Origin of the sequence: Streptomyces sp. NRRL S-118 (assembly GCF_000716335.1) — a bacterium.
In the GTDB taxonomy this organism is placed as follows: Bacteria; Actinomycetota; Actinomycetes; order Streptomycetales; family Streptomycetaceae; genus Streptomyces.
Genome location: NZ_KL591013.1, coordinates 173678 through 229189, shown reverse-complemented (window position 1 = coordinate 229189; position 55512 = coordinate 173678). Strand labels below are relative to the sequence as shown.

The following is a 55512-nucleotide window of genomic DNA, read 5'->3' as shown; positions in this document are numbered from 1 at the left end:
CCGCCCTGCTGGTGCTCGGCGTGCTGTACGACGCGGTGCCGACCGCCAAGTGGGGGCGGACCCTCGGCAAGAAGCTCTGCGGTCTGGACGTGCGGGACATCGAGTCGCACGAACCCCCGGCGTTCGGAGCCGCGCTGCGCCGCTGGCTGGTCTACAGCGTGCTGGGCGTCCTCGTGATCGGTGTCGTCAACGTGCTGTGGGCGCTGATCGACCGCCCCTGGCGCCAGTGCTGGCACGACAAGGCCGCGCACACCTTCGTGGCCGGCACCTGACCCGGAGGGGTTGCGCCAGGGCCTGTCCTCCGGATCCCTGCCGGGCTCGCGCGGCCTGGCGCGCACATCCTCCCCCGCTGCCCTTCGGGCACCGGGGGAGGCTCCCTCCTCCGCCGTGCTTCCGCCCGCACCGGACCCCGCTCCCTGCTCCGGCCTGGTCCGGAAGACAGGCCCTAGCCCGAACGGCGGGTGATCCGTTGCGGGGCCTCGGCGGGCGGGTTGCACTGCCCACATGAGCAACGAACCGCCGCCCGCCGGCCCACCCCCCGAGGACGACCCGTTCCGCAAGAGACCGGAGGAGCCACCGGCGCCCCCTCCGCCTCCACCGGGCGGTGGCGGGCCGGGGCCGGGCAACCCGTACGGCGGAGGCGCCTCGGACCCGTACCGCGGGGGCGGCGGGCCGTACGGCGGAGGCGGAGGCGGCCCCTACGGTCCGGGCGGTCCCGGCGGATCCTACGGCGGTGGTCCCGGCGGCCCCTACGGGTACGGCGGCGCGGACCCGCTCGCCGGGATGCCGCCGCTCGCCGACTCGGGCAAGCGCGTCCTGGCCCGGCTCATCGACTGGTTCATCGTCTTCGTGCCGCTCGCGCTCATCGGGCTGCCGTTCCGCATCTACGACCGGGTGGGCGACGACGGCGACGTCGCGGACGTGTGGCGGGGAGACGGCGGTCAGTGGGTCCTGCAGCTCATCTCCATCGTGGCGTACGTCGCCTACGACACCATCATGACGGCGAAGCGCAACGGGCAGACGCTCGGCAAACAGCTGATGGGTCTGCGGGTCGCGATGCTCAACGACGGCAGCGTGCCGAACGCGAACTCCGCGCTGACGCGGGCGATGGTGCTGTGGCTGCCCGCGCTGATCTGCTGCGCCTGTCTGTGGCCGCTGCTGCTGCTGGTCCTCATCCTGCTCGACAAGCCGTACAAGCAGGGTCTGCACGACAAGGCGGCCAGGACGGTCGTCGTCTCAACGACGCAGTGAGTGCTCCTCGGCGTGAGCACGCGGGCGCGGCACCCGCGGGGCCGGCCGGCCCGGGGCCCCGTCGGCGGCGGTCCCGGCGGCCGCCCGGGCCCTCCGGGGCGCCGGCACGCTCAGCGTGACCAGGACACCCAGCAGGAGCGAGACCACTCCGACGAGCGCGACGCCGAGCCCGGTGGTGGTGCGGGAGAACAGCAGCAGGGCGACGGTCGAGAAGACGACGGTGGCCGAACCGTAGGCGAGCTGTGCGGCAGTCGGACGCGGCATGACGGATCCGTCCTCAATGCATCGGTAGGAGTGACTCGCAACTCGGTCGCGCTATCCAACGACTCTACGACGGTGGATTCCCGAGAGGAACCGGTAGTAAGCGTGACCTAACCCACGGTACCGGTGCATGGGGGGCGCACAGAATCACGGCCTATGCCAGATGGCCGGATCAGGGCGCCCGTTGACGCGAACCGCCGTCGGGATGGACTTCACCCAGGGGAGGACCGCAGCAAGTGACTCACAGGACCCGCGTGTTGTGCGCAGCCGCCGTGCTGCTGACGCTGGCGGCGGCCCCGGTGCCGGAGCCCCCGCCCGCCACCGGACCGCCCCCCGCCGCGGCCCCGGCGGGCGCCCACGACGACGCCGCCCACGGCACCGCCGAGGGCGAGCACGACGGACACGTGATCGACGGCCCCTACAGCGCCCGGCAGCGGCTGCAGCGACAGGCCGCGCTGGAGCAACTCCTCGCCGGCCGCGCCAGGCTGGAGCGGCGCGGCGGCTCGCGGGTGGTCAGGCTCGGCGACCGCAAGTACGTCGAGCTGGGCCGTGAGCGCACCGACCGGATCTTCACGATCCTGGTGGAGTTCGGCGACAGGGTGGACGACTCCACGATGTACGACCCGGACGGCCCGGGCGGCCCCGAGCCGGCGGTCGTGAAGTACGGCGGTACACCGGGCCCGCTGCACAACCGGATACCGCGACCGGACCGCACGAAGGACAACTCGACCGACTGGCGCCCGGACTACGACCGTGAGCACTTCCGGAACCTGTACTTCGGCGAGGGCGACGGCGTCGAGTCGCTCAAGACGTACTACGAGCGGACCTCGTCGGGCCGCTACTCCGTCGAGGGCGAGGTCTCGGACTGGGTGAAGGTGGAGTACAACGAGGCCCGTTACGGCTCCAACTACTGCGGCAACAACAACTGCCCCAACGTGGAGGACCTGGTCCGCGACGGGGTGGCCGCCTGGGTGGCCGGCGAGAAGGCCGCGGGCCGCACCGACGCCCAGCTCGCGGAGCAGATGGCGCGGTTCGACGCGTGGGACCGGACCGACCACGACAACGACGGGGTCTTCGAGGAGCCGGACGGCTACGTCGACCACTTCCAGATCGTGCACGCCGGCGAGGACGGCTCGGCGGGCGGCGGCGCCCAGGGCTCCGACGCGCTGTGGGCGCACCGCGGCTACGCGTACAGCAGGGACGACGGCGACCGGGGCCCGGCGGGGTTCAAGGCGGGCGGGGTGCCGGTCGCCGACACCGGCGTCTGGGTCGGCGACTACACCATGCAGCCGGAGAACGGCGGCCTGGGCGTCTTCGCCCACGAGTACGCGCACGACCTGGGCCTGCCGGACCTGTACGACACGAGCAACGTGCCGGGCGTGGAGAACTCGGTCGGCTTCTGGTCGCTGATGTCGTCCGGGTCCTGGCTGGGCACCGGCAAGGAGTCGATCGGGGACCTGCCGGGGGACATGACCGCCTGGGACAAGCTCCAGCTCGGCTGGCTGAACTACGAACGTGCGGAGGCGGCGACCGCGTCCACGCACACGCTGGGCGTCTCGGCGCTCAACACGAAGCGGCCGCAGGCGCTGGTGGTGGAGCTGCCGGAGAAGACCGTCACCACGACCGTGGTGCGCCCGGCCGAGGGCGCACGCCAGTGGTGGAGCGACCACGGCGACGACCTCTCCCACACGCTCACCCTCGCCCGCCCGGTCGACCTGACCGGCCGGACCCGTGCGGCGCTGACCCTCGACGGCTGGTGGGACATCGAGAAGGACTACGACCACCTGTACGCACAGGTCTCGACGGACGGCGGCGCGAGCTGGCGGACGATCGACGGCACGGCGGACGGCCGGCCGATCCCGCGCGACGGCGGCGACAAGCCGGCGCTGACCGGTGTGTCGGGCGCGTACCGGAAGCTGGTGTACCCCCTGGACGCGTTCACCGGCCAGGAGATCGGCATCCGCTTCCGCTACCGCACGGACGGCGGCGTGTCCGGCATGGGCTTCGCGGCCGACGGCATCGCCGTCACGGCGGACGGGGTCACGCTCGTCGCGGACGGGGCCGAGAGCGCCGGCACCACATGGGTCGCGCGCGGGTTCTCGCGGGTGGGCGAGTCGGTCACCGGGGTGTTCGCGCAGTTCTACCTGGCCGAGAACCGGCAGTACGTCTCGTACGACCGGACCCTGGAGGTCGGGCCGTACAACTTCGGCTTCGGCAGGCCGAGGGAGAACTGGGTCGAGCACTACGCCTACGGGCCGGGCCTGCTGATCTGGCAGTGGGACACCTCGCAGCGCAACAACAACGTCTCCGAGCACCCGGGGCAGGGACTGCTGCTGCCGGTGGACGCCCACCCGGATCCGATGCGGTGGACGGACGGCACGCCGGTGTCCAACAAGATCACCCCGTACGACGCGGCGTTCAGCCGCCTCCCGACGCCCGGATTCACCCTGCACAAGCAGGACGTACCGCTGTACATCCCGCCGCAGAAGGGCAATCCGGTCTTCGATGACCACAAGGGCGTGTACTGGTCCGCGGAGAACCGGTACGCCGGTGTGCGCACCACCGACACGAACACCCGCATCGCGATCGTCGCGCAGCCGGGGAACGGCGCCACCCTCACCGTGGAGGTGGGTCCTTCGGTACCGTGAGACCCGCTGACCTGCGTCTGCTCCCGCCGGGCGGCCGCCACCCGAACTCCGGGTGGCGGCCGCTCGGTTCGTCCGGAATGCGGATCACGCGTGGCGCATAGTGGCTTGGTCTGTCCAAGTCAAGATCTGTCTTTTCTCCCGTTCATCCGGTCGAATGTCGTCACTTATGGCGCGACTCCGCACGCGGATAACACTTCGACCCCCCATCCGCGGATCGCGGGCGCGGGGAGGACATTAAGTGACCAGCAGACGACGCGCGTTCAGGGCGTCCGCGGTGATCGTGGCCCTGGCCGCCACCGCCGCGACCGCCTCGGCCCTCACCACGGCCCAGGCAGACAACCGGCCCACCGACGGCATCGAGCGCCACGACCCGGCGCCCGGCGCACACGAGGCCCACGGGGCCCCGGGGCACGACCACGCCGCGAAGGTCGACCACGACCTCGACGGCCCGTTCAGCAAGCAGCAGGCCCAGGCGCGCGAGGCCGCGCTGGAGCAGGTGCTGGCCGGCGACCTCAAGGTGGAGCGCAGGGGTGCCTCCAAGGTCGTCAAGCTCGACGACAAGAAGTACGTCGAGCTGGGCCGTGAGAAGACGGACAAGATCTTCACCATCCTGGTCGAGTTCGGCGACAAGGTCGACAACACGACGCTCGTCGACCGTGCGGACGACGACACCACCGAGCCGAAGCCGAAGTTCGGCGGCACGCCCGGTCCGCTGCACAACCGGATAGCCGAGCCGGACCGTTCGAAGGACAACTCGACGGCCTGGCAGAAGGACTACAACCGGCAACACTTCCAGGACCTGTACTTCGGTACGGGCAAGGACAAGAAGACCGGCCAGCAGAAGCACTCGCTGAAGACCTACTACGAGAGGACCTCGTCGGGCCGCTACTCGGTCGACGGCGCCGTCTCCGACTGGGTCAAGGTCGAGTACAACGAGGCCCGTTACGGCTCCAACTACTGCGGCAACAGCAACTGCGCCAACGTGTGGGACGCCGTCCGCGACGGTGTGACCGCGTGGACCGCGCAGCAGAAGGCGGCCGGCAGGACCGACGCCGAGATCAAGGCGCAGCTGGCCCAGTACGACCAGTGGGACCGCTACGACTTCGACGCCGACGGCAACTTCAACGAGGCCGACGGCTACATCGACCACTTCCAGATCGTCCACGCCGGTGAGGACGAGTCCGCGGGCGGCGGCGCCCAGGGCTCCGACGCGCTGTGGGCCCACCGCTGGTACGCGTACGGCACCGACGCCGGCAAGACCGGCCCGGCCAACAACAAGGCCGGCGGCACCCAGATCGGCAGCACCGGCATCTGGGTCGGCGACTACACGATGCAGCCGGAGAACGGCGGCCTCGGCGTCTTCGCCCACGAGTACGGCCACGACCTCGGCCTGCCGGACCTGTACGACACCTCCGGCAAGGCGGGCGCAGAGAACTCGACCGGCTTCTGGTCCCTGATGTCGTCCGGCTCCTGGCTCGGCCTCGGCAAGAACGAGATCGGCGACATGCCCGGCGACATGACGTCGTGGGACAAGCTGCAGCTCGGCTGGCTGAACTACGAGAAGGCCAAGGCGGCGACCAAGTCGAAGCACACCCTGGGCGTCTCGGAGTACAACACCAAGAACCCGCAGGCCCTCGTCGTCGAGCTGCCGAAGAAGAAGGTCACCACCCCGGTCGTGAAGCCCGCCGAGGGCGCCACGCAGTGGTGGAGCGACATGGGTGACGACCTCAAGAACACCCTCACCCGCTCGGTCGACCTCACCGGCAGGACCAAGGCCGAGCTGACGCTCGACGCCTGGTGGGACATCGAGAAGGACTACGACTACCTCTACACCGAGGTGTCGACCGACGGTGGCAAGCAGTGGACCGCGCTCGCCGGCACGGCGAACGGCAAGGCCATCCCGGCGGACGCGAGCGGCGCCCCGGCGCTGACGGACGTCTCCGGCTCCTGGCAGAAGCTGGCCTTCCCGCTCGACGCGTACGCGGGCAAGAAGGTCGACCTCCGCTTCCGCTACCAGACCGACGGCGGCGCGGGCGGCAAGGGCTTCACGGCCGACGCCATCACGCTCACGGCGGACGGTGCCCCGGTCTTCTCGGACAACGCCGAGAACGGTGACAACGGCTGGACCGCGAAGGGCTTCTCCCGGATCGGCGCCTCCTTCACCAACGAGTACGAGCAGTACTACATCGCCGAGAACCGGCAGTACGTCTCGTACGACGGCACCCTGAAGGTCGGCCCGTACAACTTCGGCTTCGCCGCGCCGAAGGACAGCTGGGTGGAGCACTACCCGTACCAGACCGGTCTGCTGATCTGGCAGTGGGACACCTCCCAGAAGGACAACAACACCGCCGTCCACCCCGGCGAGGGCCTGATCCTGCCGATCGACGCCCACGCCAAGCCCATGAAGTGGGCCGACGGCACGCTGCTGCGCAACCGGATCCAGGCGTTCGACTCGCCCTTCAGCCGGTACCGGACGGACAGCTTCTCGCTGCACAAGGCCGACGTGCCGCTGCGGATCAAGAGCCAGTCCGGTGTCCCGGTCTTCGACGACCGCAAGGGCGTCTACTGGTACGAGGAGACCGCGCGTGCGGGTGTCAAGGTAACTGACACCAACACCAGGATCTCGATCGTGAAGCAGCCGAAGAACGGCCGCACGATCACGGTCCAGGTCGGCCCGTCGACGAAGTAGACCCTGTCGTCGCAGGTCAGAGCATGATCGGCCGTCGCCCCCTAGCGGGCGGCGGCCGATTCTGTTTAGGTGCGTGGGGGCCCGTTCCTATTGACAGACCATCTCACGGGGGAGTGGTTCAGCATGCCCGGTGGAGGCTTCACCAAATTGCCCGGCGGCAACGTCGTGGTCGCGATCGGCCTGCCCAGCCCGGTCGGCGACGGCTCGACGGTGCGGATCCTGGTCCACGCGGCCAACCGCGCCCGCGCCCTGACCCGGCTGCGGAACCTGGGCCTGCGCGCCGTCTACCTGCGGGGCAACACCCACCCGCCGACCCCCGACGAGATCACCGCGGTCCTCCACCACCCGGACGGCCTGCTGTGGCGGGCCTCCCCGCAGGCCGGCACGGAGCTCTGGCACCCGATCCGGGCCCTCCTGCCGCAGTCCCGCGCCTGGGAAGCTCCACGGGGCGCCTAGGGGCCTCTCGTGTGGATCCTGCTGGGTTCGTGNTGCTGGGCTCGTGGTGTCCGGACACCGCACCTCGCGGCGTTGTCGTCGGTCGCCCATGCTCCGTAGTGGCTCCCTCCTCCGCCTTGCGATGCACGGCGCCGGACGCCACTCCCCGATCCAGCCCGATCCAGCCCGATCCACACGACAGACCCCGGGGCCTTCCCGGCTCCTGCCGGACCGGCGCGGCTCCCTGCGGCTCGGGCTGTCAGACGACCGGCTTGCCGGTCAGTTCGACGCCCGCCGCGCGCAGCTCGTCCAGGGCGCGCTGGGTGGTCTCCGCGGAGACGCCCGCCGTCAGGTCCAGGAGCACCTGGGTTCCGAAGCCCTCGCGGGCCGCGTCCAGCGCCGTGGCGCGCACGCAGTGGTCCGTGGCGATGCCCACCACGTCGACCTCGCTCACCTCCCGCTCGCGCAGCCACCGCGCGAGCGGGACGCCGTTCTCGTCCGCGCCCTCGAAGCCGCTGTACGCGGCCTCGTACGCGCCCTTGTCGAAGACCGCGTCGATCGCGCCCGAGGCGACCGCGGGGGCGAAGTTCGGGTGGAAGCCCACGCCCTCCGTACCGGCCACGCAGTGCCGCGGCCAGGAGCTGACGTAGTCGGGGGTCTCGGAGAAGTGGCCGCCCGGGTCGACGTGGTGGTCCCGGGTGGCCACCACGTGCCGGTACACGGCCCCGGCGGCCTCGCCGATCAGGTCCGTGATGGCGGCGGCGACGTCCGCGCCCCCCGCCACCGCGAGGCTGCCGCCCTCGCAGAAGTCGTTCTGAACGTCCACGACGATCAATGCGCGGTGCATGGCGGGTGTCCTTCGGTGGTGGGGGAGCGGTCGACGGCCGGCTTCGGTCGGGGATGCCACCGAGCCTAGAGACTTCGCCCGCCCGGCGGGAGGGGGCCCGGCGGACCGCCCCGCCGGCGGTCGCCGGTCAGAGGTACTCCGTCGGGATGACGGGCTCGCCGCGCGAGAGCTGCGTGGCCGACATCGGCAGCCCCGCGCGCGCCGCGATGTGCCGCTCGCGCGCCGCGTCCAGCGGCTCGCGGGCCACGATCTCGCCGCCCTTGACCAGTTCGGCCAGGAGCTGGCGGCCGGCGAGCTCCGGCGGGACCGGGCCCGTGCCGACGACCTCCGCCTCGGCGGTCCCGTCCGCACCGGGGCGCCGCGCGGCCCACTTGCGGCCGCCGATCGACATCTTGCCGCCCAGCGACTTCTTCGCCACCGGCTGCAGCGGGGCCCGCGGGTCCGCGGACTCGGCGCGGGCGACGAGCTTGTACACCATGGAGCAGGTGGGGTGGCCGCTGCCGGTGACCAGCTGCGTACCCACGCCGTACGCGTCCACGGGCGCGGCCGCCAGCGAGGCGATGGCGTACTCGTCCAGGTCGGAGGTGACGATGATCCGCGTGTCGCGCGCGCCCAGCTCGTCCAGCTGCTGGCGCACCCGGTGCGCGACCAGTAGCAGGTCGCCGGAGTCGATGCGCACCGCGCCCAGCTCGGGCCCGGCCACCTCCACGGCGGTGCGCACCGCCTCGGCGACGTCGTACGTGTCGACCAGCAGCGTCGTCCCGCGGCCCAGGGACTCCACCTGGGCGCGGAAGGCGTCGCGCTCGGTGTCGTGCAGCAGCGTGAAGGCGTGCGCGGACGTGCCCACGGTCGGGATGCCGTAGCGGAAGCCGGCCGCCAGGTCGGAGGTGGAGTCGAAGCCGCCGACGTACGCGGCGCGGGCCGAGGCGACCGCGGACAGCTCGTGCGTGCGGCGCGCGCCCATCTCGATCAGCCGCCGGCCGCCGGCCGCCGAGGACATCCGGGAGGCGGCGGCCGCGATGGCCGAGTCGTGGTTGAGGATCGACAGGACCACCGTCTCGAGCAGCACGCACTCGGCGAAGGAGCCCTCGACGCGCAGGATCGGCGAGCCGGGGAAGTAGACCTCGCCCTCGGGGTAGCCCCAGATGTCCCCGCTGAAGCGGTAGTCCGCCAGCCAGGCGAGGGTCGGCTCGTCGACGATGCCGTGTTCGCGCAGGAACCCGAGGACGCCCGCGTCGAAGCGGAAGTTCTCCACGGCGTCCAGGACGCGGCCGGTGCCGGCCACGACACCGTAGCGGCGGCCCTCCGGCAGGCGCCGGGTGAAGACCTCGAAGACCGAGCGCCGGTCGGCGGTCCCGCCCCGCAGCGCCGCCTGGAGCATGGTCAGCTCGTACTGGTCGGTGAAGAGCGCGGTAGACGGCACGTCCACCGGCAGCCCAAGATCCGCAGCATTCATACGACGATGCTACCCCGAATACTCGTCAGAGTGACGATTTCTCTGAACGCCGTTTGCCCGGCCGGTTTGTGCGACCCCCCACCCCCAGTGGCAGCATTGGCTGAGTGAGTGTTGCTCCTACTGAGATCGAACGCCCCGAAGCGGCCGAAGAGTCGTTCGCCGTCGCCGAACCCGACGTGCCGTGGGTGACGATCGTGCACAACGATCCGGTCAACCTCATGAGCTACGTGACGTACGTGTTCCAGGCGTACTTCGGCTACTCCAAGGACAAGGCGCACAAGCTGATGCTCGACGTGCACCACAAGGGCCGGGCCGTGGTGTCCAGCGGCACCCGCGAGGAAATGGAGCGAGACGTGCAGGCGATGCACGGGTACGGGCTGTGGGCGACGCTCTCCCAGGACCGCGGCTGATGAGCGGGCACTTCGAGGCGCTGCCGGGCGGCGGCGCGGCCGTCCCCCTCGACGAGGTCGAGGTCTCCATCCTCCGCTCCCTGGCGGTGCAGCTGCTGGAGCTGATCGGCCCCGGCGACCAGCCGGCCCAGGGTGAGGACCCGCTGGCCGCGCTGTTCCGCGACGGCCCGAGCGAGCCGCCGGCCGACCCGGCGCTGGCCCGGCTCTTCCCGAACGCGTACGCGGACGACGACGAGGAGCTGCGCGCCGCCTCCGCCGAGTTCCGCCGCTTCACCGAGAACGATCTGCGCGCCCGCAAGCGCCAGGACGCCGTCGCCGTGGTGCGGAGCCTCGACGCGCTCGGCGTGGCGGGGGAGGGCGGCGCGGTGCTGAAGCTGTCCGCCGAGGACTCCCGCCACTGGCTCGGCGCGCTGAACGATCTGCGGCTGACCATCGGCACCCGGCTGGAGGTCACCGACGAGGACGAGAACGACGACCTCTACCGGCTGCCGGACTCCGACCCGCGCAAGCCGATGGTGATGGCGTACCTCTGGCTGGGTGCACTGCAGGAGACGCTCGTCGAGACGCTGATGCCCTGACCCTCGCCGGGTCCACCGCGGCGATCATGTTCGCTCAGCGGACGCTCAGATCCGCATAACGATCAGATTACCAAGACGCCCCTCTTTGGTTGAAAGAGGGGCTTTTTGGCCTGCTTTCCTCCATCTCGATCACGAGTGCGATCGTGGTAAATCTTCACGATCGCCCGGGAACGCCACCCATGTCCCCGGGTGCGCTCGGGCCGGCGGACCGCCGGTGGCACTCCATCCATATCCGGGGGGATCAGCGTGGAGAAAGGCGCACCAGAACCATGACCTCAATGCAGGTCGACCAGCACGACAACGCGTCCGGCAAGGCCGCGGCCGCCGACGGCGAGGGCTACCAGCGAGGCCTCGGCGCCCGTCAGATCCAGATGATCGCGATCGGCGGAGCCATCGGCACCGGGCTCTTCCTCGGCGCGGGCAAGGCCATCTCCAAGGCCGGCCCCAGCCTCATCCTGGCGTACGCCATCGCCGGCCTCGTGATCTTCTTCATCATGCGGGCCCTGGGCGAGCTGCTCATGTACCGACCGGTCTCCGGCTCCTTCTCGGAGTACGCCCGCGAGTTCGTCGGCCCCTTCGCCGGCTTCGTCACCGGCTGGACCTACTGGCTCTTCTGGGTGGTCACCGGCATCACCGAGGTCACCGCGGCCGCCACGTACATGACGTACTGGTGGGACATCCCGCAGTGGGTCTCCGCCCTCGTCTTCACGATCGTCCTGTACGGCGCGAACCTGATCTCCGTGAAGCTCTTCGGCGAGCTGGAGTTCTGGTTCTCGATGGTCAAGGTGACCGCCATCATCGGCATGATCCTGATCTGCGCCGGCATCCTCACCCTCGGCTTCTCCGACGCGGGCGACACCGCCTCCGTGACCCACCTGTGGGCCGACGGCGGCTTCTTCCCCAAGGGCATCGGCGGCACCGTCATGACCCTGCAGATCGTGATGTTCGCCTTCCTCGCCGTCGAGCTCGTCGGCGTCACCGCCGGTGAGTCCAAGGACCCCGAGAAGACCCTGCCCAAGGCCATCAACACGGTGCCGTGGCGCATCGCCGTCTTCTACGTCGGCGCGCTGATCATGATCCTGTCGGTCGTGCCGTGGACGCACTTCCAGCCCGGCGTCTCGCCGTTCGTCGCCGCCTTCGAGCAGATGGGCCTCGGCGTCGGCGCCGCGATCGTGAACTTCGTGGTGCTGACCGCCGCCCTGTCCTCCTGCAACTCGGGCATGTACTCCACCGGCCGCATGCTGCGCGACCTCGCCCTCAACGGGCAGGGCCCGGCGCTCTTCACCCGGCTGACGAAGTCGGGCACGCCGCTGATCGGCACCACCTTCTCGGCCGGGCTGATGCTGGTCGGCGTGTGGATCAACTACCAGTGGCCCGGCGACGCCTTCGAGAAGGTCGTCTCGTTCGCCACCATCTCCGGCATGTGGGCCTGGATCATGATCCTGGTCTCGCAGATCCGCTACCGGGCCAGGGCCGACCGCGGTGAGCTGCCGCAGTCCTCGTTCAAGGCGCCCGGCGCCCCCTACACCAGCTGGTTCGCCCTGCTGTTCATCCTCGGCGTCATCGTGATGATGGGCGTCGACGAGGAGGCCCGGGTCTCGCTGTACTGTGCCCCGCTGTGGGCCCTGATCCTGGGCGTGTCCTACCTGGTGCTCAAGGCGCGCAACCCGGAGAACGCGTCCTTCAAGCGGTAGAACCGCGGACGCCTCCCGGCGCCGTCCAGCATATGGGCCCGCCCGTACCAACCCTCGGTACGGGCGGGCCCCTCCGCTTATCCTGATGCCCATGCTGACCATCACACGGGCCCTCTACGACCAGATCGTCGCGCACGCACGCGAGGACCACCCGGACGAGGCCTGCGGCGTGGTCGCGGGCCCGGCCGGCTCGGGCCGCCCCGAACGCTTCATCCCGATGCTCAACGCCGCCCGCTCGCCCACCTTCTACGAGTTCGACTCGGGCGACCTGCTGAAGCTCTACCGCGAGATGGACGACCGCGACGAGGAGCCGGTCGTCATCTACCACTCGCACACCGCCACCGAGGCCTACCCCTCGCGGACCGACGTCTCGTACGCCAACGAGCCCGGCGCGCACTACGTGCTCGTCTCCACGGCGGACACCGACGGGGCGGGGCCCTTCCAGTTCCGCTCGTACCGGATCGTGGACGGCGAGATCGCCGAGGAAGAGGTCGAGGTCGTCGACGCCTACTGAGGCGCCCGTCTCGCATGACGGGCGCAAAACGTCCGTCATGCGAGATCACACTCGGGAACCCGGACCGGGAATCGATACGATGACCGCATGGTTTCCATCGACGTGAGCGAACAGACGCCGGGCACCCCGCTGCTCGTGGCGCGGCTGCACGTCGACCTGTGCCGCCTCGCCAGCGCCATGTGTCCGCGCTGCGCCGCCGCTTGACCGGCCCGACCGCGCACCACCCCGCACCTCGCCGCGCCCGTCCGCGCGCACGCAGCACGCCCGCCCCACCGCCTTTCGCCCCGCCCGCCCTTCCGACAGGAGCCCACGCCATGGCCATCGAGGTCCGCATCCCGACCATCCTCCGCACCTACACCGGCGGCGCCAAGGCCGTCGAGGGCAGCGGAGCGACCCTCGCCGACCTCTTCGCCGACCTCGAGACCCGGCACGCGGGCATCCAGGAGCGCATCGTCGACGGCGGCGAGCTGCGCCGGTTCGTGAACGTGTACCTGAACGACGAGGACGTCCGCTTCCTCGACGGCATCAACACCAAGCTGTCCGACGGCGACAACGTCACGATCCTGCCGGCCGTCGCCGGCGGCATGCGCTGAGCGGCGCCGGCGCCGATGCGTTACGACAGCCCCCTCGCCGCGGTCGGCAACACCCCGCTGGTCCGGTTGCCGCGCCTGTCCCCTTCGGACGAGGTGCGCATCTGGGCCAAGCTGGAGGACCGCAACCCGACCGGCTCGATCAAGGACCGGCCGGCCCTGCACATGATCGAGCAGGCCGAGAAGGACGGCCGGCTCACCCCCGGCTGCACCATCCTCGAACCCACCAGCGGCAACACGGGCATCTCCCTCGCGATGGCGGCCAGGCTCAAGGGCTACCGCATCGTCTGCGTGATGCCCGAGAACACCTCGCAGGAACGGCGCGAACTGCTCGCGATGTGGGGCGCCGAGATCATCTCCTCGCCGGCCGCCGGCGGCTCCAACACGGCCGTGCGGGTCGCCAAGGAACTCGCCGCCGAGCACCCCGACTGGGTGATGCTCTACCAGTACGGCAACCCCGACAACGCGGGCGCGCACTACGCGACGACCGGCCCCGAGATCCTGGCCGACCTGCCGTCCCTCACCCACTTCGTGGCGGGGCTCGGGACCACCGGGACACTGATGGGCGTCGGCCGCTACCTGCGCGAGCACAAGCCGGACGTGAAGATCGTCGCCGCCGAGCCGCGCTACGACGACCTCGTCTACGGGCTGCGGAACCTCGACGAGGGCTTCGTCCCCGAGCTGTACGACGCCTCCGTCCTCACGACCCGCTTCTCCGTCGGCTCGGCCGACGCGGTCACCCGTACCCGGGAACTCCTCCAGCAGGAAGGAATCTTCGCGGGCGTCTCGACCGGCGCGGCGCTGCACGCCGCGATCGGCGTCGGGAAGAAGGCGGTCAAGGCCGGCGAGAGCGCGGACATCGTGTTCGTCGTGGCCGACGGCGGCTGGAAGTACCTCTCGACCGGCGTCTACACGGCCGCCACCACCGAAGAGGCCATCGCCACCCTCCAGGGCCAGCTCTGGGCCTGACGCCCGGCAGCGGGGCGGCGCCCGCCGCCCCCGGTCCGGCGACGGCACCGGGCCGGGCCATGCCGGGCTAGGCGGACAGGTGGCGCACCCGGTCCCATACGAGGGGGTCCACCTCGCCCACCCGGCGGCGGAACCGCGCCAGCGGGACGTCGCGGAGCTCGTCCGGCTCCAGGAAGCTCGGCCGGCCCCGCGCGTCGCCCACCGCATCCGGCCGCAGGGCGATCAGCCCCGGCCGGCCCTCCCGGTAGCGGCTGGTGATCTTGGCGACGCGCGCCGTGCCGTCCCGTACCGCCAGGACCAGGCACGGGCGGTCCTTGGAGCCCGGCCCGTCCTCGTACGGCACGTCGGCCCACCAGATCTCGCCCGCCCGCGGCCGCCGCGCCGGCACACCGCCCGGCCGCCCCGGCGGACGGCCAGGGGGGCGCGTACGGCCCCCCGGACGGCGGCTGCGCAACCGGCCGTCGGTCACGGCCGCCACCAGTGCGATCACCACGACGGCGCCGAGCGCCGGCCACCAGGACGTGTCCATGCGTCAGAACGCTACAAGCGCGTGCTCCGCCCGAACCGGTGACAGCACAGGTGAGTTCCCCCACAACGGGGCACTGCGAAGGAGCGACCCGCGCCACCGCGCCTTACGCTCGGTAAACCGCACGACCTCCCCCCGTCAGCGTCCCCCGCTCCCGTCCACGGAGGTTCTCGCTCCATGAAGCTCACCGTCGTCGGCTGCTCCGGGTCGTTCCCGTCCGCGGAATCGGCCTGCTCGAGCTACCTCGTCGAGGCCGACGGCTTCCGGCTGCTCCTCGACATGGGCAACGGCGCCCTGGGCGAGCTGCAGCGCCACATCGGTCTGTACGACCTGGACGCGATCTTCCTCAGCCACCTGCACGCCGATCACTGCATCGACATGTGCGGGTACTTCGTCGCGCGCTACTACCGCCACGAGGGCGGCCGCTGCGCCGCCCTCCCGGTGTACGCCCCCGACGGCGCCGAACAGCGGCTGACCACGGCGTACGCGGACACGCCGTCCGACACGTCGATGAGCGAGGTGTTCGACTTCCACGCGCTCAAGTCCGGCTCCTTCGACCTCGGCCCCTTCCACGTCCGTACGGAGAAGGTGTGCCACCCGGTCGAGGCGTACGGCATCCGGATCGAGCACGGCGGGAAGTCGATCACCTACTCCGGTGACACCGGTGTGTGCGACGAGCTGGACGTCCTCGCCGACGGTACGGACCTCTTCCTCTGCGAGGCGTCCTTCACCTACGGCAAGGAGGACATCCCGGGCCTCCACCTGAACGGCCGCGAGGCGGGCGCGCACGCGGCCCGGGCCGGTGCGCGGCGGCTGGTCCTCACGCACATCCCGCCGTGGACCGACGGCGAGCGCAACCTGGCGGACGCGCGCGCCGTCTACGACGGCCCGTCGGAGCTCGCGCGGGCGGGCGCGGTGTACGAGGTGTGAAAAAGGCCCCCGGGTGACCGGGGGCCTTTCTCAGGAGGTGCTTACTTGGCCTCGGCCTTCTGGAGCTCGGCCAGCTCCTCGTCGGACTCACGGCCCGGCGTCGGAAGGTTGAACTTGGTGATCGCGAAGCGGAAGACCACGTAGTAGACCGCCGCGAAGCACAGACCCACCAGGGCCAGGCCCCACGGGTTGGAGGCGATGCCCAGGTTGAGAAGGAAGTCGATGGCGCCGGCGGAGAAGCCGAAGCCGTCCTTCATGCCCAGCGCCCAGGTGAGCGCCATGGAGACACCGGTCAGCACCGCGTGGAGCGCGTACAGCACCGGGGCGATGAACATGAACGTGAACTCGATCGGCTCGGTCACACCGGTGACGAAGGACGTCAGCGCGAGCGAGAACATCATGCCGCCGACGACCTTGCGGCGCTCGGGGCGGGCGCAGTGGACGATCGCGAGGCACGCCGCCGGGAGGGCGAACATCATGATCGGGAAGAAGCCGGTCATGAACTGTCCGGCGGTCGGGTCACCGGCGAGGAAGCGGGCGATGTCGCCGCTCTTGCCGTTGTACTCGCCGGCCTGGAGCCACGGGAAGGAGTTCAGCAGGTGGTGCATGCCGACCGGGATGAGGGCGCGGTTGGCGACACCGAAGATGCCCGCGCCGACGGCGCCGGAGCCGACCAGCCACTCACCGAAGTTGTGCAGCCCCGTGCCCAGCCACGGCCAGATCAGGCCGAAGACGATGCCGATGACCAGGCCGGCGAAGGACGACAGGATCGGGACGAGACGGCGGCCGCCGAAGAAGCCCAGCCAGTCCGGCAGCTTGGTGCGGTAGAAGCGCTGGTAGATCAGGGCGACGACGAGGCCCATGACCACACCGCCGAGGACCTTGGCGTCGACCGCCTGCTCCACCATGACGATCTTGCCGTCGACGATGGCTTCCTTCTTGGGCAGGCTGCTGTCCGTGAAGGTGCCCAGGACGCTCTTGAAGACGAGGTAGCCGGCGACGGCCGCCAGACCGGTCGAGCCGTCGGACTTCTTCGCGAAGCCGATCGCGATACCGACGGCGAACAGCAGCGCCATGTTGTCGAGCAGGGCGCCACCACCTGCGGCCATGTACCCTGCGATCTTGGTGATGAAGGTCGGGAAGGACTCCCGGCCGAGCATGTCGGGCTGACCGAAGCGGACCAGGAGCGCGGCTGCCGGCAGCACGGCGACCGGCAGCATGAGGCTGCGGCCGATGCGCTGCAGGACAGCCATCGCGCCGGCGCCCTTCTTCTTCTCCGCCGCGGGGGCGGCGCTGGCCGTGGACATCAGGTTCCTCCCAGGGGCAAGGCGCCGCCCAGGACAGTGGTGTCGTACGGGGGACGGCGGCGTCTCAAGCAACGCGGCGCAACGCCGCGTGGTCTACACCATTAACTGGTGTAGACCTGTTGTAGCACGGTGAGGGTTAGATAAGGAACTTGCGATTTGATAACGCCGAAGGGGCCCCGGACCTGAGCAGGTCGGGGCCCCTTCCGCGTCTCCGCGCGGCGCTCGCGGCTACGGCCTGGTCACGTCCGTCTCCGTCTCCTCCGGCTCACGGCCGGGGGTCTGGAGGTCGAACCTGGTGATCGCGAAGCGGAAGATCGCGTAATACAGGACCGCGAAGACCAGCCCGATCGGAATGATCAGCCACGGCCTCGTCGCCAGACCCCAGTTGATGACGTAGTCGATGAGACCGGCCGAGAAGCTGAAACCGTCCTTCACCCCGAACGCCCACGTCACCGCCATCGACACCCCGGTCAGCAGCGCGTGGATCGCGTAGAGCACCGGGGCGATGAAGAGGAAGGAGTACTCGATCGGCTCGGTGATGCCGGTGACGAAGGACGTCAGCGCCACCGACAGCATCAGGCCCCCGACCTCCTTGCGGCGGTGCGGCTTGGCGCAGTGCGTGATGGCCAGGGCGGCGGCGGGCAGTGCGAACATCATGATCGGGAAGAAGCCGGTGGTGAACTGCCCGGCCTCCGGGTCGCCCGCCAGGAACATGGTGATGTCGCCGTGGACGACCGTGCCGTCCGGCTTGGTGTAGCTGCCGAACTGGAACCAGACGGGCACGTTCAGGAACTGGTGCAGGCCGATCACCAGCAGCGCGCGGTTGGCGACGCCGAAGATGCCCGAGCCCCAGGCGCCGAGCCCCACCAGCCAGTCGCTGAAGCTCTCCAGGGCGTCGCCGATCGGCGGCCAGATCCACAGGCACACCACGGCGAAGGCGATCCCGACGAACGACATCATGATCGGGACGAGCCGGCGGCCGTTGAAGAAGCCCAGCCAGTCCACCAGCTTCACCCGGTGGTAACGCTGCCAGAACCACGCCGCGAGCAGTCCCATGACGATGCCGCCGAAGACACCCGGGTTCTCGTACGTGTACGCCACGAACATGTCGTCCGGCGCCAGGCACCCGCCGTTGAGGTCCGTCGTGCCCGGCGGGCAGTCCTGAGGGAAGGCGCGCAGCACGCCCCGGTACACCAGGAAGCCGACCACCGCCGCCAGTGCGGTGGAGCCGTCCGCCTTCTTCGCCATGCCGATCGCGACACCCACGCAGAACAGCAGCGGCAGACCGAGGTCGGCGTCGAGCAGCGCGCCGCCCGCGCCCGCCATCACCCTGGCGACGTCCGTCCAGCCGGCGCCCTCCGCGCCGAAGACGTCCGGCTGGCCCAGGCGGTTGATGATGCCCGCCGCGGGCAGCACGGCGATCGGGAGCTGGAGGCTGCGGCCCATCTTCTGCAGCCCCTGGAAGACACCCGACCACCGGCTCGGCCTCGGCGGGGCCGCGCTCTGCGAACTCATCGGCGTCCTCCTCGTGCCCCCGCTGGGAGACTGGTGTAGACCAGTTGCGATATGGTAGGCGCTGGTGATCGTCATCCTTCGGTACGAGCCGGTCATGTGCCTGCGAAGATGGGCCAACCGTGCGTTACGGTGACGAAAGACCTAGGTGGGCCGAGTAGCGCTCAGTGCTCTTGAACGCAGGGAGAAAGACATGGCCAGCAAGGCTGAGAAGATCGTCGCCGGGCTCGGCGGCATCGACAACATCGAAGAGGTCGAGGGCTGCATCACCCGCCTGCGCACCGAGGTGGCCGACCCCGCCCTGGTCGACGAAGCCGCGCTGAAGGCCGCCGGCGCCCACGGCGTCGTCAAGATGGGCTCCGCGATCCAGGTCGTCATCGGCACCGACGCCGACCCGATCGCCGCGGAGATCGAAGACATGATGTGAGGCGAATCCTCACCCCTGAGGGGCCCGTTCCGGTACCGGAACGGGCCCCTCGCACATCGGGGACTACGCTCGTCCCATGTCTCGAATCGACGGCCGCACCCCCGAACAGCTCCGCCCGGTCACCATCGAACGCGGATGGAGCAAGCACGCCGAGGGCTCCGTCCTCATCTCCTTCGGCGACACCAAGGTCTTCTGCACCGCCTCCGTCACCGAAGGCGTCCCGCGCTGGCGCAAGGGAAGCGGCGAAGGCTGGGTCACCGGCGAGTACTCGATGCTCCCGCGCTCCACCAACACCCGCGGCGACCGCGAATCCGTACGCGGCAAGATCGGCGGCCGCACCCACGAGATCTCCCGCCTCATCGGCCGCTCCCTGCGCGCCGTCATCGACTACAAGGCCCTCGGCGAGAACACCATCGTCCTCGACTGCGACGTCCTCCAGGCCGACGGCGGCACCCGCACCGCCGCCATCACCGGCGCGTACGTCGCCCTCGCCGACGCCGTCGCCTGGGCGCAGCGCCACAAGCTCGTCAAGGCGGGCCGCAAGCCGCTCACCGGCACCGTCTCCGCCGTCTCCGTCGGCATCGTCGACGGCACCCCGCTCCTCGACCTCTGCTACGAGGAGGACGTGCGCGCCGAGACCGACATGAACGTCGTCTGCACCGGCGACGGCCGCTTCGTCGAGGTCCAGGGCACCGCCGAGGCCGAGCCCTTCGACCGCAAGGAGCTCAACGCCCTCCTCGACCTCGCCACCGGCGGCTGCGCCGACCTCGCCGCCCTCCAGCGCGAGGCCCTCGACCTCACGCTCTGACAACCCGGCAACCACGGGCGCCCTCCCGGGCGTCCCCTCCGGTACGGGCGTACGGGCCGAACCGTACGCCCGTCCGCAGCCCTCGGGAGGACCGTTCCATGCGCCGTCGCCGTACCGCCGCCCTCGCCGCCGCCACCGCAGTGCTCGCCCTCACCGCCGTGACCGGCTGCGGCGCCCTCGACAAGGCCATGGACTGCGTCCAGGCCGCCGACGCCATCGCCACCAGCGTCGACAAGCTGAGCCAGGCCGTCTCCTCCGCCACCGACGACCCCACCCGGCTGAACGAGTCCCTCGACGAGATCGACAGGGAACTCGACAGCCTCAGGGACAAGACGGACAACGCCGACCTGTCCAAGGCCGTCGACGACCTCGGCAAGGGCGTCGAAAGCGTCCGCACCGCCGTCAAGAACGGCGACGCCACCCCCGACATCAAGCCGGTCACCGACGCCGCCACCGAGATCGGCAAGGTCTGCACCCCCTGATCCCCGGAGATACTGGGGCCATGACCCGCCTAATCCTCGCCACCCGCAACGCCGGGAAGATCACCGAACTCCACGCCATCCTCGCCGACGCCGGGCTCGACCACGAGCTCGTCGGCGCGGACGCGTACCCCGAGGTCCCCGACGTCAAGGAGACCGGCGTCACCTTCGCCGAGAACGCCCTGCTCAAGGCCCACGCCCTCGCCCGGGCCACCGGCCTGCCCGCCGTCGCCGACGACTCGGGCCTGTGCGTCGACGTCCTCGGCGGCGCCCCCGGCATCTTCTCCGCCCGCTGGTCCGGCACCCACGGCGACGACCGGGCCAACCTGGACCTGCTCCTCGCCCAACTCGCCGACATCGCCCCTGAACACCGCGGCGCCCACTTCGCCTGCGCGGCCGCCCTCGCCCTCCCCGACGGCACCGAACGCGTCGTCGAAGGCCGCCTCCGCGGCACCCTGCGCCACGCCCCCTCCGGCACCAACGGCTTCGGCTACGACCCGATCCTCCAGCCCGACGGCGAAACCCGCACCTGCGCGGAACTCACCCCGCAGGAGAAGAACGCCATCAGCCACCGCGGCCAGGCGTTCCGCGCCCTGGTCCCGGTGGTCCGGGAACTGCTGGGCTGAGGCCGATACGGCTGCGGGCGCGGCACCTGCTCGGTGCCGCGCCCGTCATGCGTGGGCCCGGTGGGACTCGAACCCACGACACACCGGACCTAAACCGGCGCCCTCTAGGCCAGCTGGGGTACGGACCCGCGGTCGCTACTTTACTGGTCGGCTGTGGCGCCCGTACGTCGAGATCGCTTTGAGTGGGTGCCTGTCTGGCTGTGGCAGGACGGGCACAGATAACGAAGGTTCGCCAAGCGGTTGTCCAACCGGTCGCCGTTGATGTGGTCGATCTCGAGGACCAGTCGTCTCCCTTGCCAGACGTCCGCGATGCCGCATGCGGCGCAGAGGTGCGGCACGCCCAGGTCGTCGAGCGCCCGGCGCAGCTGCACCGTCCTGGTCCGCGGTGAACCCGGAGTGCTGAGCCGGAGGATGTCCTCGGCCGCTTTCCGTGTGGGCGAGGGCTGCCCGGCCCGATGGCCCTGTCCGACGAAATGGGCCGTGGAGACCCCGTATGCCTCGATGCTCCGCTTCACCCGCGCCCGTGCCGCGCCGCTGCCCGGGCGGCCAAGCCTGCGCAGCACTTCGGCGATGCTGCGCGACTGGGCGACCGCAGGGGCGAGCTGCTCGCGTGGAAGCAGATCGCCGCGAGCCGCTGTGGCGAAAGGAGAGGTGTCGACGCCGGACCGGTCGCGCTTGTCGGTGAGCACGTCACGGCGAAGCCGTGGCCTGCTCATGGCGCGGACCTCCGCTTCCGGCCGCGGTACGTGTCCGTCACCGCATGGCAGTTCGGACACAACAGCCGCAGATTCTCGGGGCGGTTGTCCGACCAATCACCGTTGAGGTGATCGACCTCCAGCCGGAGCGGCGCTCCGTTCCACTCTGGTCCCGTCCCGCACATCGCGCAGCGCTCCGCCACACCGATGCGCAGCAGTTCGCGCCGTAACCGTTCCCCCGGAACTCTGCCGCCTTCGCGAGGGCGGAGGGCCAGGAGGGGGACCGGTGCCTTCCTGGCGCGGCGCTGCCGGGACTTCGGGAAATGGGAGGTGTCGATGGCCAGGGCGCTGATCCGGCGGCTGATGTGCGCTTGGTTGCCACCCACCGGGCTGAGGCCCAGCCGACGGACCACGTCCTTGACGCTCGTGGCCCCCGCGACCGCCTCCCTGAGCCGTTGCTCGGTGTGGCGCACGCCTTGCGGGGCGAAGTGCGAGGTGTCCACCCCGGCTTCCGCCATCTTCCTCCGCAGATAGCGACGGCTGCCGGGCGTCGGCGTGCCGCCGCACCAGCGGACCGCTTCGTCCCAGCTCCTCGTCTCCCGCGCCGCTGCGGCCAACAGCTCGCGGGTGTACCTCGCCCGCATCGTCCCCTCCGTCCTCGGCCGCGCGTTCGCAGCCCCGAACGGATCAACGAACCGGTTATCGGACGGTCACGCCGCGGGGGTCAGGTCCTCCGAGGAGGAGACCGAGGGCGGCGCGCCCGCGAGGGTTCCCCGGGCCGCTGAGCCGGAAAGGCTCCCGCAAGCGGACGGCCGGCACACCCGACCGGCACCCGGCCGCGTGGGACCTCGGTCGCACGGCGGCGGGGCTTCCGGGCGTACGGCTCAGATGCCGAGGTCCTTGATGATCTTGGCGACATGGCCGGTCGCCTTCACGTTGTAGAGGGCGCGCTCGACCTTGCCCTCCTCGTCCACGACGACCGTCGAGCGGATCACGCCCGTCACGGTCTTGCCGTACAGCTTCTTCTCGCCGAAGGCGCCGTACGCCTCCAGTGTCTCCTTCGACGGGTCGCCGACCAGCGTGACCTTCAGGTTCTCCTTCTCGCGGAACTTCGCCAGCTTCTCCGGCTTGTCCGGGGAGATTCCGATGACGTCGTAGCCGGCGCCGGCCAGCACCTCCAGGTTGTCGGTGAAGTCGCACGCCTGCTTGGTGCAGCCGGGCGTCATCGCGGCGGGGTAGAAGTAGACGATCACCTTGCGGCCCTTGTGGTCCGCGAGCGAGACGTCGTTGCCGTCCGCGTCGGGCAGGGTGAAGGCGGGGGCGGTGTCGCCGGGCTGCAGTCGCTCGCTCATGGCTCTTCCTGGCTCCTCGGGTCCCTGGGGAGGGGTGGGCGTACGTCGACAGAGCCTAATGGGGGTCGGGGACGGTGAGCGGGCCGTCGAGCTGACAGACTGTCCACCACGGATTCGGACGGACCTACGGAGGCAGCGCGGTGTCGGATGCCAGGACCCCTGCGCAGATCGAGGCGGACATCGTCCGCAGGCGCGAGCAGCTCGCCGTCACTCTCGACGAGATCGGCGTACGCATGCACCCGAAGACGATCATCGGGGACGCGAAGGCCAGGATGGCGTCGACGGTCGACCAGACCGCCGGCCGCGCCTTCGTCACCGTGAACCGGGTCGTGACGGACGTGAAGGGCCGGTTCGTCGAGGAGGACGGCTCGCCGCGGCTGGAGCGGGTCGTGCCCGTGGCGCTGCTCGCCATCGGCGTGGTCGGCCTGCTCGCGATGAGCGTGCGGCGCCGGAAGGCCTGACCCGGCGCCGGAGACCTGGACCCCCCTTCGGCGCGCGCGGCGCGCCGGGCCAGGTAGTTTCGTGGGGTGAGCGAGAACACCCACGACAAGCTGCCCATCCGCATGCTGCACGACCGCGTGCTGGTACGGAACGACACGCCCGAGGGCGAGCGGCGCTCGGGCGGCGGGATCCTGATCCCGGCGACCGCCGCCGTCGGTCGCCGGCTGGCCTGGGCCGAGGTGGTCGCCGTCGGCCAGAACGTACGGACGGTGGAACCGGGTGACCGGGTGCTGTACGACCCCGAGGACCGTGCCGAGGTCGAGGTGCGGGGCGTCGCGTACGTCCTGATGCGGGAGCGCGACCTGCACGCGGTCGCGGCCGACCGGTTCGAGGGTTCGGAGGACTCGACGGGGCTCTATCTGTAGCCCTGCGGTCCCACGGCGGTTTGCTACGTTGGGAAGGCCTCTGAGGGACCCGACGAGACGCGCCGTACCGGGTTGACGCAAAGACGACGCACTGTCCGTTCGCCGTTTTTTCCGCGTCCCGGAGGTGCGCCGTCATGGCATGGGTTCTGTTGATCGTCGCCGGCCTGCTCGAGGTGGGCTGGTCCGTCGGGATGAAGTACACCGACGGGTTCACGCGGCTGTGGCCGAGCCTGCTCACGGGCGCCGGGATCGTCGCCAGCATGGCGCTGCTGTCCCAGGCCGCGAAGAGCCTGCCGATCGGTACGGCCTACGGCGTCTGGGTCGGCATCGGCGCGGCCGGCGCGGCGGTGGTCGGCATGGTCGTCCTGGGCGAGCCGGCGACCGCCGCGCGGATCTTCTTCGTCTGCCTGCTGCTGGTGGCGGTGGTGGGCCTCAAGGCCACCTCCGGACACTGAGCCGTGCCGCTGCGCCGCCGCGCCGCCGTGGCCTTCGGCGATCACGGCGACGGGCGGGCCGGCGTGCCGGAGCGGGCGTCGGGGCTCGCGGTCTCCGTCGCCGCGGGCGAGCCGGGGTGGTGCCCGTCGGTGGCCGCGGGCGGCGCGGCCGCCCTCACGGCCAGGTGCCCGGCGAGGCCGGGCGCGGCGGGTTCCGCGGGTTCCGCGGGGGCCGCGGGGACGGGGCGGCCGACCGCACCGACATCGACACCTCCGTCCGGGCCGAGTGGGTCCGCCGGGCTCCCCGAGCCGCCGGTGGCGGCCGCGTCATCGGGCCCGACCGGGGCCGCTGGGGCCGCAGGGACCGTCGGCGGGCCCGGGGCTGCCGGGGCTGCGGGGGTGCCACCGTCCGGGACGTCGTCGGAGGAGGCGTCCTCCAGGTGGCGCTCCGGCCGCCCGGACCCACCGGGCTCGTCGGGATCGCCCGGCGCGTCCGGGGAGGCCGACTCCGAAGGGTCCTCCCGCGGCTCCATGCCGTCCGCGATGCGCAGGTCGAAGTCCTGTACCGCCGTGCCCGCCAGGGCGTCGCGGGTGTACTGGCCCCAGATCTCGGCCGGCGCGCCGCCGCCGTTCATGCGGACCAGGCCCAGCGCTCCGTACAGCGGCTGCTGCGTGCCCGCCTCCGGGTCCTGGCCCATCACCGCGACCACGGTGGCCAGGTTCGGCGTGTAGCCGGCGAACCAGGCCGCCTTGTCGTCCTCCGCGGTGCCGGTCTTGCCGGCGGCCGGCCGGCCCGCCGCCTGGGCCGCGGTGCCGGTGCCGCCCTCGATGACGCTGCGCAGCATCGCCGTGGTCGTGTCGGCGGCCTCGCGGCTGATCGCCTGGGTGGCCTCGGCGGTGGGCAGCTCGATGTCCTCGCCGTTCCTCTGCACCCGTTCGACCAGCCGGTACGGGCTGTGCCGGCCGTGGTCGGCGAGTGTCGCGTACGCCTGCGCCATGTCGAGGGCCGACGCGGTGGCGGGGCCGAGGGCGATGGACGGCGAGGGGTTGAGGTCCGGGGTGTCGATGGGCAGGCCCAGGTTGATGGCGGTCTGCTCGACCTTGTCCGGGCCGACGTCGACGGCCAACTGCGCGTAGACCGCGTTGACGGACTTGTCGGTGGCGGTGCGCACGGTGATGGGGCCGTACGACACGTCGTCCTCGTTGGCCGGGTTGTACGCCGGTCCCGTCCAGCCCGTCACGGGCCGCATGTTGGTGCCGTCGTACGTGGTGTTCGGCGTGATGCGCTCGCCGTGCTGGGTCCGCGAGCCGTGGTGGACGGCCGCGGCGAAGACGAACGGCTTGAAAGTGGAGCCGACCTGGTAGTCGCGGCGGGTCGCGTTGTTGACGTACTGCCTGGTGTAGTCGACTCCGCCGTACATGGCGACGACCTTGCCGGTGGCGGGTTCGATGGACACGCCGCCGACGCGGACGAACCGGTCGGTCTCGTTGCCCGTGGGGTCGAGCCGCGCGGTGACCTGGTCCTCGACGGCCTGGGCGAAGGCGTCCTGCTTCTGCTTCTGCAGGGTGGTGGTGATGCGGTACCCGCCGCGGGCGAGGTCCTTCTCGTGCAGCACCCCGTGGTTGGTGAGGTAGTCCCGGACGGCCTGGACGACGTAGCCGCGCTGCCCGGCCAGGCCCGTGGTGGCCTTCGCCTCCAGCGGCGCGGGGAAGAGGGCTTCGGAGCGGGAGCGGGGGTTGAGCCACCGCTCCTTGACCATCGCGTCGAGGACGTACACCCAGCGGGCGACGGCCCGCGGGCGGTTCCGGGGGTGGGTCGCGACGTCGTACGCGCTGGGGGCGTTGAGCAGCGAGGCGAGGTAGGCGCCCTCGGCGAGGTCGAGGTCCTGGACGTCCTTGTCGTAGTACGCGCGGGCGGCGGCCTGGATGCCGTAGGCGTTGCGGCCGTAGTAGCTGGTGTTGAGGTAGCCCTCGAAGATCTCGTTCTTCGTCTTCTCGCGGTCGAGCTTGATCGCGATGAAGAACTCCTTCACCTTGCGGGTGATGGTGCGCTCCTGGCCGAGGTAGTAGTTCTTGACGTACTGCTGCGTGATGGTGGACCCGCCCTGCGTGCCCTTGCCGCTGAGGGTGTTCCAGGCGGCGCGGACCATGGCCTCGGGGTCGACGGCGGCCGCCTCGTAGAAGTCGCGGTCCTCGGCGGCGAGGACGGCGTGCCGGACGTGTGCGGGGATCTGGGCGAGTTCGACGTTCTCGCGGTTGACCCGGCCGTCGCGGGCGATCTGGGTGCCGTCGCTGTAGAGGTACACGTTGGACTGGGCGGTGGCGGCGGCGTTGGCGGGCGGGATGTCGACGAGGTGGTACCCGGCGAAGAAGCCGCCGGCGAGCAGCAGTGAGAGGAAGAGGAACGCGCCGAGCGTCATCCGCCAGGTGGGCAGGAGGCGCCGCCACCCGCTGCGGCGGCGCCGCTTCCGCCGGGACGCGCCGGCCGCCGCGGCCGGGCCGCCTGACGGCGCGTCACCGCCGCCGCGCCCGGGCTCTCCCGGGCCATCGGGCTCTCCGGGACGCCCTGACTCTCCCGGGTGTCCGGAAGCGGCCCGGGTGCCCGCGGTACCGGGCTCCGTGGAGTTCCCCGCGTGCGGGGTGTTCGGCGGGCCGCCCTGGCGGCCGGAGCCGCCGGGGTTCCCCGGGGGCGGGCCGGCGACGGTCGGGTCGCGGGGTCCCCACGCCTGCTGCGGTGGCTCGTCGCTCATGTTCTCCGGCCTGTCGGTGTGACGCTGCACTGTTTATGACGTTTTGTCCGATGCTCATCTTGCACCGAAAACGGGTCGCGGCGACGGATTCCGCAGGGCTAGGGTCTTTCGTTCGGACCAGGCTGGGTCAGGGGGTGGCGTCCGGTGGATGGGGTCTCCCCTGGCCCGTCAGGGCCGAGGGAACGCATCGCACGGCGCAGGAGGAAGCCGCGGCGGAGCGTCGGCGACCGACGACGACGCCGCGAGGTGCGGGGTCCAGGTGCCCCGAGCCGAGCAGGATCCGAACGAGAGGCCCTGGGCTCGTCGGCTTCGGCGGGGAGACACGGGGGAGCGGCGAGGAGGGGGTCCGGGTGGGGCTGTACGCGGCCGTGGCGGCCGGCGGGTTCCGGCGCCATGCGACGTATCGGGTGGCGACCGCGGCGGGAGTGTTCACCAACACCGTCTTCGGCTTCATCCTGGCGTACACCTACATGGCCCTGTGGGACGAGCGCCCCGGGCTCGGCGGCTACGACATGGCCGAGGCGCTGGCCTATGTGTGGATCGGGCAGGCGCTGCTCGCGACCTGCGGCCTGATGGGCGGCGGCTTCGAGGACGAGCTGATGGAGCGCATCCGAACGGGTGACATCGCCGTCGACCTCTACCGGCCCGCCGACCTCCAGCTGTGGTGGCTCTCCGTCGCCGTGGGCCGTTCCGCCTTCCTCCTCCTGGGGCGGGGCGTGGTGCCGATGGCCATCGGGGCGCTCGCCTTCGACATCGCGCTGCCCGGGAGCGCGCTGACCTGGCTCGCCTTCCTGGTGTCGGTGGCGCTCGGCGTGCTGGTGAGCTTCGCGGTGTGGTTCCTCGTGGCGCTGAGCGCGTTCTGGCTGATGGACGGGGCCGGGGTGGTGCAGGTGGCGTGGCTGTCGGGGACGTTCTTCTCGGGGATGCTGCTGCCGCTGACCGTCTTCCCGGGCGTGCTCGGCGAGGTGGCGCGGATGCTGCCCTGGGCCTCCATGCTCCAGGTGCCGGCGGACGTGTTCCTGGAGAAGCGGACCGGGTGGGGCCTGGCGGAGGCGTACGCGTTCCAGGGCGGCTGGGCGCTGGTCCTGCTGCTGGCCGGGCGGGTGCTCCAGGCCGTGGCGACGCGACGGGTGGTGGTGCAGGGTGGCTGAGGTGCGTGAGGGACTGCGCGCGTACGGGCTCATCGCCGCCATGTGGGTGCGCTCGACGATGACGTACCGCTTCTCGTTCGCGATGACGCTGTTGTCGAACTTCCTGGCGACCGCCTTCGACTTCGTCGTCATCCTGCTGATGTTCAGTCAGGTGCGCGGCCTCGGCGGCTTCTCCTTCGCCGAGGTGGCCTTCCTGTACGGCACGACCAGCACCGCCTTCGGGCTGGCGGACCTGGCGCTGGGGCAGATCCAGCGGCTGGGGAGACGGGTGCGCGACGGGACGCTGGACACGCTGCTGGTGCGGCCGGTGCCCGTGCTGGCGCAGGTGGCGGCGGACCGGTTCGCGCTGCGGCGGCTGGGCCGGGTGACGCAGGGCCTGCTGGTGCTGGTGTGGTCGCTGCTGATCCTCGACGAGGTGACGTGGACGCCCGCGAAGGTGGCGCTCGTACCGCTGATGGTGGTGACCGGCTGGCTGATCTTCTCGTCGGTGATGGTGGCGGGGGCGGCCTTCCAGTTCCTGGCCCAGGACGCGGCGGAGGTCACCAACTCGTTCACGTACGGCGGCAACACGCTGCTCCAGTACCCGCCGACGATCTTCGCGGCGGACCTGGTGCGCGGCGTGGTCTACGTGGTGCCCCTCGCCTTCGTGAACTGGGTCCCCGCCCTGTACGTGCTGGGCCGCGAAGCCCCGGCGGGGCTGCCGTGGTGGTCGGCGTTCGCCTCGCCGGCGGTGGCGGTGCTCTTCTGCGCCCTGGCGGGGCTGGCCTGGCGGGTGGGAGTTCGTTCGTACCGGAGCACGGGGAGCTGAGCGCGCACATGGACGACTTCATCGAGCTGGACGGCGTCGAGAAGGTCTTCGACGTACGGCGCAGGGTGCCCGGCACCCTGCGCCGCGAGAAGCGCCGGGTACGGGCGGTGGACGGCATCACCTTCCGCGTCCCGCGCGGCGAGATGGTGGGCTACATCGGCCCCAACGGCGCCGGCAAGTCCACCACCATCAAGATGCTCACGGGCATCCTGACCCCCAGCGGCGGCCGGCTGCGCGTCGCCGGCATCGACCCGTCGCGCGAGCGCACCCGCCTGGCGCGGCGCATCGGCGTGGTGTTCGGGCAGCGGACGACGCTGTGGTGGGACCTCCCGCTGCGCGACTCCTACCGCCTGGTCCACCGCATGTACCGGATCCCGGAGGCCCGCTTCCGGGAGAACCTCGACCGGTGTGTCGAACTGCTCGACCTGGGCGAGCTGCTGAACGTGCCGGTACGGCAGCTCTCCCTCGGCCAGCGCATGCGCGGCGACATCGCGGCGGCACTGCTGCACGACCCCGAGGTGCTGTACCTGGACGAGCCGACGATCGGGCTCGACGTCATCTCCAAGGCGAAGGTACGGGGCTTCCTGCGCGAGCTGAACGCCGAGCGCGGCACGACCGTGCTGCTCACCACGCACGACCTCACCGACATCGAGCAGCTGTGCAAGCGCGTGATGGTCATCGACCACGGGCGGCTGGTGTACGACGGCTCGCTGCACGGGCTGCACGAGGTGGGCGCCGGCGAGCGCACCCTGGTGGTGGACCTGGAGCGTGAGCTGCCGCCGATCGAGGCGCCCGACGGGGCGCGGGTGGTGAAGGTGGAAGGGCCGCGGCAGTGGCTGGCCTTCCCGGCGGCCCGCTCGGCGGCACCGCTGGTGGCGCGGATCGCGGCGGAGTACCCGCTGGTGGACCTGTCGGTGCGGGAGCCGGACATCGAGGCGGTGATCTCCAAGATGTACGCGGAGCGGTCGGCGGGCCTGTGACGGTGCTCCGGGAGCGGCTGTTCGGCGCCCCGGAGGCTCCCGACGCTCCCGACGCTCCCGAGGCTCCCGGCTCGAGGCCCGGGCCGCAGGCCCCGGGGTCGCCGAGCGCGAGTGCCGGAGCCGCCTCGGGCCGGAGGCGTCCCGGTCGCGGAGGCGGCGGGGCGGAGCCGGTTCCGGTTCCGGAGCCCAGTCTGGAGTGCCCTGGCCGCCCGGGCCGGGGGCTCTGCGGGCGCCGGCCGGCCGGTCCACGGGGCCACGGGCTCCTGGCGCCGCTCCGGTGCCGGGCTTGCTGCCCGGCCCCCCGGCGCCGCGCGGGGAGCCGGTCTCGCGGTGGGGCGGCAGCCCCCCCGGTGCCGCGCGGGGAGCCGGTCTCGCGCTGGAGCGCGCGGCTGCGCCGTCCGGCGGCCGGGACCGCCGCGAAGGCGGACGTACCCCCGTACCCCCGCCACGACCGCGGGGAGCGGGCCGTGGCCCCCGGCCCGAGCCCCGCCCTATGCGCTGCCGCCGGACATCATCCGGCAGGGACACGGGAACTCGGCGTGCGCCCCGGGAGTACCTGAGGTAGGGACCTGGGAGAGGACCTACGGACATGGTGGTGCGCATGAACCAGTCGAAGACCCCGCTCGTGGCGTTCTCGTACACGGCGGCGGACGAGGAGAAGCGCCGCGGTGTCCGCCGGATGAAACTCACGGCGACCGGCCTGCTCATCCTGGTGGCGGTGATCTACGTGCTGGCCACCTGGGCCCGCAACTCCGGCGTCGAAGGCTGGCCGGGCTACGTCGCGGCCGCGGCCGAGGCGGGCATGGTGGGCGCGCTGGCGGACTGGTTCGCCGTCACCGCGTTGTTCCGTCGCCCCCTCGGCCTGCCCATCCCGCACACGGCGATCATTCCGACGAAGAAGGACCAGCTGGGCGCCTCGCTCGGCTCGTTCGTCGGCGAGAACTTCCTCTCCGAGGGGGTCGTGCGCGCCCGGCTGCACGCCCTCGGCATCGGCGGCCGCCTCGGCGGCTGGCTCGCCGACCCGGCGCACGCCGACCGGGTGACGGCCGAGCTGTCGACGGCGCTGCGCGGCGCGCTGACCGTGCTGCGGGACGCCGACGTCCAGGCGGTGGTGGGCGAGGCGATCACCCGGCGGGCGGAGGCGGTGGAGATCGCGCCCGGGCTCGGCAAGACCCTGGAGAAGATCGTCGGCGACGGGGCGCACCACGGGGCCGTGGACCTGGTCTGCAACCGGGCCCACGACTGGCTGGTGCTGCACTCCGACTCGATCATGGACGCGGTGCAGGGCGGTGCGCCGGGCTGGACCCCGCGTTTCGTGGACCGCAAGGTGGGCGAGCGTGTCTACAAGGAACTGCTGCGCTTCGTCACGGAGATGCGCGACATGCCGGGGCACCCGGCGCGCGCGGCGCTCGACCGGTTCCTGACGGACTTCGCCGCGGACCTCCAGGGCGACACGGACACCCGGGCGCGGGTGGAACGCCTCAAGTCGGACCTGGTGGTCCGGCCGGAGGTGCAGGACGTCATCGCGTCGGCCTGGTCGTCCGTACGCGCCATGATCATCTCGGCGTCGGAGGACGAGCGGAGCGAACTGCGGCTTCGGGCCCGCGCCGCGCTGCTCTCGCTGGGGACGCGGCTGGCCGGCGACGACCGTCTGCAGGCGAAGGTGGAGGGGTGGGTCGAGGACGCGGCGGTGTACGTCGTCACGACGTACCGCGCCGAGATCACCTCGCTGATCAGCGAGACCGTGGCGAGCTGGGACGCGGACCAGACGTCGAAGAAGATCGAGGCCCACATCGGCCGCGACCTCCAGTTCATCCGTATCAACGGCACGGTGGTCGGTGCGCTGGCGGGCCTGCTGATCTACACGGTGTCGCACGTGCTGGGCGGCTGAGAGGGGCTCGGGCAACGAGGCGCGGACGGCTGCCGGGGCGCCGGCCGGGGGTAGCCGCCGGGCGGGGATCCGGGCCCTGCCGCCCGGGTCCCCGCCCAGCCGCTGTGGGGAGGTGCTGATTCATACGTACGTTGTCGGGGTGGTGTTCACACGGCTTCGGACGGGGTGGCCCGGCAGCCGGCGCAGGGGCGCGGCCCGCGCGTCCGGCGGTCAGCCGCTCCTGCGCCCGACCGCCCAGGACGCCGCGGCCATGCCGCCGGCGACGGAGAACACCGCGGGCCACGCCCCTACCTTCTTCGCCAGCGGGTGCGACCCGGCGAACGCGGCCACGTACACCGCGGTCAGTCCCGCCGCGGCCATGGCCCCGCTGCGGCGGTGCCACTCCCGTGCGGCGACCGCTCCCGCGGCCGCGAGCGCGACCCCGCCGAGGGGCCGCTTCCTGGTCCACCGCGCGACGGCGTACCCACCGACGAGTCCGCTCGCCGCCACGGCTGTTGCCGGAATCCTGGCCATCTTCCGCTGTCCTGCCTTCCGTACGCGTGTTCCTGCCTTGCCCCGAGGCTAACGCGGCGGGCGCGGACGTCTGCGCCGCGCCCGGACGAGGACGGCCACGCAGAGGGCGAGAGTGGTGCACAGGACGAGACCGCCGTACGTGTGCTCCGGCATCGTGCGCCGGACGTCGTCGGGCAGCAGCAGGGTGCCGCCGGTCACCAGGAGCGCCCCGGCGAGGGAGCACAGAACGCCGAGCAGGAGCCGGCGCAGCAGCCGGGCCGGAGGGGAGGGGAGGGGTCGTGGGGTCATGTCCTGATCCACCTGTCACGTGACGAGCGCCCGTACTGAGCGTGACGTCCATAGTGCACTGGGTGAAGCGTGGGGGCGGTGCAGGACCCTTCCTGCCATCACCCGGTAACAACCTCGCGCCGCACGGCATGGCGGCCCGTGTCGTACGGGCACGATCCGCACATGCCGACCCCCACGCCGCCCCACCGCTTCGCCGCGGACCCGCTCGTCGTCGCCCAGGACGGAGTCGCCACCGTCCACCAGCTCATGGACCTGGGCTGCGCGTCCTCCGCGATCGCGGCGCACTGCCGCCCACCGGGCCCGTGGCGCCGGCTGATGCCGCGCGTGATCCTGCTGCGGACCGCCGCCCCCACGATCCAGCAGCGCCTGCGCGGCGCCCTCCTGTACGCCGGTCCCGACGCCCTCCTGACCGGCCCGGCGGCCCTGGCGCTGTACGGGCTGGAGTCCGTACCGCGGCTCGGCTCGCACCCGGAGGTGGACGTCGTCGTCGCCCACCGGGCCGTCCCCCGCAGCCACGCCTACGTCCGCGTCCACCCCACCGTCCGCCCGGCCCTCCGCGTCCCGGTCCGGAACCTCGCCTGCACGCCCCTGCCGCGCGCGGTGGCGGACGCCCTCCCGCACCTCGCCGACCCGGCCTCCCTCGCCGCACTCCTGACGGAGGTCACCGAACGGGGGCTGTGCCGACCGGACGACGTGGCGGCCGAGGTCCGAGCCGCGGCGCCGGCCGGAGACCCGCGGGTGGCAGCGGTCCTGCGGCGGATCGTCGGACCTGAAGCGGGCTCGCTGTGAGGACCGGGCTCGGGACAAGGCTCAACGGGCCCCCGCACGTTCCTTGCCCTTACCCCGCAGCGATCGCCGAGTACGTGTACACGTCGGCCGGAATCTCATGGTGGAGCTCCCAGGTGATGGCCATCGGCTTGCTGCCCTTGTGCTCCACGTAGGTGGCGGGGCCGAGCAACATCCATGGCTGGGCGCTGCCGATGTCCGTGCTCTTGTAGCGGCGGACGAAGAGCAGGACATGGGTGCCCTCTGCGGCATGATGTTGGTAACGCAGTCCCGTCGGGGAGGTCTCGGAGGTTTGGTTCTGGGATTCCCAGTGAAAGCGAAACTCGTTGAGGGCGTAGTCGTGATAACGGGTCTGCGGGGAAAAGTCCTTCTCATCCTTCTCCAGAGTGATGAGGAGGGCATCCGTCCTGATGGACTCGCACCACCTCACGCCTTCCCGGAAGTGGCCTGGCATGAATCCGCCGATGAAGGACTGACCGAGCGCTGGGAGAATCTCCTCTCGGCTGTACGAGGCGTGCACCGTGAGGGGCAGATCCCCGTGTGCGCCCGGCAGCGGGATCGGGATGTGCTCCGTGTGGGCCAGGTTGTACGCCAGGACCTGGCGGAGCTCCTCCCGGAAGGCGCACTGGTCGCGCAAGGTAGCGAAACCCTCGTCATAGCTGGCGAAGCCCTTGCGGGTGGTGCCGCCGAGCGGCCAGAGCTGGAAGAACAGCATGCGGGCATAAGCCTGGCCTGAGGCGTCGAGGTCTTCGTACGCGGGAGCATTGTCCTCCAGCAGAAGCGTGTACGCGGCCACCCTTTGGGGATCGTCCACGTGCAGGAATGCCGGGACTCGCTTCAGCAACGCGGTCTCGTCCTCCGGCGCGTCACCCTTCAGCAGTCCGGCGCGCCGGAGGAGGCTCGTCCAGGAGTTGCCGTTGCCTCGGTAGAGCTCTTTGAGCTCACGGCCGCTCTCCGCTAGGTAGGGGTTGAGGTGCGGAATGGCGTATGCGGCTACCTCACGGGCAAGGGAGGTGACGTTGACGCCAATTTGGTCCTTGATGTTGGCGATGATCGCCTTCTTGGCCTTCTCCTCCAGGATGATCTGGCACCCCGAGGGCAACTGCGGGAAGTCGTTCTCCAGATGTGCCAGGAGTCGCTTGCGCGTGAGGTTGGTCAAGGCGCGGAACTGGTTCTCGAAGCGGAACTCCTTGCGGTGCTGGCCGATGAAGTCGAGAACGGTCAGCACCGCCTTGTTCTCACTGCGCCGCAGGCCGCGCCCCAGCTGCTGCAGGAAGACCGTGGCACTCGACGTCGGGCGCAGGAGAAGGAGGGTGTCCACGTCGGGGATGTCGAGTCCTTCGTTGAAGAGGTCCACCGAGAAGATCACTTGTAGTTGTCCGGTCCTCAGGTCCGCCAGAGCTTGCCGACGCTGATCGGGAGGGGTCTCCCCAGACAGCGCAATGGCTTTCAGCCCGGCGGCGCGAAAGAACTCCGCCATGAAGTGGGCATGGGCGACCGTGACGCAGAAGCCCAGCGCCCTCATGCTGCCCGGGTCGGCAATCTTCTCCTGCACTGACCTGACCACGAGCCGAGCTCGTGCCGCGTTCCCGGCGAGTACGTCGCCGAGCTGTGACGGGTCATAGCCACCGTGCTTCCACTGCACAGCGCTGAGGTCGGTGTTGTCGCTGATGCCGAAGTAGTGGAACGGACTCAGGAGATCATTCTCCAGCGCCTCCCACAGGCGCATCTCGGCGGCGATCCGTCCGTCGAAGAACTCATCCTGAATGTTCTTGCCGTCCATCCGCTCGGGCGTCGCTGTGAGTCCCAAGAGCTCCAAGGGCTGGAAGTGATCGATGATCTTCCGGTACGTCGGTGAGGTGCCGTGGTGGAATTCGTCGATCACGATGACGTCGAAGTGGTCCGGCGCGACCTTCTCCAGTGTCTCGCGCTTCAGCGACTGCACGCTCGCGAAGACATGCGCCCAACGCTCCGGAACGTCGCTGCTGTGGAATGGCTCACCGAAATTCGCGTCAGTCAATACGTCTTGGTACGTCCGCATCGACTGCTGCAAGATTTCCTTGCGGTGCGCCACGAAAAGCAACCGCAGAGTACGTCCGTGCCGCCGGCACAGCTGCTTGTAGTCGAGGGCGGCCATCACGGTCTTGCCGGTCCCTGTCGCGGCTACCAAGAGGTTGCGGTGACGGCCGTGAACGGCACGCTCCACCTCCAGTCGCTCCAGCATGTCGCGCTGGTACGGATACGGCCGTACCTCCAGTCCGGAGAGGGTGATGCGGGTCGAGGCCGACGATGGGGAGGGGCCCCCTGCGATGGTGAGCGCCTCGTCGAGTCGTGCGCCGTCACACTGGGGGTCGTACGTCTCGAAGGACGGATCACTCCAGTACGCGTCGAAGGTGCCCTCGAACTTGCGCAGGACGTCAGGGGTCGCGATGGAGGAGAGTCGGACGTTCCACTCCAACCCGTCCAGCAGCGCCGCCTTGGAGAGATTCGAGCTGCCGACGTACGCCGTGTCGTAGCCGGTGGTGCGGCGGAAGAGCCAGGCCTTGGCGTGCAAGCGCGTCGAGCGCGTCTCATAGTTGACCTTGACCTCGGCGTTGAACTCGTTGACGAGGCGGTCCAAGGCGCGCCGCTCGGTGGCTCCGATGTACGTCGTCGTGATGACCCGTATGCGTACCCCGCGCTGGCATGCCGAGCGTAGTGACTGCTCGATGATGCGCAGCCCGTGCCACTTCACAAAGGCGCAAAGGAGATCGACGTGGTCGGCCGTGGCGATCTCTGTCCGGAGTTCGAAGCCGAGGCTCGGGTCCTCGGGTGCGTTGGTCATCAGTGCCGTCTCGGACAGCGGGGTGGCCGGGCGGACCGCGTACACGCCGGGGGCTTCTTGGCGGGCCAGCGCGAGCAACTCACGGGGGCCGTCGGCCACGAGATCTACCCACTGCCGTGCACCGTCCAGCGTGCTGATGGATTCCAGGATGTGGTTGGCGGCGTGGACCCGCTCTTCAGGGGCGAGGCCCTGCAGGACGCGGCGCACCGTCTCGGCAACGTGCCTGGCCAATACGTGAGGCACCGACTCCGTTCCCACGGTGTCACTCACCTGATGCCAGCCGTCGTCGGCGATCTGTGCCAGTTGCCGCTCCAGGCGCATGGTGATCAGCTGCTCGTAGAGCCCCGCTGGCAAGGTGGATGATTCACTGCCGGCCTGAGGCATGAGTCGCTCCCGTTGCGTGCCTGAACCTTGCATGTGTTCTACCAAGCAGCCCGCGCGTCACTTGGTCACCGCATGGCTCGAAGTGATCGTGATCCTGTCACTGAGTGATCGACTTTGGTTAGCTTCTGTAGATGTCGCTACGTGACCTGCTCATACGCATCGGCGAGATCTACGAGCCTGACGGCAAAGCCTCCAGTGACCTCCCCGGCCACGCTCTGCTGTGGAGCGTGCAGAAGAGACAAGACCTGCCCTGGCCGCCCGGTTGCTTCGCCACGGGATACGGGGGACAAGGGAATGCCAGTCGGACGCCGTGGATTGGCGTGTTCGACCGGACCATCAACGAGAACCCCCACGAGGGCCTTTACCTCGCCTACATCTACAGCTCGGACCTCAGCGCGGTGACGCTGACGCTGCAACAGGGCGTAACGCACCTGAGCAAGCGGTACGGGAGAGGCGCAACCCTCCACCGCTACTTGATCACGCAGGGCGAGACCCTGAGAGGTGCCTTGCGTCCCACGCTGGCCGAGAAGTGGCGGGACACCCTGCACCTGCTCGTCGAGCCAAAGGACTGGCGCCCGCGTGCGTATGAGAAGGCCAACGTGGCCGCGCGGCGCTATGAGATGGCCAGCATGCCGTCGGATGACGAGCTGGCGGGCGACCTGAGGGAGGCGGTCCAGCTTCTTCAGGACGCTGCCGCGGTCGATCGCTTCTGGCTCCAACTCCCCAAGAGCGGCGACCCCGTCCTTGAGTACCCCCAACCTGAACACGGCGACCCCCTCAGCGGCTTCCAGCCCAAGAGCAGCAAGGGCTACTCCGTGGTCCTCAGGGGCGGCACCGCTGAGCGGAAGCAAGAGCATGAGGCGCTCGTCCTGAGATTCGGGCACCATGCGCACGCCCGCGGATACAGCCCCATCACCGTGGGGGTGCACCCCCGGGACCTCGTCCTGCGCCACCAAAGCCGGCCCGATCACGAGTGGCTGGTGGAAGCCAAGACGGTCATCGCGGGCAAGGAGTATCTCGCCGGTCGTGAGGCCGTGGGGCAACTCTTCGAATACCGCCATGTGCACTACGAGCGGGCGGGGAAGACCGCGCCGCATCTACTCGCCCTCTTCACCCGCGACATCGGTGACTACGCCGACTATCTGGAGACCCTCGGCATCGCGTCCGTCTGGGAGCGACCAGATGGCTGGGGCGGATCACGGCTCGCTTCCGAATGGAAGTTGACGACCACGGAAGCCGACTAGCCGTTGTCGCACCCCACCCCGTCGTTGTCGCGGTCCAGGTGGCGGCCGTAGCCGGGCTCCCCGCGGTGGACCGGGGCGGCGCCGGCGGCGCGGGCGTCGGCGCAGTTGCCGTAGGAGACTGCCGCGCCGCCGCTGTCTGAACCGCCGCCGGTCGAGGAGTCGTTGGCCGCGGCCTGCCGGGTCACCGTCGCGGTCGCCGTCACCGTGGCGGTGGTGGTGACCGTCGGTACGGGGGCGGCCGCGGGCGTCGCCGTCACCGTGGCCGTGGCCGTCACGGTGGGGGCGGGCACCGGCTTGGCGGCCGCCGGCTTCGCGGGGTCGCCCGACCCCAGGGCACCACAGCCCGTGCCGATCAGGAGGAGCAGCAGACCTCCTGCCCACACGCGCTTCATGCGGTGCAGGGGCCGAGTCGCGGGCGGCTGCTGGTACGGGTTGCTCATCGGCACACGTCTCCCTCACACAGGGACTGGAGCTGTGTGGGGGAACAGAAGCCAGTCAGACGGCGGTAGTTCACGGTGAAACTACTGCACGCACAGGGCGAAGGGGAGGCGAACGGTCCATTTGACCCCGCTCCGCCCGGCCCCGCCCCGCCCCGCCCGGTTCGGCTGGGGCGCGCGGCCCCAGCCGAACTCGCGCCCTACGGCTGCGCCGTCCCGTGGCAGTCGCCGTACGCCGCCCCCGAGCCGCACCAGCACGGGGCCGTGCGGGGCGGGGGCCACGGGACGGCGCGGCCGCGGGCGGCGAGGGTGGTGGCGTACTGGGGGAGCAGCGCCGGGTTCGACGGGGACGTGGCCTCGGAGGCGGCGAAGGCCTCGTACGAGGGGACCGTGCCCTGGACGATGCCGAGGTTCGGGGTGCCCGCGGCCGCGAGTTCGCGCAGCGAGGCCTCCAGATCGGTCAGGTGCGCCGCGTGCGTCGGGTACTCCGACTCCAGCTCCGGGTAGGCGGCCAGCAGTTCGTCCAGCTCGTCGGCCGGCCAGAGCAGGACCGCCACCGGGAACGGCCGCGAGAGAGCCGTGCGGTACGAGCCCAGCTCGCTGCGCAGCCGTGCGATCTCGGCCCGGAGCTCGGCCGGGTCGTCGGAGCCCAGGGCCCACAGCCGCTTGGGGTCGTGGAGTTCGTCCAGCGGGACGGCGCCCCTGTGGAGGCGGTCGGCCAGGACGTCCCAGTCGTCGTGCCGCAGCCCGAGCAGGCGCCGTACGCGGTGGCGGCCCATGAGCAGCGACTGCGACGGGTAGGGCACCTCGTCGTCGGGCGACGGGAGCAGAGTGGTCACGGCGGCGCTGAAGGTCGCCTCGGACGCCTCCAGCTCGTCGTGGGCCTCCAGCGTCTCCGCGACGATCTCCCACGTGGCCGCGTCCGCCGGGGTCGCGGTCCGCAGGCCGTCGATGATGATCCGGGCCTCGGCCTCGTGCCCGTACTCCCACAGGTTCGCGGCCTTGAGCGCCTTGATCAGGTGTGGGTTCTCCGGCGGCGGGGCGTCTGCGGTGAGCAGGTCGTCGTACAGCGTCGTCGCGCGGTCGCGGGCGCCGGCCAGCTCCAGATGGGCGGCCGCCCGCAGGAGCAGCGGTTCGCGGTCCTCCGGGTACTGCGCCGCGGTGCGCAGCAAACGCTCGGCTTCGGTGATGTGGTCGGCAGGCGTGTCGGGGCGCATGGTGGACACCGTACTGCTGTACGGCGGGTCTGGTGGGTTGTCGGGGGAGCGCCTATGGTGCCGGCGTGCGTCGCCAGAGGCGGTCGAGGGTGGTGGTCCTCCGCGTCCTGTGGGTGGGGGCCGAGCTCGCGGTCACGGTCGGGCTGGTGCTGCTCCTGCTCGTGGTGCACCAGCTGTGGTGGACCAACCGGCAGGCCCGCGCCGGCGCCGAGCGGCAGGTGCGAGCCCTGGAACGCGAGTGGAGTGGCGCGCGGCAGGACGGGCCGGTGCCTCCCGCGCCCACCGCACCGCCCACCGCCCCCGGGGCCGCACCGCCTTCCGCCAAAAGCCGCGCACCGGCGTCCGCACCGGCAGCGACGCCCGCACCCGCACCTGCCGCGCCGCGGGAGGCGTACGCGCTCCTCCGCATCCCCTCCCTCGGCCTCGTCGTCCCCGTCGGCCGCGGTGTCAGCAGGCGCGGCGTCCTCGACAAGGGGTACGCCGGGCACTATCCCGGCACCGCCGGTCCCGGCGGGGCGGGGAACTTCGCCCTCGCCGGGCACCGCAACGCGCACGGCGAGCCCTTCCGCCGCGTCGACCGGCTGCGGCCCGGGGACGCGATCGTGGTGGAGACGCGGGACGCCGTCTACACGTACGCGGTCGACCGCACCCTGCCGCGGACAACGCCCCGCGACACCGCCGTCATCGCCGCCGTACCGAAGGGGTACGACGAACCGGGCCACTACGTGACGCTCACCACCTGCACGCCCGAGTACAGCTCCGCGTACCGCCTCGTCGTCTGGGGGAAACTCCGTGCGATGCGGCCGCGTTAGAGTGCAGAGGACGAAGGAAGGGGGGAGGACCCATGAGCGGGATCGCCGCACGGCTGCTGCTGTGGAGCGGGCTTGCCGGTTTCCTCTTCCTCCTCCTCGCCGGGGGCCTGTACGGAGAGGGCGGGGCCCTGTCCGCCGCCGTCGCGCTCGCCGCCGTCGGTTCCGCGCTCGTCGCGTGCGCCGTCATCGCCGCGCGCTGCGTGCCCGCCGTACCGCCGACCCGGGTGCGGACCGCCATCCGCGACCGCGAGCAGCGCACGGCCTTCCTGCCGCTGCGCGATCCCGACGCACCGGGGCGCAGCCGGCCCCGGGCGCCCGGCAGCCGTCCGTCGTGACGGCTGCCGCGTAGTCCGCACAGGCCCGCGCACCTTCGCGGGGTCTTCGTTCCGCGCGGTTCCGTCCTGCCGAGATCGCTCCGTTCCGGTACGACGAGACCCCCGGAGGGCTCCCTTCCCATGTCTGTTTTCGCCTCGCTGGTCGAGCAGCTCGCCGACCTGCTCCAGCCGTTGTTCCGCGGCTCCGCCACCGCCGCCGCGATCGTCCTGTTCACCGTGCTCGTACGGCTGGCCGTCCATCCGCTGTCGCGGGCCGCCGCGCGCGGGCAGAAGGCCCGGATGCGGCTGGCCCCGCGCGTCGCCGAGCTGCGCAGGAAGTACGCCGCCAAGGACCCGGAGCGGCTGCGGCGGGCCGTGCTGGAGCTGCACGCCCGGGAGAAGGTGTCGCCGCTCGCCGGATGCCTGCCGAGCCTGCTCCAGGCGCCGGCGTTCTTCCTGATGTACCAGCTCTTCTCGGGCGGCGGCATGGCCGGGCACACGCTGTTGGGCGCCCCGCTCGGCGGGCGCTGGACCCAGGCCCTCGCGGACGGCGGGCCCTTCGGGGCGGCCGGACTCGTGTACGCGGGGCTGTACGTGATCGTCGCCGCGGTCGCCACGTACACCTACCGGCGCACCCGGCGGGAGATGGCCGGCTCGGAGCTGCCCGGAGCCCGGCTGATGCCCCTGCTCTCCTTCGGGACGCTCGTCACCGTCGCGGTGGTGCCCCTCGCCGCCGGTCTGTACGTGGTCACGAGCGCGGTGTGGACCGCGGGGGAGCGGGCGTACCTGTACCGGGACGTGTACGGGGACGGGCCCCGGGACACCGGGCGGAACGGCCGCCGCTCCGCCCGCCCGGTTACCGGCTCGTAAAGGTCCACTGGGTGAACGCGGTCTTGCCCGATGGTCCCCGGCCTTGGAGGATCAGCCAATCCTGACGATGGCCGCACTCCATCGGCCGGGGCCTACCTCGACCACCGGGAGAAGACCATGAAGCTGCTGCGCGTCGGTACGGCGGGCGCCGAGCGCCCCGCGCTGCTCGACCGGGACGGGGTCCTGCGGGACCTGTCGGCGCTCGTCCCCGACATCGACGGGAACCTGCTCTCCGACGCGTCCGCGCTCGACCGGGTGCGGGCCGCCGGCGGGGCGGGCGTGCTGCCCGCCCTCGACCCGGCCGGGCTGCGGATCGGACCGCCGGTGGCCCGTATCGGCAAGGTCGTCTGCATCGGGCTGAACTACCACGACCACGCCGCCGAGGCCGGCGCGGCGACGCCCACCGAACCGGTGGTCTTCCTCAAGGCGGCCGACACGGTCGTCGGCCCGGACGACACCGTGCTCGTGCCCCGCGCCAGCCGCAAGACGGACTGGGAGGTCGAGCTCGCGGTGGTCATCGGGCGCACGGCCCGCTACGTGGAGTCCGCGGAGGCGGCGCTGGGGCACGTGGCGGGGTACGCGGTCGCGCACGACGTCTCCGAGCGCGAGTTCCAGATCGAGCGCGGCGGCACCTGGGACAAGGGCAAGAACTGCGAGACCTTCAACCCGCTCGGACCCTGGCTCGTGACGGCCGACGAGGTGCCGGACCCGCAGGCGCTGTCGCTGAAGCTGTGGGTCAACGGCGAGCTGCGGCAGGACGGCACGACCGCCGACCAGATCTTCCCGGTCGGGGAAGTCGTGCGGTACGTCAGCCGGTTCATGACCCTGTACCCGGGCGACGTCATCAACACCGGTACGCCGGCGGGCGTGGCCATGGGCCGGCCGGAGCCGAAGCCGTACCTGCGCGCCGGTGACGTGGTGGAGCTGGAGATCGAGGGGCTCGGGCGCCAACGGCAGGAGCTCAAGGACGCGTGACCCGCGGCCGCGTGCCGCAGGGCGTGGCCGCGCAGCCCCTTCCGGCGGAACCGGCTGCAGGACGAGCGTACGAACGGGCCGCCCCTCCCGGCGGGAGGGGCGGCCCGTCGCCGTGGGGTCAGGACAGCAACCGCACCTTCTCGGCGCGGTCCTCGAGCTTGACGCACTCCGTGTACGGGTTCGGGTCGCCGTGCCGCTCCCGGCACTTCCAGCGGGCGTCGTCGGCGTGGACGACCACGACCTTGCGGTGGTCGTCGTGGGTGGCCTTCAGATAGGCCTCGGCCACGCGGTGGGCGGTGCCGCAGGCGGGGCTTCCCTTCGTGGTCAGCGCGATGACCTGCAGGCCGTTGGACGCCTGCCCGCAGTCCACCGACGTGACGGCCGGACCGGGACCGGTGGCCGTCGCCGTGGAGGGGACGGCTGCCAGGGTCAGCAGGGTGGCGCTGCCCGCGAGGGCGACGGCGGCTGCTCCGATGGAGCGCATGACTGCCTCCTTCCGGCGCGCTTCGGCGAGGTGTGATCGCACGCCTTCTCGACCGTAGGGCCGACCGGGTGATGCAGCGACCTCGCACTGCTCCGAACGGGTGAACCGTCCGGCCCGGGCGACCGGCCCGGTGTCACCCGTCCGCGAGGAAGCGCTCCAGCGCCTCCACCACCAGTGCGTGGTCCTCCACCTGCGGCAGGCCCGAGACCGTCACCGTGCCGATGACGCCGGCGCCCTCCACCGTGAGGGGGAAGGATCCGCCGTGGGCCGCGTACCGGTCGGGGTCCAGGCGGGAGTCCGTGTCGAAGTCCTTGCCCTTCGCCCGGAAGCGGGTGCCGACGAGGAGGGAGCTCTCGGCGTACCGCTCGACGACGCGGCGCTTGCGGTCGATCCAGGCGTCGTTGTCCGCGCTGGAGCCGGGCAGCGCCGCGTGGAAGAGCTGCTGCGGGCCGCGCCGGACGTCGATCGCGACCGGCGCCCGCCGCTCCCGGGCCAGCTCGACCAGGAGCGTGCCGAGCCTCCAGGCGTCGTCGTACGTGAAGCGGGGGAGCGTGAGGCGGGCCTGCTGCTCCTCCAGGGCGGCGATGTCCTGAGCCGTGGACGGGGGAGTGCTCACAGCGTCACCGCCACGCCCTCGCGCGCCGAGCGGCGCGCCGCCTCCAGGACGTCGAGCGCCGCGGCGGCCTCATGGGCCGTGACCGGCGGTGGCGTCCCCTCGCGCAGGGCACGCGCCACACCCGCGTAGTACGCCGGGTAGTCGCCGGGAAGGGTCTCCACCGGCACTCCGCCACCCGTCACGGGCGACTCGCCCGCACCGAGGCGCCCCCACGCCGCCTCCGGCTCGACGCCCCACGGCGCGTCCGCGGACGGGCGCAGGCCCTCGCGCAGCGCCGCCTCCTGCGGGTCGAGGCCGTACTTGACGTAGCCCGCCCGCGAGCCGAGCACCCGGAAGCGCGGGCCGAGCTGGGCGGCCGTGGCGCTGACGTACAGGTGGGAGCGGACGCCGCCGGCGTGCGTCAGCGCGATGAACGTGTCGTCGTCCGCCTCCGCGCCGGCCCGGCGTACGTCGGCCTCGGCGTACACGCGCACGGCCGGGCCGAACAGCACCAGCGCCTGGTCCACGACGTGGCTGCCCAGGTCGTACAGCAGCCCGCCGATCTCCTCCGGGGCGCCCGATTCGCGCCAGCCGCCCTTGAGCTGCGGCCGCCACCGCTCGAAGCGTGACTCGAAGCGCTGCACCTCGCCGAGCTCGCCGCGCTCGACCAGCGAGCGGAGGGTGAGGAAGTCGTTGTCCCAGCGGCGGTTCTGGAAGACGGACAGGAGCAGGCCCCGCTCCTCGGCGAGCGCCGCGAGCCCGCGCGCCTCCGCCGCCGTGCCGGCGACCGGCTTGTCCACCACGACCGGGAGCCCGGCCTTCAGGGCGGCGGTCGCGACGGGGACGTGCGTCTTGTTGGGGGAGGCGATGACGATCAGGTCGAGCTCGCCGGCGCGCGTCCACAGCTCGTCCGCGGACGCGGCGACGCGGACGCCCGGGAACGCGGTGCGCGCCTGTTCCCGGCGCTCCGGGTTCGCGGTGACGACCGTGTCGAGGACCAGGCCCTCGGTCGCGGCGATCAGGGGGGCGTGGAAGACGGAGCCCGCGAGGCCGTAGCCGACGAGTCCGACGCGCAGCGTTCCAGTCATGCACCCCACTTAAGCAACGCTGTTGCCAAAGTGCAAGCACACGCGACAATGGGTCCGTGAACATCGACACGGGGGCGAACCTGCCGGCGCTGCGCAGCCACAACGCGGCCCTGCTGCTCAACCTGCTGCGCCAGGCGGGCGCGGACGGGGTCAGCCGGCTGGAGCTCGCCGAGCGCACCGGCCTCACCCCGCAGGCCGTCAGCAAGATCACCGCCCGGCTGCGGGCGGAGGGCCTCGCCGCCGACGCGGGGCGCCGCGCCTCCACGGGCGGCAAGCCGCGTACCGTGCTGCGGCTGGTGGCGGGAGCCGCCCACGCCGTCGGGCTGCACCTCGACCGCGACGAGCTGACCGTCGTACGGGTCGACCTGGCGGGCACCGTCGTGGGGACGCGCGGCGTCCCGATGGACCTGGGCGCCGGCGTCGAGGCGGTGCTGGAGACGGTGACGCGGGAGGTGTCGGGCCTCCTGGACGGGTCGGTGCTCGGCGTCGGCGCCGCCATGCCCGGGCCGCTCGACCACACCGCCGGCGTGCCGCACCGCGTGACCGGATTCCCCGAGTGGGACGGCTTCCCCTTGCGCGACGCGCTCGCCGAGCGGCTGCGCCTGCCGGTCGTCCTCGACAAGGACACCAACGCGGCCGCCTTCCGGATCGCCGTGCAGGGCCGGGGCGGTGAGTCGTTCGCCTACCTCCACCTCGGTACGGGCCTGGGGGCCGGCCTCGTCCTCGGCGGCACGCTGTACCGGGGGCCGCGCACGGGCGCGGGCGAGTTCGGACACCAGACCGTGCGGCTCGACGGCGAGCCCTGCGGTTGCGGCGCCCGCGGCTGCCTGGAGGCGCTCTGCCTGGCCGCCGTCGCACGCGGCGACCTCGACGAGGCGGCCCGCGTGCTCGGCGTCGGCGCCGCGAACCTGGTGGGCCTCCTCGACATCGACCGCGTCCTGCTGGGCGGCCGGGTCGTCACGGGCGCGACGCGGCCCTTCGTCCGGGGCGTGCGCGCCGTCCTCGAGGAGCGCGCCCGGCGCGAAGGCGACGGGGCGCCCGTGCCGGTGGCGCTCGCGGAGGACGGTGACCACCCGGTCGCGGAGGGCGCCGCGCTGCTCGCCCTGGCCCCGATGTTCGGCCTCTGACCGCGGCGCGCGCCCCGGGGACCGGACCCTGGGAGCTCGCGGACCGCGGGTCCCGATCCCGGGAGCCCGTGCCCTGAGGGGGTGCGGTCGCGGGAGCTCGTGCCCTGCGGGGGCCCGGATCGCGGGAGCTCGCGCCCCAGCAGGTCACGCAGCCCGTGAGCTCTCGCGCCGCAGGAGGTCCCGGCACCGGGTAGCGCCCGCCCCGCGGGGTTTCGGCACCCGCCGGCAGCCGGGCCGGCCCCGCGGCCGGTCCCGAGGAGCAGGTACATACCGCTCGCCCGGGCGCGCGGGGGAGTCGGCCGATCGGGCGGTTCCGTGCCGCCGGACGGCGGGTGCCGGAGGCCCTCCCGGTGGGCGGGCGCCGGGACGTGGGAGGTTCTCGGGGCACGATCGTCCGCGCCCCGCCGAAGGTGCCTGCCTCATGCGACTGCGTACTGCCCTCGCCGCCGGAGCCACGCTGACCGCGCTCGCCCCGGCGGCGCTGACGGGTGCGGCCACCCCCGCGGTGGCCGTGACGGCGGATTCGGCGCGCGGCCCCGCCGGACCCGCGGCCTCCTCGGCGGCCCCGGTCGCCGGGGGCGGGGCCGACACCTCCGGCGGCACGGAGACCATCGCCGTACCGGGCCGTCAGCCGACCTGCGGGAACCCCACCGACACCGCCTTCCCGATCCGTACGCGCATCACGGGCGGGCCCACCGCCTACGTTCCCGGGGGCGGGTTCGGGACCTGGCGCGTCGAGCTGACCAACACCACCAGTCGCGCGTGCGGCAACATCCACCCGGTGATCGTCTTCACCGACCGCAGCCAGAGCCTCCAGCCCTCCCAGATCCAGCTGGAGTTCTACGACGGCGAGGACCCGACCACCGGGACGGACGGTACGGGCAGGACGGAGGGGACGGACGGTACGGAGGGGATGGAGGGGACGGAAGGTGTTGACGGGACCGGGGCGACCGCCCCGCGGACCGCGCAGCCGGGGCAGAGCGGCGGGCGCCCGCACCCCGTGACCGTCGAGCGGACCGACCGCAACGAACTCGTCGGCGTCCTCGACGACGGCTTCCCGGGCTACACCGTCCCGCCCGGTCGCACCGTGACCGTGCCCGTGCGACTCGCCTTCACCTCCGACACCCGGCCCGACGAGGTCACCGCCAACGCCGCGATCGTGCAGCGCCGCGGTGACGACGGCGACTGGGTGGGCGAGTCCGGCGACTACCGCTTCACCGTCCGGGCCGAGGAACGGCCGCCGGCCACCGACGGGTCCGCGAGCCGTCCCCCCGCCCCCGGTGTCGCCGAGGAGCTGCCCAGGACGGGCCTGGACGCGCTCATCCTCGCCGGGGCCTCGGCCGTCGCGTTCGCCCTCGGCGCCGGGGCCCAGCTGCTGGTGGGCCGCCTGCGGGCCCGCAAGGGCTGACACGCGGGGCGGAGACAGGGGGGGCTGGTACGGGGGCCTGTACAGGGGCCGCCCACGGGTGCGTGCGAGAGCTGACGCAAGGGTCGGCACAAGAGCCGATGCGAGGGTCGGCACAAGAGCCGATGCGAGGGTCGGCGCCAGAGCCGACGCGAGGGCCGGCACCCGGACCTGACCGCGAGCTTCCGTTTCCCGGCACCGGGGCAGGCAACCAGTACCGCGTGATCGACGGGGTGAAGATCACCGCATCGTGACTACCCTGGGGGCGTCGCCACAGTGCTGTCGCGGCGCCCCAGCACTCACGCACCACCTGTACGGCAGGAGTCCCGCCCCATGGCAGAGCGCAAGCCGATCGAATCCTGGCTCACCGACATGGACGGCGTCCTCATCCACGAGGGCGTGCCCATCCCCGGCGCCGATGCGTTCATCAAGAAGCTGCGGGACACGGACAGGCCCTTCCTCGTCCTGACCAACAACTCCATCTACACCGCCCGGGACCTGCACGCCCGGCTGGCCCGGATGGGCCTGGACGTCCCCGTCGAGAACATCTGGACCTCCGCCCTGGCCACCGCGCAGTTCCTGGACGACCAGCGGCCCGGCGGCACCGCGTACGTCATCGGCGAGGCGGGCCTGACCACCGCGCTGCACGACATCGGCTACATCCTGACCGACCACGACCCGGACTACGTCGTGCTCGGCGAGACCCGCACGTACAGCTTCGAGTCCCTCACCAAGGCGATCCGGCTGATCAACGCGGGCGCCCGGTTCATCTGCACCAACCCCGACGAGACCGGCCCGTCCGCCGAGGGCCCGCTGCCCGCCACCGGCTCGGTCGCCGCGCTCATCACCAAGGCCACCGGCAAGGACCCGTACTTCGCCGGCAAGCCCAACCCGCTGATGATGCGCACCGGGCTGAACGCCATCGGCGCCCACTCCGAGACCAGCGCCATGATCGGCGACCGGATGGACACCGACGTGCTGGCCGGCCTGGAGGCGGGCATGGAGACCTTCCTCGTCCTGACCGGGCTGACGACCCCGGCCGACGTGGACCGCTACCCCTTCCGCCCCTCCACCGTGGTGGACTCGATCGCCGATCTGGTCGACCGGATCTGACCCTTTCTGCGCCCATCCGCGCAGGTCAGGCGCAGTGCTCCGCCGGATGGCCGTCCCCTGGAGATGCGAAAAGCGGCGACACGAGTGAATCTTCGAGTACCAGGAGGTTCACGATGCGTTCAAGGCTCCTAGCTCTCCGTGCCGCAGGGGCGGCCGTCCTGCCGGCTGTCGTGCCGGCGGCCGTACTGGCGCCCGTACTCGTCCTCGCGCCGGCCGCCGGCCCCGCCCACGCCGGGGAGGAGGACCCGGCGTACCACCACGCCAGGGTGACGGCCATGGTGCTCCCGGCGGCCGTCCAGCCCGGCGGCGACGTCGACATCCGCGTCTCCGGCTGCAAGCACGACCACGGCAACGTCCGGTCGAAGGCCTTCGTCACCGACGCCGAGCTGTCCGCCCACGACGGTCACGGCAAGCCCCTGCACGGTGACACCACCGTCAAGTCCCACCTCGCCCCCGGTACGTACGACGTCACCGTCCACTGCGACGGCCGCGACCACCGCGACGCCGGTCTCGTCCACGTCGTCCACCGCACCCCGCCCACCCCCGTCGCACCGGTACGCGCCGGTGGCGGCGGCACCGCGGACCTGGCCGCCGACCCCGCCCCGGCGCCGAGGCTGGCCGACGCCCCCAGCGTCGCCGACGGCATCGTCGGCGCCGGGGAAGGCGGGCCCGGCACCCCGCACACCGTGATCGGCCTCGTCCTGGCCGGCGTGGCCGCCGTCGCCGTGGCGTTCCGCAGCGCGCGGCTGCGCCGCCACCGCCGTACGGACCCGGGTCACGGCGCGGACTGACCGCGATGGCCGCGAAGGAGCGCCCGGCCGGCACCGGGCGGCTGTTCACCGGCCTGGCCTGGGCGCTGCTCCTGCTCGGCCTGTGGCTGTGGGGCAAGGACATCACCGGGGCCTCCGGCGGACAGGACGCCCCCGCCACCGGCGACGCGGCAGCCGTCGGCGCGCTCGGCGTACCGCTGCCCCCGGCCCACCCGCCGCTGGAACCGGTGGCGCCCCGGCACGTGGAGGTGCCGTCCCTGGGCATCACGGCGCCGGTCGTCCCGCGCGGCCTGGACGACACCGGTGCCATAGACCCGCCGCCGTACGGGCAGCCGCACACCGTCGGCTGGTTCGGCACCGGCACCAAGCCCGGCGCGGACGGCGCCGCGCTCCTCGTCGGCCACGTCGACACGGAGACCAGACCGGCCGTCTTCTACGGGCTGAGCTCCGCCCGCCCCGGCGAACACGTCCTGGTGGCCCGGACCGACGGCTCGGTCGCCGAGTTCACCATCGACGACGTCCAGGTCTTCGCCCGGCACGAGTTCGACCCGCACAAGGTGTACGGACCACGCCACCCGGGCCGTGCCGAGCTACGCCTGATCACCTGCGGCGGCACCTTCGACCGCGCCACCGACGCCTACACGGCGAACGTCGTCGTCTCCGCGTACCTGACCGGGGCCCGCTGATCAGCGCACGGCCGGTGTGTCAGGATGGATTCGACCGGGCTTGTCCGGGGCAGGGGCGCCTGGGGGGTGGCCCCGTAGACAGTGCACCAAGGGGGAGTGGATGTACGGCAGTTGCACCGGGCGTGCGCGCGCGGGAGCGCTCGCGGTGGGAGCGGCCTGGGCCCTGCTGCTGACGGGGTGTTCCTCCTCGGACGGCACGAAGGAGTCGCAGGGATCGCCGCCGGTCAGTCAGCAGCCCAAGAACATCGACCCGTTCTGGGTCAATCCGGACACCAAGGCCGCGCAGGCGCTCGCCAGTCATCTGCGCAAGGGCGACGCGAAGAACGCCGAGCTGATCAGGAAGATCGCCTCCCAGCCGGTGGGCGCGTGGGTGGGGTCCGAGAATCCCGAGCAAGAAGCCCGCGGCTACACCGAGGCGGCCGCCAAGGCCGACCGTGACGCGGTCCTCGTCCTCTACAACATTCCCCACCGTGACTGCGGCCAGCACTCCGCGGGCGGCGCCGCCGACGGCAACGCCTACCGGGACTGGCTGGACAAGGTCGCCAAGGGCATCGGCGACCGGCCGGCCACCGTGATCCTGGAGCCGGACGCCGTGATGCACATGGTGGACAACTGCACCGACGCCCAGTACCACGAGGAGCGGTACGACCTGCTCAGGGGCGCCGTCGAGCGGCTGAAGCAGCAGCCGCGCACCAAGGTCTACCTGGACGCGGGCAACGCCGGCTGGGGCAAGCCCGACCAGATCCACGAGCCGCTGCAGCGGGCGGGCATCGCGCGCGCCGACGGCTTCGCGGTGAACGTGGCCAACTTCCAGACCACCGAGGCCAGCAAGGAGTACGGCAAGAAGGTCTCGGCGAAGGCCGGCGGCAAGCCGTTCGTCATCGACACCAGCCGCAACGGCAACGGGCCGTACACCGGCGGCGACCCCGCCGAGAACTGGTGCAACCCGCCGGGCCGCGCGCTCGGTGAGACGCCCACCACCGACACCGGCGACCCGCTGGTCGACGCGTACCTGTGGATCAAGCGCCCGGGCGAGTCGGACGGCGACTGCAAGGGCGGCCCGAAGGCGGGCGACTGGTACCCGGAGTACGCCCTGGAGCTGGCCCGCAACACCAAGTAGGACGTGCGGCACGCGCAGGACGTGCGGCACCGGGAAGGACGTACGCCGAAGGGCCCCGGCAGCAGCCGGGGCCCTTCGGCGTGTCGTTCAGCGTGCCCTTCGGGCCGTCCGCGGCGTCGGGGTCACGGGACCTCGACCCAGACCGCCTCCGACGGCGTGCCCTTGTCGTCGGTGACGAAGAGCATGTACCAGCCGGACGGCACCAGGGAACGGTTCTTCGGCACGGTCACCTCGATGCCGTCCGCCGTCTTCTCCACCTCCAGCGCGATCGACCGCTGGTCGACGTCCGTGACGTGCGTGACGGCGCTCGGCCGCATCAGCTTGGCCGTGGTGATCTTCGCGGCGTCCGGTGTCTTGAAGACCCCGCTGCCGCCGCGCTCGATGCTCTCCGGCCCGGAGGTGATCCGCGGCCGCGCGTCGCGGTACAGGTACGGCGGGGTGTAGATCTCGATGCGCTGCTCGAAGACGCCCGGCTTGGTGTTGGCGTCGTCGGCGAAGAGCGAGTCCGAGCCGAAGATCATCACGCGGCCGTCGGGCAGCAGCACGGACCCGGAGTGGTAGTTGCGGCCCACCTGCGGATCGGCGACGCGCGTGTACCGGCCGCTCTTCGGGTCGTACGTGCGGGCCTCCAGGACGTTGGAGCCGCTGCGGCCGCGGTAGTCCTCCGAACCGCCGGTCACCAGCACGCTGTCGTCGGGCAGCAGCGAGGCGCTGGGGTAGCGGGTGCCCTTGTCGAGGGAGGCGCCGTCCCGGAAGCGGGGGTTCGGGTCCTTGAGGTCGATCAGGCGGGACTTCTCGCTGGACTCCTGGGACTCGCCGACCCCGCCACCGCCGATGACCATGAACTTCTGGTCCTGCGCGGGCGGCAGCATGACGGTCGCGGACGTCTCCATCCGGTCCGCGTCGCCCAGGCCCGGGATCTTGGTGAACTTGTTCGTCTCCAGGTCCCATATACCGGGGTCGCGGCCGACGTCGGCCGGCCCGTACCCGGCGTTGGAGCCCGAGTAGAAGAGCTTGCCGTTGTCCATGAGGAAGATCGCCGGGTACGTCGGGAAGCGGCGCTCGAACCCGGTGTACTCCCAGGTCTTGGTCTTCGGGTCGTAGATCTCGTCCTTGCCGGGGACGATCTGCCCGATCTCGTCCAGACCGGAGAGGGCGAGGACCTTGCCGTCCTTGAGCGTGGTCAGCGTCGGGTACCGGCGCGCCTCGTTCATCGGGTCGACCTTGATGTACTTCTCGGCGACCGGGTCGAACTCGAAGGCGTCCTTGATGCCCTGGAAGTCCTTCTTGTCGAGGGCGAGCTTCTGCGCCATGCCGTAGACGTTGCGGGCGTCCTTGCCGGTCAGGCCGAGGACCTTGTAGTTGTCCTCGGTGCCGGTCTCGTACTCCTTGCCGGACTTCTCCGCCTCCACGTAGATGCGGCCGAGGCCCGGCTCGGTGCCCAGGAAGCGTCCGGTGGCCTTGTCGTAGAGCTTCTTCGCCTTCTCCACCAGGACCGGGTCCTTGGAGACGAACGTCTTGCCGTTGGCCTTGCCGGTGAAGCGGGTGCCCGCGGGCAGCGTGATCGGCTTGTCCGGGTCCTCGTTGTGGACGATCATCAGGCCGCCGGCCTTGGTGACGTCACCCTTGAGCTTCTCGTACCGCTTGGTGCCGCCCGCGACGAGCAGCTTGCCGTCGGGCAGCTGGGTGTGCCCCGCGCAGAACATGTCCTTGGGGGTCTCGATCATCTTGAACTTGTTCGTCTTCGGGTCCCACAGGACCGACTCGAACTTGTTCGCGTCGAAGTTCTTCTGGTTGTTGCCGGAGCCCGCGATCAGCAGGACCTTGCCGGTGTGCAGCAGGGCCGCGTGGATGGTGTTGATGCGGAACTCGGAGGGGACGTCGAGGAAGTCCCAGTGGCCGTTGGCGGCCTTGTACTCCGGCTTGTTGATCTTGTAGTCGTGGTACTTCTCGGAGCCGTACCGGTACAGGGCCGGCCCGTTGAACCCGGCGACCACAGCAACCACCGCCGTGCCGATCAGGATGCGACGGGCACGGTTCCTCCGGTGGTTCGGCCGGACGGGCAGGCTGCTCATTTCTTGGTTCCCCCAAGGGCGATCTGCATGGTGTCGTTCTGCTCGGCCCAGCTGGGCCCGGCCTGGGGCGCGTGGTCCACGGCCGGTGCGGGCGCGGGCTGCGGCGGCTGTCCGCCGCGGTGCCGGGCCGGGCGCTTCTTCTTCTCCTCGCGCAGCATGTGCCGCCAGACGAAGATCGGCGTCGCGGTGATCAGCGTGGCGAAGGAGGCCCAGATGATCATCGCGGGGTGGGAGTGCCCGAACACGAAGCCGGCGACGATGGAGGCACCGAAGATCCCGATGAAGTACCAGTGGTACCGGAAGGTCCCGAACCACCTGTCCGGGCTCGCCGAGTCGCCCTTGGGGGTGACCACGAACTTGCTCTTGCGCCGGAGGGCGGAGTCGATCAGTGCCTTGGCGTACAGCGGCGCGGACAGCGCGGACATGAGCATGCCGGCCACACCGCCGGACCCCTCGGGCTCGTGCGGGGAGACGTTGTGGCGGCGGTTCCAGACGTACAGGCCGATCTGGAGCGCGGAGGCGTTGCCGTAGAGCATCAGCCACACGGTCGGGTCGATGTTCACACCCGAGGCACCCAGACCCAGGAACAGCGCGCAGCTCAGCGCCGCGAGGATCCAGTTGAGGGCCGACATCGGGTAGAAGATGATCATCATCGTGTAGTTGAAGAGCTTGCTCGGCGGCAGCGAGTACCAGCCCTTCCAGTACTGCTTGAGGATCGTCTCGTACGTGCCGCGGGACCAGCGCATCTGCTGGGTGAAGAAGTCCGTCCAGGCGCTGGGGCCCTCGCCGACCGCAAGCACGTCCGGGGTGTAGACCGAGCGCCACTTGTTGCCCGTCGCCGGGTTCTTGTGGCGGTGGATCTCGAAGCCCGTCGCCATGTCCTCGGTGATCGAGTCGTACAGGCCGCCGATCTGCTTGAGCGCCTTGATGCGCACGGCGTTCGACGTGCCGACGAACATCGGCGCGCCGTAGCGGTTGCCGGCGCGCTGGATCAGCGCGTGGAAGAGGAACTGCTGCGACTCGGCGGCCTTGGTGACGAAGTTGTCGTAGTTGCCGTAGACCTGCGGGCCGATGACGAAGCCGATGTCCGGGTCCCGGAAGAAGCCGAGCATCCGCTCCAGGTAGTTCGGCAGCGGCACGTGGTCGGTGTCGACGGAGGCGAAGAAGTCGTAGTTGTCGCCGTGCGCGTCGAGCCAGGCGTTGTAGTTGCCGTGCTTGGTCTTGGCGCGGTGGGCGCCGGTCGCCTGGTTCCACTTCGCGATGCCCTTGCGGGAGAAGTGGTGCACGCCCAGGCGCTCGCAGACGGCCTTGACCTCCGGGTCGTCGCCCTCGTCGAGCAGCCAGACGTGCATCAGGCCGCGGTGCCGGATCTTGACGGCGGCCTCCAGTGTCTTCGTCACCATCTCCAGGGGCTCCTTGCCCGGGACGAAGGAGGTGAGGAAGGCGACCCGGGTGCCGGACTCCGGCACGACCGGGACCGGGTCGCGGGCGACCAGCGTCGCGTGTGCGTTCGACAGCACGTTCATGCAGCGGAAGAACTCGATCAGTCCGATCGAGACGAGCATCACGACGTCGAGGGCGGGCAGCCAGTCGAAGGCGGGGTAGTCGCGCTCGGTCCAGTGCGACGGCTGCAGCAGCCAGACCAGCAGCACCAGCGACAGCACCGGCGCGGCGGCGAGCATCAGCGCGACGCGGATGCGGTGGGGCTCCTGGGATATGAGCGAGCGGTACTGCACCGTGTACGGCTTGTTCGGGTCCGGCTGGGTGAGGGGCCCGGCCAGCCTGCTGTAGTGCTCGTAGTCGTAGCGCGGCAGCGGCTTGGGCGTGCGCTGCCGGGCACCACCGGTCCGGAGCTGCGGGGGAACCCGAAGCTGAGTGGTCCGGGATGGGTCGTTGTCCTGCCGGGCGCCGGTCGGCGTCGACGTCATGAGTCATCCCCCCGCACGCATACTGGCTGCGTGATTGGTCGTGTTTCGTTCCACGCCCGGACCGTGCTGTCCCCCTCGACCGGCACGTCCTGGCGTATCAATGGCGGCCACCGTTTCCACAGACATGAAACGGAGACCTTCCGGTTGCATGATGCCTGGCGCGTGATCGGCTTGTGAACGGGGCCCCCACCCCATCGATCCCGTCACCTGCGCCCCGCCCCCCTGCGCCGCGTCGGGCGTGGGAGGGGGCTTCCGCAAACCGCCCCCAACTGTGCGAGCTTCTTGCCCCATTGGGGGGCATCGGCTCCAGGATAGGCTCTACGAGCCATGTCTTGATCGCAAGGTCGAAACGCCGTGCGCACGTGCGCCCGCGCGGTGTCCGGCGGCCCCTTGTGCGTGGTGGTACGGCCGAGGCCCCCTCACCTGTGGTGAGGGGGCCTCGGCCTCGCGTGCGCCGCCAGGGACTCGAACCCCGGACCCGCTGATTAAGAGTCAGCTGCTCTAACCAACTGAGCTAGCGGCGCCTGCTGACCTGCACAACTCTACCGGACGCCCGGGGGTGGTCCTGACCAT

General features: G+C 71.4%; 55 protein-coding genes, 2 tRNA genes, 1 pseudogene and 1 riboswitch (1 of these 59 running past the window's edge). Of the genes and pseudogenes, 36 read left to right on the top strand and 22 right to left on the bottom strand.

All coding sequences use genetic code 11. The features are described from left to right. Together IH00_RS0122400 and IH00_RS0122395 are read left to right on the top strand one after the other, a co-directional pair. Positions 1-272, top strand: the final stretch of a protein-coding gene (locus IH00_RS0122400; protein ID WP_031076336.1) for an RDD family protein. It extends 1099 nt beyond the left edge of the window; the window shows 272 of its 1371 coding nt (coding positions 1100-1371); the start codon falls outside the window, past its left edge; its stop codon occupies positions 270-272. Positions 273-504: 232 nt separating this feature from the next. Next, positions 505-1251: an RDD family protein gene (locus IH00_RS0122395; RefSeq protein ID WP_031076334.1), complete on the top strand. Its 747-nt coding sequence runs from the start codon at positions 505-507 to the stop codon at positions 1249-1251. Here IH00_RS0122395 and IH00_RS0122390 read toward each other — a convergent pair. After that, positions 1237-1515 (bottom strand): hypothetical protein, encoded by a 279-nt coding sequence (locus IH00_RS0122390; protein WP_031076332.1) that lies wholly within the window; start codon positions 1513-1515, stop codon positions 1237-1239. The genes IH00_RS0122395 and IH00_RS0122390 overlap by 15 nt on opposite strands. Before the next feature lie 233 nt (positions 1516-1748). Between IH00_RS0122390 and IH00_RS0122385 the strand changes: the two genes are divergently transcribed. The 3 genes from IH00_RS0122385 (at position 1749) to IH00_RS0122375 (ending at position 7305) form a co-directional block, all read left to right on the top strand. Beyond that, positions 1749-4160, top strand: coding sequence for an immune inhibitor A domain-containing protein (locus tag IH00_RS0122385; RefSeq protein WP_039947294.1), 2412 nt, complete (start codon positions 1749-1751; stop codon positions 4158-4160). A gap of 238 nt (positions 4161-4398) precedes the next feature. Beyond that, entirely contained in the window at positions 4399-6849 is a 2451-nt protein-coding gene (locus IH00_RS0122380) for an immune inhibitor A domain-containing protein (protein WP_031076330.1), read from the top strand. 123 nt (positions 6850-6972) lie between these two features. Then, positions 6973-7305, top strand: a complete 333-nt coding sequence (locus IH00_RS0122375) for a hypothetical protein (RefSeq protein ID WP_039947293.1) — start codon at positions 6973-6975, stop codon at positions 7303-7305. 238 nt (positions 7306-7543) lie between these two features. On the opposite strand, the gene IH00_RS0122370 is transcribed toward IH00_RS0122375, so the two are convergent. Both IH00_RS0122370 and IH00_RS0122365 read right to left on the bottom strand, forming a co-directional pair. After that, positions 7544-8131 carry an isochorismatase family protein gene (locus IH00_RS0122370; RefSeq protein ID WP_031076327.1) on the bottom strand — a complete coding sequence of 196 codons (588 nt, stop codon included), beginning with the start codon at positions 8129-8131 and terminating at the stop codon, positions 7544-7546. A 127-nt stretch (positions 8132-8258) separates the two neighbouring features. Continuing rightward, on the bottom strand, positions 8259-9587 hold the full coding sequence (locus tag IH00_RS0122365) for a nicotinate phosphoribosyltransferase (protein WP_031076325.1): 1329 nt from the start codon (positions 9585-9587) through the stop codon (positions 8259-8261). 104 nt (positions 9588-9691) lie between these two features. On the opposite strand from IH00_RS0122365, the gene clpS reads away from it, so the two are divergent. From clpS to IH00_RS0122330, 7 genes are all read left to right on the top strand, one after another. Next, the gene (clpS, locus tag IH00_RS0122360; RefSeq protein ID WP_031076323.1) at positions 9692-9997 is read left to right on the top strand and encodes an ATP-dependent Clp protease adapter ClpS; all 306 of its coding nucleotides are present in this window, start codon (positions 9692-9694) and stop codon (positions 9995-9997) included. Then, positions 9997-10575, top strand: a complete 579-nt coding sequence (locus IH00_RS0122355; RefSeq protein WP_031076321.1) for a DUF2017 domain-containing protein — start codon at positions 9997-9999, stop codon at positions 10573-10575. Before clpS ends, IH00_RS0122355 begins: the two co-directional genes overlap by 1 nt. A 269-nt stretch (positions 10576-10844) precedes the next feature. Then, positions 10845-12269, top strand: coding sequence for an amino acid permease (locus IH00_RS0122350; protein WP_031076319.1), 1425 nt, complete (start codon positions 10845-10847; stop codon positions 12267-12269). Positions 12270-12360: 91 nt separating this feature from the next. Further along, complete coding sequence (locus IH00_RS0122345) at positions 12361-12783, top strand: M67 family metallopeptidase (RefSeq protein ID WP_031076317.1); 423 nt, start codon at positions 12361-12363, stop codon at positions 12781-12783. 87 nt (positions 12784-12870) lie between these two features. Further along, entirely contained in the window at positions 12871-12987 is a 117-nt protein-coding gene (locus tag IH00_RS45275) for a putative leader peptide (RefSeq protein WP_324615797.1), read from the top strand. 110 nt (positions 12988-13097) lie between these two features. Continuing rightward, positions 13098-13376, top strand: coding sequence for a MoaD/ThiS family protein (locus IH00_RS0122335; protein ID WP_031076315.1), 279 nt, complete (start codon positions 13098-13100; stop codon positions 13374-13376). Between the two features lie 15 nt (positions 13377-13391). Then, positions 13392-14342 carry a PLP-dependent cysteine synthase family protein gene (locus IH00_RS0122330; RefSeq protein ID WP_031076314.1) on the top strand — a complete coding sequence of 317 codons (951 nt, stop codon included), beginning with the start codon at positions 13392-13394 and terminating at the stop codon, positions 14340-14342. Between the two features lie 67 nt (positions 14343-14409). On the opposite strand, the gene IH00_RS0122325 is transcribed toward IH00_RS0122330, so the two are convergent. Further along, a complete protein-coding gene (locus IH00_RS0122325; RefSeq protein WP_031076312.1) occupies positions 14410-14871 on the bottom strand; it encodes a type II toxin-antitoxin system PemK/MazF family toxin in 462 nt (153 codons plus the stop codon). A gap of 174 nt (positions 14872-15045) precedes the next feature. On the opposite strand from IH00_RS0122325, the gene IH00_RS0122320 reads away from it, so the two are divergent. Then, the gene (locus IH00_RS0122320) at positions 15046-15798 is read left to right on the top strand and encodes an MBL fold metallo-hydrolase (protein WP_031076310.1); all 753 of its coding nucleotides are present in this window, start codon (positions 15046-15048) and stop codon (positions 15796-15798) included. Positions 15799-15839: 41 nt separating this feature from the next. On the opposite strand, the gene IH00_RS0122315 is transcribed toward IH00_RS0122320, so the two are convergent. Beyond that, positions 15840-17105: a PTS transporter subunit EIIC gene (locus tag IH00_RS0122315; protein WP_031076308.1), complete on the bottom strand. Its 1266-nt coding sequence runs from the start codon at positions 17103-17105 to the stop codon at positions 15840-15842. A 228-nt stretch (positions 17106-17333) separates the two neighbouring features. Continuing rightward, positions 17334-18620: a PTS transporter subunit EIIC gene (locus IH00_RS0122310; RefSeq protein ID WP_031076306.1), complete on the bottom strand. Its 1287-nt coding sequence runs from the start codon at positions 18618-18620 to the stop codon at positions 17334-17336. 190 nt (positions 18621-18810) lie between these two features. Between IH00_RS0122310 and IH00_RS0122305 the strand changes: the two genes are divergently transcribed. The 4 genes from IH00_RS0122305 to rdgB all read left to right on the top strand — a co-directional run bounded on the left by IH00_RS0122305 (position 18811) and on the right by rdgB (position 20957). Continuing rightward, the gene (locus IH00_RS0122305) at positions 18811-19044 is read left to right on the top strand and encodes a PTS sugar transporter subunit IIB (protein ID WP_031076305.1); all 234 of its coding nucleotides are present in this window, start codon (positions 18811-18813) and stop codon (positions 19042-19044) included. A 76-nt stretch (positions 19045-19120) separates the two neighbouring features. Next, positions 19121-19852 carry a ribonuclease PH gene (gene rph / locus IH00_RS0122300; RefSeq protein ID WP_031076303.1) on the top strand — a complete coding sequence of 244 codons (732 nt, stop codon included), beginning with the start codon at positions 19121-19123 and terminating at the stop codon, positions 19850-19852. 98 nt (positions 19853-19950) lie between these two features. Next, positions 19951-20334 (top strand): hypothetical protein, encoded by a 384-nt coding sequence (locus IH00_RS0122295; RefSeq protein ID WP_031076301.1) that lies wholly within the window; start codon positions 19951-19953, stop codon positions 20332-20334. A 20-nt stretch (positions 20335-20354) separates the two neighbouring features. After that, positions 20355-20957 (top strand): RdgB/HAM1 family non-canonical purine NTP pyrophosphatase, encoded by a 603-nt coding sequence (rdgB, locus tag IH00_RS0122290; protein ID WP_031076299.1) that lies wholly within the window; start codon positions 20355-20357, stop codon positions 20955-20957. A 52-nt stretch (positions 20958-21009) separates the two neighbouring features. On the opposite strand, the gene IH00_RS0122285 is transcribed toward rdgB, so the two are convergent. The 4 genes from IH00_RS0122285 to bcp form a co-directional block, all read right to left on the bottom strand. After that, positions 21010-21085 (bottom strand) — tRNA-Leu (locus IH00_RS0122285). Positions 21086-21097: 12 nt separating this feature from the next. Continuing rightward, positions 21098-21646: an HNH endonuclease signature motif containing protein gene (locus tag IH00_RS37605; RefSeq protein WP_234334927.1), complete on the bottom strand. Its 549-nt coding sequence runs from the start codon at positions 21644-21646 to the stop codon at positions 21098-21100. A gap of 23 nt (positions 21647-21669) precedes the next feature. Next, entirely contained in the window at positions 21670-22296 is a 627-nt protein-coding gene (locus IH00_RS0122275; RefSeq protein WP_031076295.1) for an HNH endonuclease signature motif containing protein, read from the bottom strand. 240 nt (positions 22297-22536) lie between these two features. Continuing rightward, on the bottom strand, positions 22537-23004 hold the full coding sequence (bcp, locus tag IH00_RS0122270; RefSeq protein ID WP_031076293.1) for a thioredoxin-dependent thiol peroxidase: 468 nt from the start codon (positions 23002-23004) through the stop codon (positions 22537-22539). 140 nt (positions 23005-23144) lie between these two features. Here bcp and IH00_RS0122265 point away from each other — a divergent pair, with 140 nt between their 5' ends. From IH00_RS0122265 to IH00_RS0122255, 3 genes are all read left to right on the top strand, one after another. Further along, a complete protein-coding gene (locus IH00_RS0122265) occupies positions 23145-23465 on the top strand; it encodes a DUF3618 domain-containing protein (protein WP_031076291.1) in 321 nt (106 codons plus the stop codon). Positions 23466-23531: 66 nt separating this feature from the next. Then, entirely contained in the window at positions 23532-23870 is a 339-nt protein-coding gene (locus tag IH00_RS0122260) for a GroES family chaperonin (protein WP_031076289.1), read from the top strand. A 32-nt stretch (positions 23871-23902) separates the two neighbouring features. Then, positions 23903-23963, top strand: a riboswitch (guanidine-III (ykkC-III) riboswitch). A gap of 41 nt (positions 23964-24004) precedes the next feature. Then, entirely contained in the window at positions 24005-24325 is a 321-nt protein-coding gene (locus IH00_RS0122255; protein WP_031076287.1) for a DMT family transporter, read from the top strand. Between the two features lie 41 nt (positions 24326-24366). Here the strand turns inward: IH00_RS0122255 and IH00_RS37600 are convergent, their stop codons facing one another. Then, positions 24367-27054 (bottom strand): transglycosylase domain-containing protein, encoded by a 2688-nt coding sequence (locus IH00_RS37600; RefSeq protein ID WP_078887912.1) that lies wholly within the window; start codon positions 27052-27054, stop codon positions 24367-24369. A gap of 350 nt (positions 27055-27404) precedes the next feature. On the opposite strand from IH00_RS37600, the gene IH00_RS0122245 reads away from it, so the two are divergent. The 4 genes from IH00_RS0122245 (at position 27405) to IH00_RS0122230 (ending at position 31884) form a co-directional block, all read left to right on the top strand. Beyond that, positions 27405-28205, top strand: a complete 801-nt coding sequence (locus tag IH00_RS0122245) for an ABC transporter permease (protein ID WP_031076283.1) — start codon at positions 27405-27407, stop codon at positions 28203-28205. Positions 28206-28245: 40 nt separating this feature from the next. After that, positions 28246-29013 (top strand): ABC transporter permease, encoded by a 768-nt coding sequence (locus IH00_RS0122240; protein WP_078887911.1) that lies wholly within the window; start codon positions 28246-28248, stop codon positions 29011-29013. An 8-nt stretch (positions 29014-29021) separates the two neighbouring features. Continuing rightward, entirely contained in the window at positions 29022-29993 is a 972-nt protein-coding gene (locus tag IH00_RS0122235; RefSeq protein WP_031076280.1) for an ABC transporter ATP-binding protein, read from the top strand. A gap of 601 nt (positions 29994-30594) precedes the next feature. After that, positions 30595-31884: a DUF445 domain-containing protein gene (locus IH00_RS0122230; RefSeq protein ID WP_031076278.1), complete on the top strand. Its 1290-nt coding sequence runs from the start codon at positions 30595-30597 to the stop codon at positions 31882-31884. Positions 31885-32094: 210 nt separating this feature from the next. Here the strand turns inward: IH00_RS0122230 and IH00_RS0122225 are convergent, their stop codons facing one another. Together IH00_RS0122225 and IH00_RS0122220 are read right to left on the bottom strand one after the other, a co-directional pair. Next, positions 32095-32397, bottom strand: a complete 303-nt coding sequence (locus IH00_RS0122225; protein WP_031076276.1) for a hypothetical protein — start codon at positions 32395-32397, stop codon at positions 32095-32097. 48 nt (positions 32398-32445) lie between these two features. Next, positions 32446-32685, bottom strand: a complete 240-nt coding sequence (locus IH00_RS0122220) for a hypothetical protein (RefSeq protein ID WP_031076274.1) — start codon at positions 32683-32685, stop codon at positions 32446-32448. A 162-nt stretch (positions 32686-32847) separates the two neighbouring features. Between IH00_RS0122220 and IH00_RS0122215 the strand changes: the two genes are divergently transcribed. After that, the gene (locus tag IH00_RS0122215) at positions 32848-33474 is read left to right on the top strand and encodes a hypothetical protein (RefSeq protein ID WP_052411558.1); all 627 of its coding nucleotides are present in this window, start codon (positions 32848-32850) and stop codon (positions 33472-33474) included. A 49-nt stretch (positions 33475-33523) separates the two neighbouring features. On the opposite strand, the gene IH00_RS0122210 is transcribed toward IH00_RS0122215, so the two are convergent. Continuing rightward, positions 33524-36679, bottom strand: a complete 3156-nt coding sequence (locus tag IH00_RS0122210) for a DEAD/DEAH box helicase (protein WP_031076271.1) — start codon at positions 36677-36679, stop codon at positions 33524-33526. Between the two features lie 131 nt (positions 36680-36810). Here IH00_RS0122210 and IH00_RS0122205 point away from each other — a divergent pair, with 131 nt between their 5' ends. Beyond that, positions 36811-37923 carry an MrcB family domain-containing protein gene (locus IH00_RS0122205; RefSeq protein WP_031076269.1) on the top strand — a complete coding sequence of 371 codons (1113 nt, stop codon included), beginning with the start codon at positions 36811-36813 and terminating at the stop codon, positions 37921-37923. Here the strand turns inward: IH00_RS0122205 and IH00_RS0122200 are convergent. Both IH00_RS0122200 and IH00_RS0122195 read right to left on the bottom strand, forming a co-directional pair. Then, on the bottom strand, positions 37920-38363 hold the full coding sequence (locus tag IH00_RS0122200) for an excalibur calcium-binding domain-containing protein (RefSeq protein WP_031076267.1): 444 nt from the start codon (positions 38361-38363) through the stop codon (positions 37920-37922). The two genes, IH00_RS0122205 and IH00_RS0122200, sit on opposite strands and share 4 nt — an antisense overlap. 197 nt (positions 38364-38560) lie before the next feature. Then, positions 38561-39577 (bottom strand): SEC-C domain-containing protein, encoded by a 1017-nt coding sequence (locus tag IH00_RS0122195; RefSeq protein WP_031076266.1) that lies wholly within the window; start codon positions 39575-39577, stop codon positions 38561-38563. 65 nt (positions 39578-39642) lie between these two features. Here IH00_RS0122195 and IH00_RS0122190 point away from each other — a divergent pair, with 65 nt between their 5' ends. From IH00_RS0122190 to IH00_RS0122175, 4 genes and pseudogenes are all read left to right on the top strand, one after another. After that, positions 39643-40389, top strand: coding sequence for a class E sortase (locus tag IH00_RS0122190; protein WP_031076264.1), 747 nt, complete (start codon positions 39643-39645; stop codon positions 40387-40389). A gap of 32 nt (positions 40390-40421) precedes the next feature. Further along, a pseudogene (locus tag IH00_RS0122185) lies at positions 40422-40738 on the top strand (DUF6412 domain-containing protein). A 106-nt stretch (positions 40739-40844) separates the two neighbouring features. Further along, the gene (locus tag IH00_RS0122180) at positions 40845-41573 is read left to right on the top strand and encodes a YidC/Oxa1 family membrane protein insertase (protein ID WP_052411557.1); all 729 of its coding nucleotides are present in this window, start codon (positions 40845-40847) and stop codon (positions 41571-41573) included. Positions 41574-41690: 117 nt separating this feature from the next. After that, positions 41691-42548, top strand: a complete 858-nt coding sequence (locus IH00_RS0122175; RefSeq protein ID WP_031076259.1) for a fumarylacetoacetate hydrolase family protein — start codon at positions 41691-41693, stop codon at positions 42546-42548. A gap of 118 nt (positions 42549-42666) precedes the next feature. Here IH00_RS0122175 and IH00_RS0122170 read toward each other — a convergent pair whose 3' ends face one another. The 3 genes from IH00_RS0122170 to IH00_RS0122160 all read right to left on the bottom strand — a co-directional run bounded on the left by IH00_RS0122170 (position 42667) and on the right by IH00_RS0122160 (position 44715). Then, the gene (locus tag IH00_RS0122170; RefSeq protein ID WP_031076257.1) at positions 42667-43032 is read right to left on the bottom strand and encodes a hypothetical protein; all 366 of its coding nucleotides are present in this window, start codon (positions 43030-43032) and stop codon (positions 42667-42669) included. A gap of 133 nt (positions 43033-43165) precedes the next feature. Further along, complete coding sequence (locus tag IH00_RS0122165) at positions 43166-43648, bottom strand: heme-degrading domain-containing protein (RefSeq protein WP_031076255.1); 483 nt, start codon at positions 43646-43648, stop codon at positions 43166-43168. Continuing rightward, on the bottom strand, positions 43645-44715 hold the full coding sequence (locus IH00_RS0122160; RefSeq protein WP_031076253.1) for a Gfo/Idh/MocA family oxidoreductase: 1071 nt from the start codon (positions 44713-44715) through the stop codon (positions 43645-43647). The genes IH00_RS0122165 and IH00_RS0122160 overlap by 4 nt, the downstream gene beginning before the upstream one ends. A 56-nt stretch (positions 44716-44771) precedes the next feature. On the opposite strand from IH00_RS0122160, the gene IH00_RS0122155 reads away from it, so the two are divergent. From IH00_RS0122155 to IH00_RS0122130, 6 genes are all read left to right on the top strand, one after another. Beyond that, positions 44772-45842: an ROK family transcriptional regulator gene (locus IH00_RS0122155; protein ID WP_031076251.1), complete on the top strand. Its 1071-nt coding sequence runs from the start codon at positions 44772-44774 to the stop codon at positions 45840-45842. Between the two features lie 421 nt (positions 45843-46263). Continuing rightward, positions 46264-47250, top strand: a complete 987-nt coding sequence (locus IH00_RS37595; RefSeq protein WP_052411556.1) for a hypothetical protein — start codon at positions 46264-46266, stop codon at positions 47248-47250. Positions 47251-47580: 330 nt separating this feature from the next. Beyond that, a complete protein-coding gene (locus tag IH00_RS0122145) occupies positions 47581-48360 on the top strand; it encodes an HAD-IIA family hydrolase (protein WP_031076249.1) in 780 nt (259 codons plus the stop codon). A gap of 113 nt (positions 48361-48473) precedes the next feature. Further along, positions 48474-49151, top strand: coding sequence for a hypothetical protein (locus IH00_RS0122140; RefSeq protein WP_052411555.1), 678 nt, complete (start codon positions 48474-48476; stop codon positions 49149-49151). A gap of 5 nt (positions 49152-49156) precedes the next feature. Next, positions 49157-49816, top strand: coding sequence for a class F sortase (locus IH00_RS0122135; RefSeq protein WP_031076246.1), 660 nt, complete (start codon positions 49157-49159; stop codon positions 49814-49816). 100 nt (positions 49817-49916) lie between these two features. After that, the gene (locus IH00_RS0122130) at positions 49917-50936 is read left to right on the top strand and encodes a glycoside hydrolase family 6 protein (RefSeq protein ID WP_031076244.1); all 1020 of its coding nucleotides are present in this window, start codon (positions 49917-49919) and stop codon (positions 50934-50936) included. A gap of 122 nt (positions 50937-51058) precedes the next feature. Here IH00_RS0122130 and IH00_RS0122125 read toward each other — a convergent pair whose 3' ends face one another. The 3 genes from IH00_RS0122125 to IH00_RS0122115 all read right to left on the bottom strand — a co-directional run bounded on the left by IH00_RS0122125 (position 51059) and on the right by IH00_RS0122115 (position 55463). Next, complete coding sequence (locus IH00_RS0122125; protein ID WP_031076237.1) at positions 51059-53011, bottom strand: radical copper oxidase GlxA; 1953 nt, start codon at positions 53009-53011, stop codon at positions 51059-51061. Then, positions 53008-54939, bottom strand: a complete 1932-nt coding sequence (locus IH00_RS0122120; RefSeq protein WP_031076235.1) for a glycosyltransferase family 2 protein — start codon at positions 54937-54939, stop codon at positions 53008-53010. Before IH00_RS0122120 ends, IH00_RS0122125 begins: the two co-directional genes overlap by 4 nt. Positions 54940-55389: 450 nt before the next feature. After that, positions 55390-55463, bottom strand: a tRNA-Lys gene (locus IH00_RS0122115). Positions 55464-55512: the final 49 nt, after the last annotated feature.

Coding starts and splice junctions, on each gene's coding strand:
- IH00_RS0122230 (WP_031076278.1), top strand. CDS start 30,595: ATGAACCAGTCGAAGACCCCGCTCGTGGCGTTCTCGTACACGGCGGCG.
- IH00_RS0122310 (WP_031076306.1), bottom strand. CDS start 18,620: ATGAGTTCGCAGAGCGCGGCCCCGCCGAGGCCGAGCCGGTGGTCGGGT.
- IH00_RS0122335 (WP_031076315.1), top strand. CDS start 13,098: ATGGCCATCGAGGTCCGCATCCCGACCATCCTCCGCACCTACACCGGC.
- IH00_RS0122355 (WP_031076321.1), top strand. CDS start 9,997: ATGAGCGGGCACTTCGAGGCGCTGCCGGGCGGCGGCGCGGCCGTCCCC.
- IH00_RS0122220 (WP_031076274.1), bottom strand. CDS start 32,685: ATGACCCCACGACCCCTCCCCTCCCCTCCGGCCCGGCTGCTGCGCCGG.
- bcp (WP_031076293.1), bottom strand. CDS start 23,004: ATGAGCGAGCGACTGCAGCCCGGCGACACCGCCCCCGCCTTCACCCTG.
- IH00_RS0122120 (WP_031076235.1), bottom strand. CDS start 54,939: ATGACGTCGACGCCGACCGGCGCCCGGCAGGACAACGACCCATCCCGG.
- IH00_RS0122315 (WP_031076308.1), bottom strand. CDS start 17,105: ATGTCCACGGCCAGCGCCGCCCCCGCGGCGGAGAAGAAGAAGGGCGCC.
- IH00_RS37600 (WP_078887912.1), bottom strand. CDS start 27,054: ATGAGCGACGAGCCACCGCAGCAGGCGTGGGGACCCCGCGACCCGACC.
- rph (WP_031076303.1), top strand. CDS start 19,121: ATGTCTCGAATCGACGGCCGCACCCCCGAACAGCTCCGCCCGGTCACC.
- IH00_RS0122375 (WP_039947293.1), top strand. CDS start 6,973: ATGCCCGGTGGAGGCTTCACCAAATTGCCCGGCGGCAACGTCGTGGTC.
- IH00_RS0122350 (WP_031076319.1), top strand. CDS start 10,845: ATGACCTCAATGCAGGTCGACCAGCACGACAACGCGTCCGGCAAGGCC.
- IH00_RS37595 (WP_052411556.1), top strand. CDS start 46,264: ATGCGACTGCGTACTGCCCTCGCCGCCGGAGCCACGCTGACCGCGCTC.
- IH00_RS0122395 (WP_031076334.1), top strand. CDS start 505: ATGAGCAACGAACCGCCGCCCGCCGGCCCACCCCCCGAGGACGACCCG.
- IH00_RS0122255 (WP_031076287.1), top strand. CDS start 24,005: ATGGCATGGGTTCTGTTGATCGTCGCCGGCCTGCTCGAGGTGGGCTGG.
- IH00_RS0122170 (WP_031076257.1), bottom strand. CDS start 43,032: ATGCGCTCCATCGGAGCAGCCGCCGTCGCCCTCGCGGGCAGCGCCACC.
- IH00_RS0122330 (WP_031076314.1), top strand. CDS start 13,392: ATGCGTTACGACAGCCCCCTCGCCGCGGTCGGCAACACCCCGCTGGTC.
- IH00_RS0122135 (WP_031076246.1), top strand. CDS start 49,157: ATGGCCGCGAAGGAGCGCCCGGCCGGCACCGGGCGGCTGTTCACCGGC.
- IH00_RS0122345 (WP_031076317.1), top strand. CDS start 12,361: ATGCTGACCATCACACGGGCCCTCTACGACCAGATCGTCGCGCACGCA.
- IH00_RS0122175 (WP_031076259.1), top strand. CDS start 41,691: ATGAAGCTGCTGCGCGTCGGTACGGCGGGCGCCGAGCGCCCCGCGCTG.
- IH00_RS0122305 (WP_031076305.1), top strand. CDS start 18,811: ATGGCCAGCAAGGCTGAGAAGATCGTCGCCGGGCTCGGCGGCATCGAC.
- IH00_RS0122325 (WP_031076312.1), bottom strand. CDS start 14,871: ATGGACACGTCCTGGTGGCCGGCGCTCGGCGCCGTCGTGGTGATCGCA.
- IH00_RS0122195 (WP_031076266.1), bottom strand. CDS start 39,577: ATGCGCCCCGACACGCCTGCCGACCACATCACCGAAGCCGAGCGTTTG.
- IH00_RS0122320 (WP_031076310.1), top strand. CDS start 15,046: ATGAAGCTCACCGTCGTCGGCTGCTCCGGGTCGTTCCCGTCCGCGGAA.
- IH00_RS0122210 (WP_031076271.1), bottom strand. CDS start 36,679: ATGCCTCAGGCCGGCAGTGAATCATCCACCTTGCCAGCGGGGCTCTAC.
- IH00_RS45275 (WP_324615797.1), top strand. CDS start 12,871: ATGGTTTCCATCGACGTGAGCGAACAGACGCCGGGCACCCCGCTGCTC.
- IH00_RS0122295 (WP_031076301.1), top strand. CDS start 19,951: ATGCGCCGTCGCCGTACCGCCGCCCTCGCCGCCGCCACCGCAGTGCTC.
- rdgB (WP_031076299.1), top strand. CDS start 20,355: ATGACCCGCCTAATCCTCGCCACCCGCAACGCCGGGAAGATCACCGAA.
- IH00_RS0122370 (WP_031076327.1), bottom strand. CDS start 8,131: ATGCACCGCGCATTGATCGTCGTGGACGTTCAGAACGACTTCTGCGAG.
- IH00_RS0122180 (WP_052411557.1), top strand. CDS start 40,845: ATGTCTGTTTTCGCCTCGCTGGTCGAGCAGCTCGCCGACCTGCTCCAG.
- IH00_RS0122225 (WP_031076276.1), bottom strand. CDS start 32,397: ATGGCCAGGATTCCGGCAACAGCCGTGGCGGCGAGCGGACTCGTCGGT.
- IH00_RS0122130 (WP_031076244.1), top strand. CDS start 49,917: ATGTACGGCAGTTGCACCGGGCGTGCGCGCGCGGGAGCGCTCGCGGTG.
- IH00_RS0122200 (WP_031076267.1), bottom strand. CDS start 38,363: ATGAGCAACCCGTACCAGCAGCCGCCCGCGACTCGGCCCCTGCACCGC.
- IH00_RS0122365 (WP_031076325.1), bottom strand. CDS start 9,587: ATGAATGCTGCGGATCTTGGGCTGCCGGTGGACGTGCCGTCTACCGCG.
- IH00_RS0122390 (WP_031076332.1), bottom strand. CDS start 1,515: ATGCCGCGTCCGACTGCCGCACAGCTCGCCTACGGTTCGGCCACCGTC.
- IH00_RS0122240 (WP_078887911.1), top strand. CDS start 28,246: ATGTGGGTGCGCTCGACGATGACGTACCGCTTCTCGTTCGCGATGACG.
- IH00_RS0122205 (WP_031076269.1), top strand. CDS start 36,811: ATGTCGCTACGTGACCTGCTCATACGCATCGGCGAGATCTACGAGCCT.
- IH00_RS0122125 (WP_031076237.1), bottom strand. CDS start 53,011: ATGAGCAGCCTGCCCGTCCGGCCGAACCACCGGAGGAACCGTGCCCGT.
- IH00_RS0122235 (WP_031076280.1), top strand. CDS start 29,022: ATGGACGACTTCATCGAGCTGGACGGCGTCGAGAAGGTCTTCGACGTA.
- IH00_RS0122160 (WP_031076253.1), bottom strand. CDS start 44,715: ATGACTGGAACGCTGCGCGTCGGACTCGTCGGCTACGGCCTCGCGGGC.
- IH00_RS0122140 (WP_052411555.1), top strand. CDS start 48,474: ATGCGTTCAAGGCTCCTAGCTCTCCGTGCCGCAGGGGCGGCCGTCCTG.
- IH00_RS0122145 (WP_031076249.1), top strand. CDS start 47,581: ATGGCAGAGCGCAAGCCGATCGAATCCTGGCTCACCGACATGGACGGC.
- IH00_RS0122215 (WP_052411558.1), top strand. CDS start 32,848: ATGCCGACCCCCACGCCGCCCCACCGCTTCGCCGCGGACCCGCTCGTC.
- IH00_RS0122275 (WP_031076295.1), bottom strand. CDS start 22,296: ATGCGGGCGAGGTACACCCGCGAGCTGTTGGCCGCAGCGGCGCGGGAG.